Raw genomic sequence first — 47860 nt, forward strand, 5'->3', positions numbered from 1 at the left:
TTCGCTGTCGCAGAGCCAATCCGAAGCCCCGTAAAAGAGCCCGGACCGCCGGATACTGCGATTGCATCGATGCTTTCCAACGGCACCTCCAGCATTTTCACAATCTCATCAATCATCGGAAGAAGTGTCTGCGAATGCGTTTTTTTCAGATTCACCGTATATTCCGCCGTGATCACATCATCCGTAACAATAGCAACCGATGCCACCAGGGATGCGCTTTCGATTCCCAAAATTCTCATTTTCTCTTTCCTCCTGTCGCCGGCTACTGCTCGTTTACTGAAATTTTCCGGTAATCAAAGCCCTTTTCCAGATCCTTTTCAATTGTGATCTGGATCGGATGTTCCGGCAGGATCTCGCGGATGCGCTCCGACCATTCGATCAGGCAGATGCCCTCGCCGTAGAAATAGTCCTCATAGCCAATCTCATCCATCTCGTCCACATCGCCGAGACGATATACATCAAAATGGTAGAGCGGCAGGCGCCCATCGTCGTACTCCTGCACGATCGTGAAAGTCGGGCTGTTGACCGGTTCCTGAATTCCAAGTCCCGCGGCAAACCCCTGGGTAAAGACCGTCTTTCCTACGCCCAGATCACCATTCAAACAATACACCTGCCCTGCCTGGGCTTCCATTCCAAGCTTTTTTCCAAACGCATACGTCTCTTCCGGGCTGTTTGTTTCTATCATCATGCTCGAATTCCTCTTCTCTTTTCCTGCGGCAGATTTCTTGTAAGCATACTGAGAAAAATCTGCTCCTCCGAACCTCTGAACACGCGCTTCGGCATCAGGTATGCCTTGTCCCGATCCAGGTAAAGCACATAGATTCCCGCGATCTTTTTCACTTTTACCAGCTTATCCCAGCTGATCTCGCCCTTGCTGTTCGCCTGGCGGGTACGGATGCCCTCGTCTCCAATATGAAATACAATCTCAGCGCCCTTTTTCGCATCCCCGGCGGTGTGCTCTGCCTGTTTCCAGATTGCAAAAATCTGAAAGCCTGTCAAGGCAATCACACCCAGAATCACCAGGTTCGTCACCTGCGTTCCCAGACGTTCCTCGCTGGCTGCCGCCGCAATAATGACGAGCACCGTCAGTATGATGCTTCCGATTCCACGCATTCCCGCCCAGAAATTGTACATCGAATAAATAAAAATCTCTTTTGGCTGTATTTTTACACGTAAGTCCATTTTATCTTCTCCCTAATTTTCTATGCCTTATCCGCCGCCCCATTCCAGTCAGCGCTCCTGCATCCTATACCAACGGCTGAATCTGCCGTGGTTTACTTCGTCTCCCGGATTTTCATCGTCAGCGAAATGCGCTTCTTCGCCACATCAACCGCCAGCACCTTGACCTCCACGATGTCCCCGACGCTGACCGCCTCCAGCGGATGCTTGATATAGCGGTCTGTCATCTGGGACACGTGAACCAGACCATCCTGATGCACGCCGATATCCACAAACGCACCGAAATCAATGACATTCCGCACGGTTCCTTTTAAAATCATGCCCGGCTTCAAATCCTTCATTTCCAGCACATCCGTACGGAGAATCGGCTTCGGCATCTCCTCACGCGGGTCGCGCGCCGGTTTTTCCAACTCGCTCACGATATCGAGTAAGGTCGGCTCGCCGATCGAAAGCTCTTTTGCCAGCTTTGCCGTATCCGCGATCTCCTTGCGGATATTGCGGATGCCGCCCGCCGCGATCTCCTTCGGATCATGTCCAAGCTGCTTTAAAAGTGCCTCCGCTGCTTTATAGCTCTCCGGGTGCACACTCGTCGCATCGAGCGGATTCTTGCCGCCCTGGATCCGCATAAATCCGGCGCACTGTTCATACGCCTTCGGTCCCAGCTTCGCCACCTTCAAAAGCTCACGGCGCGTTGAAAATGCGCCATTCTCCTCCCGGTATGCCACGATATTTTTCGCAATCGTCTTGTTAATGCCGGAAATATAGGCGAGCAGCGGCGCCGATGCCGTATTCAGATCCACGCCGACCTTATTTACGCACGTTTCCACCACGCCCTGCAGCGCCTCGCTTAAATTTTTCTGGTTCATATCATGCTGGTACTGACCGACTCCAATGGATTTCGGATCAATTTTTACCAGCTCCGCCAGCGGATCCTGCAGGCGTCTCGCGATCGATGCCGCACTTCTCTGTCCGACGTCAAACTGCGGAAATTCCTCCGTCGCCAGCTTGCTCGCCGAATAAACCGACGCGCCCGCCTCATTGACGATGACATACTGAACCTTCTCCGGAATTTCTTTTAAGAGTTCCACGATGATCTGCTCAGATTCTCGGCTTGCCGTACCATTCCCCACTGAGATCAGGGAAATGCCGTACTTGCGGATCAGCTTTTTCACGATCTCCTTCGACTCTTCCACGCGGTTCTGCGGCGCAGTCGGGTAAATGACCGTCGTATCGAGCACTTTTCCCGTCTCATCCACAACCGCCAGCTTGCAGCCCGTCCGGAATGCCGGATCCCAGCCGAGCACCACACATCCTGCGATCGGCGGCTGCATCAGGAGCTGTTCCAGGTTCTTGCCAAATACCTGAATCGCGCCGTTCTCTGCCGTTTCTGTCAGCCCCGCGCGGATCTCGCGCTCGATCGCCGGTCCGATCAGGCGGCGGTAGCTGTCCAGAATCACTTCTTCCATCACGCGCGCCGCATCCCCATCCGGGCGGATAATCAGCTGTTTCTCCATATACCGGACAATCTGCTCCTCCGGCGCTATAAGCTTCACGCTCAGAATCTTCTCTTTCTCACCGCGGTTGATCGCCAGCACACGGTGTCCCGCCAGCTTTTTGACTGGTTCGGAAAAATGATAATACATCTCGTACACCGACTGTATCTTCTCATCCTTTGCGGATGCCTCCAAAAGACCGTCCTGCATCGTCTTTTTACGTGCGTAGTTGCGGTATTTTGCCATCTCGCTGATCTGCTCAGCCAGAATATCACGCGCGCCGTCTATTGCCTCTGAAACATCTGCAACACCCTTTTCTTCCGACACATACTTCGCCGCCTCCGCCTCCAGGCTGCCGCCCGCTTCCTGCTTGTAAATCCAGACTGCTAACGGTTCCAGCCCTTTCTCACGGGCAATTCCGGCACGGGTGCGCCGTTTCGGGCGGTACGGAAGATAAAGATCTTCCACCGCAACCAGCGTCGCCACATCGCGGATCTGTTTCTCCAGCGCCGGAGTCAGCTTCTCCTGGGCGCGGATCGCACCGATCACCTGCTCCTTTTTATCCTCCAGATTCCGAAGATAGCGCAGTCGCTCATCTAGCTGGCGCAGCACCTCATCATTCAGGGAACCGGTCGCCTCCTTGCGGTAGCGCGCGATGAACGGGATCGTGTTTCCCTCATCGATCAGCTTTACCGCCGCTTCGACCTGATTTCTCCCTATCTGAAGCTCTTCTTTCAATGCCTGTATAATATCCATGCAAAAACTCTCCTTCAATATCAATACGCTGTTTAATCATACCATTCCAGCGCATATTTCGCAAGTCAATGCCTAACTGGACAAGCGGCTTTATTCATGATACACTTTTATCGGATTCAATCCGCCAGATGGGCATAGATTTTGTTTTGCCCTATTTGGCGGCTGTCTCTAATTTTCAGAAAAGGATGTAGCTGTTTTCTTTTTTCACAGTTATGAAAGGATTAGATATACGATGAGTTATTACGATGAAACACCTTCTCCGAAGGAACATTCAGATACAAATGAAACCCGGCGCAATCGTTCGCGCCGCTATGCCACGATGTCAATGATGTGCGGCATCTTCGCATTTTTCTCCCTGTTTTTGAGTTTTTCCGCCGCGATTCTGCTCGGAATGTCGGCGAATGTACTGTTTGTCCTATCCAAGGAGGAAGGACAGCCGCGGCGCGGCAGCGCAGTGGTCGGGCTGATACTGGGAGTTATGTCTACCATCTTTGGAGTAGTTGAGTTTTTCTGCCTGATCCAGGTGTACCATATGATTACGGATCCGCAATATGCGCCGTTTTTTGATCAGGCAATGGAGTTGTATGAGAGTTTGATTGGTCCGTTACAATAAAATGATTGGCAAGAGGACCTTTTTCTGTGTATTTCTTGCGTTAAAAAGCACACCGCGTCATGAATGACTTTGGCGTGCTTTTTACTTTATATCCTATTTTGTATAGCGAATCGTCTGGCGGATATCTTCCTCGAATACCGCTGCCAGTTTCCGGAAGCGTGCTTCGGTCATTTCTCCGGTTATGACCGCAAATTCGTCCATCTCCGGGAGTTCGATGGTTTCTGCTTCACCGAAGGCTGCACGCACATCGGCAAGTTTGTCGGCTGATTTGCCTGCCAGTCGGAGGAAGTAGCTGAAGGTTACTTCGCCCATCGGTGCAACTGGCTGTTTTTCGTCGGTCCAGCCGGTCGGGATGTTGTCTTCCATGTGTCCGGCGATCTCTACGATGTCGCTGACGACTGCGCTGGCGGTCGGGAGTTTTCCGGCGCCGCTGCCGTAGAACATGACGGTTCCAAGTGTATTGCCGCGAACCATGACTGCATTGTATACGTCATTGACTGCAAAGAGCGGATGATCCGGTCCGATCATCATCGGGCATACATAGACGCTGGCTTTATTGCCTTCCATGCGGCTGGTTCCAAACAGTTTAATCGAAGTTCCCAGCTTTGCCGCATATTTGAAATCAGTATCGGTAATCTTTGTGATGCCCTCGGTCGGCACATCTTCGTAATTTACTTCTTTTCCAGTTGCCAGTGAGGTAAGAATCGTGATCTTGCGGCAGGTATCGTAGCCTTCTACGTCTGCCTCCGGGTTGCGCTCTGCATATCCGAGTTCCTGCGCTTTCTTCAAGGCTTCCTCAAAGGTCTGACCTTCTCTTGCCATCTTGGTAAGGATATAGTTGGTTGTACCGTTTAAGATACCGCTGATTTCCTCGATCTTCTCGCCTGCAAGAGACTGAGTCAGCGGACGCAGAAGCGGAATGCCGCCGCCTACGCTGGCTTCAAAAAGGAAGTTTAAGTTCTTCTCGCGTGCAATCGCCAGAAGCTCGGTGCCGTGTGCCGCTACAAGTGCCTTGTTGGAGGTCACAACGTGCTTACCGGCTAACAGGCACGCTTTTGCAAACTTGTATGCCGGATTGACGCCGCCCATCGCCTCCACAACGATCTCTACGTCTTCGTCTTTTTCAATGATCTCAAAATCATGAACAATCTGCGCTTCGTGCGGATCACCCGGAAATTCACGCAGATCCAGAATATATTTTACTGCAATCTCTTTGCCGGTTTTTTCTGTGATTTTGTCTTTGTTGGTTTCTAATACTTCTACGACTCCGGAACCAATTGTTCCATAGCCCATCACTGCTACCTGAATCATAATCTTTACTCCCTGGCTATAATTTTTACGTTGTGTACTCCCGAATTTTCTTCCATCTCTTCGACCATATGCGATATATTTCCGGTATCCGAACGGACTTCCACGCTGAGTGTCAGCGTCGCCACATTGTTGACCGGAATACTCTGATGAATCGTCAGAATATTTGCCTTGTAAATCGCTACGATATGAAGAAGATCCGATAAAAGTCCCTGTTCATCATCCATCTGCAGCACCATGGTAATCGTCTTGCCCTTGGCGTTGTCATAAAATGGAAAAATATCGTCCTTATACTTGTAAAAGGAACTCCGGCTGATCCCCAGCTGGTCGGTCGCCTCCTGAATCGTCATCGCTTTTTCTGACGCAATGAGCTTCTTCGCTTCCGCCACCTTCAAAAGGACTTCCGGCACTGCTTTCTGCTTTAACAGATAATACTTTGTTTTTTCTTCCATTCCATCTCCGCTTGTGTACGCACCAGAAATACATTTGTGTTTACCAGAAAGATATTATCACATTTATTGACACTCTGCAATCTATTTCTTTCATTATAGTCGAATTGTATCTGTAAAAAAACAGCCCAAACTGACGGCACTCGACAGAGCGCTTTCTTCTCCGTCAAACTTTTGTGCCGCCAATCCAGGCTGTTTTATCTTCTTTTATGCTTCTTCTGTCTTCTGGTTTTTCAGGCTGATCCACTTTAAATACGCACTGATAAACAGATCAATATCACCGTCCATCACCGCGTTCACATTGCCGTTTTCCGCGTTTGTCCGGTGATCCTTGACGAGCGTGTACGGCTGCATAACGTAGGAACGAATCTGATTTCCGAAGTTGATGTCCTTGACATCGCCGCGGATGTCGGACAACTTCTCGGCATTCTCCTGTTGTTTGAGCAGGTACAGCTTTGCCTTTAACATCTGCATCGCCTTGTCCTTGTTCTGGAACTGGGAACGCTCATTCTGGCACTGTACGACGATACCGGTCGGCAGATGCGTGATACGGATCGCGGAGGACGTCTTGTTGATATGCTGTCCACCGGCACCACTCGAGCGATAGGTATCGATCCGCAGATCGTCCGGATTAATCTCCACATCCAGATCTTCTTCAATATCCGGCATGACATCACAGGAAACGAACGAGGTCTGACGCTTGCCAGCCGCGTTGAACGGGGAAATACGGACCAGACGATGGACACCTTTCTCCGATTTCAGGTAGCCGTAGGCATTTTCGCCGTTGACCTGCAGTGTGATGGACTTAAGTCCCGCCTCGTCGCCATCCAGGAAATCAAGCACCTCGGTCGTAAAGCCCTTTTTGTCCGCCCAGCGCTGGTACATACGATACAGCATACTGCACCAGTCCATCGCCTCGGTACCACCCGCGCCCGCGTTCAGCTTGAGGATCGCGTTGCAGCCGTCGTACTCGCCGGACAGGAGTGTCTTTGTGCGGAGTTCTTCCAGCTCTTTGACGAACTCATCTAACATCTCCTGAATCTCCGGAATCATCGCCGGGTCATTTTCCTCATAGCCCATCTCAATCATGACCTGGATATCCTCATACTGCTGTTCAAGGTGCTTGTAGCCATCCACGGTATCTTTGAGATTTTTCGCCTCACGGACCGTCTTGGTCGAGCGCTCCGGATCATCCCAGAAGCCCGGTTCTTCCATTGATTTGTCAAGCTCCGTGATGCGGCGCTCCTTATTTTCCAGATCCAGGGAATCCTTGACCTCTTTCAGCGTCTCATCGTAGGTTGATAACGTATACTTAAACTGATCTAATTCAACCATGCTCTCACCTTCTCCATTCTCATCTATCTGCTGCCATTTTTCTCAACGGTTCAGCATTCTTTCAGTTATATTTTGTTACGGATCACACACATATAGACCGTAACTCTTTTTTATATTTGGAAAAATTCCCGGAACCAGGTATTTCGCCATAGTTTCGGGAATTTTCTGCACAGACTGCTGCAAAATCACAGCAGCCTGCCTTCTTTCATCTATTAATTCTTCGCGTACAGCTTCCGTCCACAGCACTGTTTGTACTTCTTGCCGGAACCGCATGGGCACGGATCGTTCGGGTAAATCTTCTTCTCCTCACGCTTCTTCGGTGCCTGCACGGTGCTGTCGTCACGGTTGGTTCCCGTTACCTTGGCAGCCGGTTCACGCTCGACCTTCTGCTCTGCACGGATGTGGAACAGAATACGGACGGTATCCTCACGGATCGCTGCCGTCATGCTGTCGAACATCTCATAGCCGCTCATCTTATACTCAACCAGCGGGTCTCTCTGACCATACGCCTGCAGACCGATGCCTTCGCGCAGCTGATCCATATCGTCGATATGAGCCATCCACTTTGCATCAACCACTTTCAGAAGGATCACGCGCTCCATCTCGCGTACCTGTTCCGCGCTTGTAAACTCTGCCTCGCGTGTCTCATAAAGCTTCGTTGCCGCCTCTTTGAGCATATGTTTCAGCTCATTTTTCTTCATATGCTGCTGATCTTCCGCCAGCTGAATCGGCTCTAACGGGATAACCGGAAGCAGCAGGGAATTTAACTCGGACAGATCCCACTCAGCCGGTTCCTGCTCATCAGAGATGGACATATCTACGGCGTTTTCTACGATATCCGTGATCATCTTCATGATAACGGAACGCATATTCTCGCCATCCAGTACACGGCGGCGCTCTGCGTAGATTGCCTCACGCTGCTCGTTCATAACCTCGTCGTATTTTAACAGGTTCTCGCGGATACCGTAGTTGTTGGTCTCGATCTTCATCTGTGCCTTCTCGATCGCCTTGGAAAGCATCTTGTGCTCGATCTGCTCATTCTCCGGTACGCCCATGGCGTTGAACATATTCATCAGACGCTCAGAACCAAAGAGGCGCATCAGATCATCTTCCAGAGACAAATAGAAACGTGATTCACCCGGATCGCCCTGACGTCCGGCACGACCGCGCAGCTGGTTATCAATACGTCTGGACTCATGACGCTCTGTACCGATAATCTTTAAGCCGCCCAGTTCTCTGGAAATCTCATCCAGCTTGATATCCGTACCACGACCTGCCATATTAGTCGCGATCGTAACGGCACCGTGGATACCTGCATCTGCTACGATCTCAGCCTCCAGCTCATGGAACTTCGCATTTAATACCTTATGCGGAATGCCGCGTCTTGTCAGCATCTTGCTCAGAAGCTCGGAAGTCTCGATCGTAATGGTACCAACCAGAACCGGCTGTCCCTTTTCATGGGCTGCTGCCACTTCCTCGACAACCGCATGGAATTTCTCTTTTTTCGTCTTATAAACCGCATCCTCGTAATCAATACGCTGTACCGGGCGGTTCGTCGGGATGGAGATAACGTCCATCTGGTAAATGTTACGGAACTCCTTCTCCTCAGTCTGTGCCGTACCGGTCATACCTGCTTTCTTATTGAACTTATTAAAGAAGTTCTGGAACGTAATGGTAGCCAGTGTGCGGCTCTCACGACGCACATGTACGTGTTCTTTTGCCTCAATCGCCTGATGGAGACCATCGGAATAACGGCGTCCCGGCATGATACGTCCGGTAAACTCATCGACAATCAGAACCTCGTCATCTTTTACCACGTAGTCTTTATCGCGGAACATCAGGTAGTTGGCACGCAGTGCCAGAATGATGTTGTGCTGGATCTCCAGGTTCTCCGGATCCGCCAGGTTTTCGATGTGGAAGAAATCTTCGACCTTCTTCACACCAGCCTCGGTCAGGTTGACTACTTTATCTTTCTCATTGACTACGAAATCGCCTGTCTCCTCGATCTCCTCGCCCATGATGGCTGCCATCTTGGAAAATTCCGCTGATTCCTCGCCCTTTTCCAGCTGACGTGCCAGAATATCGCACACCTCATAGAGCTTCGTGGACTTGCCGCTCTGTCCGGAAATGATAAGCGGAGTTCTCGCCTCATCGATCAGGACGGAATCGACCTCATCGATAATCGCATAGTCCAGATTCCGCATAACCATCTGCTCTTTGTAGATCGCCATGTTGTCACGCAGATAATCGAAACCAAGCTCATTGTTGGTAACGTAGGTAATATCACAGTTATAAGCTTCCCGGCGCTCGTCGGAATTCATCGAGTTTAAAACCACGCCGACCGTCAGGCCGAGGAATCTGTGAACCTCGCCCATCCACTCTGCATCTCGTTTTGCCAGATAGTCGTTGACGGTAACGATGAATACACCCTTTCCAGCCAGCGCATTTAAGTACGCCGGTGCGGTGGAAACCAAGGTTTTACCCTCACCAGTACGCATCTCTGCGATACGTCCCTGATGCAGGACGATACCACCGATCAGCTGAACCGGGTAATGCTCCATATTTAATACTCGTCTCGCCGCCTCACGCACGGTTGCAAATGCCTCCGGCAGAAGGTCGTCCAGCGTCTCGCCGTTTGCAAGGCGCTCTTTGAACTTGCGCGTATTGTCGCGCAGTTCATCATCCGATAAGGCAGTCATCTGCTCGCGCATACCTAGAATCTTATCCACGATCGGGCGGATCAGCTTCAGCTCGCGTTCGCTGTGGGTACCAAACACTTTCTCTATCAGATTCATGCTTTTCTCTCCTATTTCTTACATTCTAAATCTAGTTATTTTATTTCATTCCATCATAAATGATATGTTTTAATACATAAAGATCATATAGGCATAGTTATACAATCTTATTTATTCTAACACTAACGGGGATTTTATTCAATGATTTCATTATTTTTTTACATTTACGCTGCGCACGCGCCCGGCTGAGATAACCCGAACCTGCCGTACCCGGAAAATCCCAGCCATAAAACAAGACCCTCCATACACGAACAAAGGGACCTGCTTACCTCGCTTCCAGCATGGTAAACAAATCCCTGTTTCTATGAAATATATCCCCCGAAAATACCTATTTATTATTTTGCTTTTTTCAGTTCCTCAATCCCGCCGCCTGCTTCCAGAATCCGGGAAAATTCTTCTTCTTTTGCCGCGGACTTCTCCGCTTTTTCAAGCACTTCCTCGACAAGCTCATTCGGAACGATGCAGACACCGGAACCGTCTGCCACGATCAGGTCGCCCGGCATGACAAGGCAGCCGCAGAGGCTGACCGGTCCGTTCACTTCTGCACACTCCATGTGGTATTTTCCGGTCATCGGCGTCACGCCGCAGGAAAAGACCGGGAAATCCATCCGGCTGATCTCCTCCGTATCGCGGCAGCTTCCATAAGCGATGCAGCCTGCAAATCCACGTACTTTCGCCAGATGGCAGCTCTGGCCACCGATATTGGAATACTCCAGATTGCCTCCGAAATCGGACACCAGCACATCGCCCGCCTCGCCCAGGTAGAAAATATCCTTCGTGGACATCAAAATCTTATCTTTGTCTCGCTGTCCCTGCGTCGCCGTCTTGCGGGACGGGATGCTGCGGACCGTGACAGCTGTTCCCACCAGGCGTGAGCCTGCCTTGACCGGCTTTAAGCAGGTGTTTGGAACAGCACCGTGAATGCCGTAAGTATCCAGAATGTCCGATACAGCCGTACTCATATCTTCCAGCGCATAGTAGCGGTCAATCACCTCTTTGCTGGTACGTGGAATCTGAATCTGCACAATCTTTTCACGCGGAACTGTGCCCCAGATGCGCCCTTCTGCCTTATATTTTTCATAATCAGCGTCTCTCTGCGCCTGCATTTCTTCTATATTCATAGACTCTCTTTCCCTTTCTTTTAAACTATTTCTCACATTTTGGCTGTTTCAATCTTTCACGACTGATTATACGCCCGCAGTCCCCGCCCCATCGGGCATCCGGGATTCCGGGCGTACAGACAGGATTCAGCGTCTACTCACAATACTCACAAGCAACCGCCCGATTCCCATTTTTATTTTGTGTTTTTGTAAAAGTTAATCAAGCTTCCCGCCAGCAGAACTTCCTTCTCCGCCTCGGTCACATCCTTGAGAGCCAGCATAAGCTTCCGGCTGCTGCCGTCTGTTCCGATAACGGTTGCTTCAAATTCCTTTGCACCCTTTTCAACTGCTTCACGGATACCCGGCAGATATACATACTCGCCAGCTTCCAGATTAATTTCCGCCTCATCACAGGTAAATGGAAGGATACCCCAGTTGACGCAGTTGCTGCGGTAACGCTTGGTTGCGTACTCGATACAGATGTCAGCCAGACCGCCAAGCACCTTCTGACAGCTTGCTGCATACTCGCGGGCAGAACCATCACCCGGACGTTTTGCATACAGTACGGAACCAATACCGGTTGTCTGCATCAGATCCTCAAGCGATGTTGTAACGCCAGCTGCCTGCAGTACCTGATAAAATTCACCAGCCTTAGCGCTGTCACCAGCCAGACGAGCCTTCTCATACTCCTGTGCCGCTTTCGCACGGCCAACATACTTCGGATCCTTACGAATCAGAGTAAATTCTGAAATCTTGTACGGATTAGAACGATAGGAGGCTGTCTCACCGGACGGAATCAGTTCGTCTGTGGTTGTGACTTCGTCACGGATTACGCTGGCTACCTGTAATAACAGATTTTCTTTTAACGGCTCCATCTCCGGCCAGTCCTTGATGGACGGTCCATAAACGATCTCTGTCTCCGGTTTTGCTTTTCCAAATCCATTGTATACAATGTTCTCGTAAATGTGCTCATTGAATTCATAGGATGGTGTTTCAAATACAACCGGGCAGTTCTCTGCAGAGGTTAAATAGCCGCCATTAAATGCAGTTGCCGCGATTGACTTGGAATCCATCAGCGCAACCGATGCGATCTGACCGGTTGCCGGGTTGCTTCCCTCACGGTTCGGGAAGTTACGAGTGCTATGACGGATACAGAAATCATTGTTTCCAGGTGCATCCGAAGCGCCGAAGCACGGTCCGCAGAATGCTGTCTTCACACGCACACCATATCCCATCAGGTCATTTAAGACACCGATTTTATTTAACTCATACATAATCGGCTGAGATGCCGGATAAATATTGAATGGGAAGGTTCCCAGTCCTTTGTCCATCTTCTTCGCGATCTGGTCAACCGCATAGATATTTTCGAAGGAACCGGCTGCACAGCCTGCGATCGCCGCCTGATCAACCTTGATCTTGCCGTCATGAATCTTAGAGCAGAGATCCAGATGAATATCCTTGTTATTCTCGAAAACACGCTCTGCCTCTTTTTCTACCATCTTTAAATATTTCTCCGGTTCAGCGATGACATCCGCTAACGGATATGCATTGCTTGGATGGAACGGAAGCGCAATCATCGGAACGATCGTATCCAGATTTACCTCTACTACGCTGTCATAGAGTGCTGCATTGCCCGGAACCATCTCCTTGAAGCCCTGCGGACGTTTGTGGATCTCAAAATACTCTTTTACCTTATCATCCGTCGCCCACACAGAAGACAGACAGGCAGACTCGGTTGTCATCGTATCGATACCGTTTCTGAAATCCATCGACAGGCTGTGTACGCCCGGTCCAATGAACTCAAGGACTTTATTCTTCACAAAATTATTCTTAAATACCTTGCCGATGATGCTCAAAGCCACATCCATCGGACCAACCCACGGCTTCGGGGTACCGGTTAAAAGAACGGCAATCACACCCGGATAGTCGATCTCATAGTATTTTCCCAGCATTGCCTTTGCAAGCTCCGGACCGCCTTCGCCGATGGAGACGGAACCCTGTGTACCATAACGGGTGTGGGAATCGGATACAATCGACATATCGCCGGAGTTAACGATCATCTCACGCATATACTGATGGATGACTGCCTCATGAGGCGGAACGAAGATACCACCGGATTTACGGCAGGCAGATTCTGCATATTTGTGGACATCGGTGTTAATAGTACCGCCGACTGCGCACAGACAGTTATGGCAGTTTGTAAATACACACGGCATCGGAAACTCTTTCAGACCGCTTGCGTAAGCTGTCTGGAGAATGCCGACGTAGGTATTGTCATACACACCCATAGAATCAAACTGGATTTCCAGATGTTCCATATTGTCTGAGTGATTGTGTTTTGAAAGCACCTGCCAGGTCAGTGTTTCTTTCTTTGCTGCTTCTTCAGAAAGCTTTGCAGCTTCCTCTGCACTTGCAATGTGATCGTTATTTATAATGAATTGTTTTCCCTCATGTAAGGTTACCATATATGTACTCCTTTCGTTACGATTCGTGCCAATCGAATCATTCTCATTTTTCTGCTAAAAATCGGCTTTTCAATTCAAAAATATCTCGTTTTTTTCTCTACCGGGTCTTAAATACTATGCAGACGGGGCTCTCCGTTTCTACTACCACCGGATTTTCCTGTAAACTTCCATTCTCATTTCTCTTGAAGCATACAATGGTGTCTGTTACCTCATTGGCTGCAGCAACCCACTCTCCATCCGGACTGACAGTCAAAAATCTTGGCTGTTCACCGCCGGTCTTAATGTTCTGCATCCAGCTCATCCGGCCTGTCTCAGCGTCAAGATGGTACACGCTCACGCTGTCATGCTTGCGGTTCGATACGTACAGGGTCTTTCCCTCTGCATCCATATCGATAGCGCTCGCCCAGCCGTCTCCAGCATAGTCCTCCGGCAGACTCGTCAAAATCTGCATCGGCTCCAGCGTTCCCTCGTTCTCATCAAACCGGTACGCCGCTACCGTACTGTCTTTCTCATTCACGCAATAGCAGAAACGATTGCTCGGTGCAAATACGCAGTGTCTCGGCTCTGCCCCTGTGCGTCCCTTGATGGCAAAATGCTCTCTCAGTGTTCCTTCTGTTCCGTTTGTTTCAAATAATGTAATTTTTCCGACACCCTGAAGCCGTCCCTGGGATGGAACTGCCAGCCAGCGTCCGCTCCGGTCAAGCATCGTCTGATGCGGATGAGAAATATAACCCGGACCGCCGTTACCGGAAATGAAATACAATTCCTTGATTTTTCCAAGACTTCCATCCTTCAGCACCGGAATCAGTGAAACTGCACCGGTCTGTAAATTTGCCACATACAACCATTTTTCGCTTCTGTCAAGCACCAGATGCACCGGATTCGTTCCATGTGTGCCCACTGTATTGCAGTAGACAAGTTTTCCATCCGGCTGGATTCGATAAGCGCTGACTTCGCTGTAATCACCATGAATGGTATACAGCATGTCCTGTGCTTCATTCAGACAAAAATAGGACGGATTCACCGGACCTTCTAAAAGTCCAACCGGTTTCCAGGTTCCATTTTCTATTTCGAAAATACGGATGCCTTTGCCGCGGGCGTTGCGCTCCTTGGTGGTGCGGCATCCTACATATGCGAACTGTTTCATGGTAGATTCTCCCTTTCCTTAAACTTTCACTTAACGTTTGTTCAGAAACCTGCCTGTTCCATTTTCAACACCAAATCCATTCAAAATGGCATTCAAGTTTCTGAACTTCGGCTTTCTCCTCTTGACTCTGTCAATTATCCAACAAAACTTGTCACTCCGATAAAGGTCAGTACACACACAATCACAACGACCGTCGCGGACAGTGCGAACAGAGTACCGAACATCTTCTGCTGCTCCTTATCGCTGCAGTCCGTCTCCTGTGCATAGCTTGCCAGAATCAGGCTGCCGCCGGTTGAAAGCGGGCTGATACCTGCAACAGTTGCGCTGCACACGATTGCAGTGATAATCTGCATGACGGATGCACCACCTACCTGGGATGCGATATCCGGAACCGTCGGAATCAGAGTCGGGAATACAACGCCGTTTGCACTGGAGAACCAGGACATTAAGCCTGCCGTAAAGCCCATGATCGAACCAGCCGTCCGCTTCGTCATAAAGGATGCCAGGATGGAGGAAAGCAGGTCGATGCCGCCCATTGTCTGGGTAATATTCATCAGGACATTGACGCCTGCAATCAGAATCAGAACACTCCACGGAATCGCCTTGATCGCTTTTTTCTCATCTGCTGTACCAAGTAAAATCAGAATCATTGCCAGTGTGAAGCAGAGAAGTCCTACATCATAGGAGAAGCCGACAACCAACACAACCATGATTACCAGAGCAATCAGGCTGAGCCACTGATTCCGCGTAAATTTCTCCACCTTTTTCTCGCCGCTCTCTGCATTTCCGCGCAGCTTGTAGCCGCCTAAAAGGATATACATCGCAACTGCACAGACAAAATTGCTGACGCTGACACCGATGAAAATATTGTTGATGGAACCTTCAATTCCCATCTCTGTCATCATATCACCTACGATAATACCTGTCAGGGCAATCGGGGAAGCCGTTCCGCCGACCGCACCGAGAATCGCCATGACACCCATCAGAATCGGACTTACCTTCATCTGTACTGCCAATGCGACTGCAAAAAGGACGGTAACCGACTGCACGCTGATCGCGCCCGGTCCGGCTGCAGATAAACCAAAACTAACTACATAAATGATAATCGGTACTAAAAATAAATGTTTCCCGCAAAGTCCTATCAGACGATCCGATATCTTTTCCAGAGTTCCATTCTGCTGTAAGAGGCTGAAAAACAGCATCGTTCCGAGCAGGGTTGCAAACAGCTTAAATGGAAATCCTTTATAGATATCTGACGCACCTATGCCGCCAATTTTTCCCAGTATCAAAGCCAGACCGAAGCAGACCAGACCTACATTTGTTTTCTTCACAAATCCAAGTACAATCGCCCCAATCAGGCATCCAAGTGCTACTACCTGAAGTCCCATAATCATTCTCCCTCTTCTATCTTGTGTTTGTTGCCAGGTTACCTTTATTCTTTTACGACGTCCATTGCAATGTGGCAAAGCTTGCTTTTTTACTTTTCCAGCTATCTTCCATTTTCATTTCTTGCATTAGTCTCTCACATACACCCAGCCGTCCATGATACGTCTCGCCGTCCGTGTCACGCCGCCCTTGCTGACTTTTTCGCCGTCCATCTTAACATCCACTTCGGTCACGCCACTCGCATGTCCCAGACGGATAATATCCTGATCCGGCGCCGGGTTGACAATCTCATTGACGATTGTGCCTGAAATCCGTGCTGCTGCGCCTGTTCCGACTGCTACAGTCATCGGGTACGCCTTGTGAAGTGCGCCGACCGAGATCGCCCGGCAGCAGAGATCCATCGTATCCGCTTTTACTTCATTTCCATCCATATTGATGTAGTCTTGCGGAGCAGAGACGATGGAAACCTTCGGAGCCGACGTCGATTTCGTCCGCGCGTCCTCCCAGTTCTCCACGAAACCGCATTTCACTGCCGCCATGCCGCGGATACGCTCGATGTGTTCCATCACATCTTTATTCTGATTCAGTTCCGTAAGCTCGGATCCCTTAATTCCCAGATCCGATGCTTTGATAAATACCATCGGGTTCGAACAATCAAGTACAGTCACTTCCGCCGGACCATATTCCGGTACATCGAATACCTCTTTTTTCTGCCCGGTCGGGAACAGCTTTCCGGTCTTGGAACCAGCCGGATCCTCAAAATACATATCGATGCGGGAACCTGTTCCCGGAACCCCCTGAATTACCTCGTCGCCGTGTACCATCGCATGGCCGTCCTCAACGCGGACATGTTCCTCAATGATCTTATTGGTGTTCGTATTTAACACGCGCACCACCGTGATCGGCTCAACCGCCGGAACCAGACCTTCATCAATCGCAAACGGACCAACCGCCGATGAGATGTTTCCGCAGTTTGCACTTCCGTCCACTCTCGGAATCACGATATCCACCTGACGGAATGTGTATTCCACATCCACGCCCGGCTTGTCAGACGGTGCAATGATCGCAATCTTGCTGGTCGAGGAAACCGTTCCTCCCATGCCGTCAATCTGCTTCACATCCGGGGTACCCATGACTTTCAGGAAAATATCATCCCAAAGACTCTTATCCTCCGGCAGATCCTTCTCGTGGAAAAATACCGCTTTGCTGGTACCTCCTCTCATGTAGACACATGGATATTTTTTCATGTACATAATTCTCCTCCTTCTCCTATAAATGTACTCTCGGAATCTTTCTGTGTTTGATTTTGCGAGATGATTTTTTGTCAGTTGTGCCCAAATTTCTGAGGCGTTGGCGTTGCGTCCGCCTCTGAAATTCGGGTGCGGCTGGCGGAAAATCAGCCACAAAATTTTAAACGAAGTTTTCCTTCGCCCCTGCCCTGTATCGTACGGAATTTTCAGTTCAAAAAAATCCCCACCTGTGAACAGTTACAACCTACTATTAATTTTTCCTTATACATACTATAACTCATTGCCCCATCCGCTGTAAAATGGTATGATCTTATCAAGATTCATAACAATTTGGAATGATAAGGAGTTCGATATGGATAAACGTGATTATGAACTGCTGCTGGCGCTCGACCAGCACAAAAATATAACAAAGGCGGCGCAGTCTCTCTATATGACACAGCCTGCCATCACCAAGCGGATTCAGAAGATGGAAGAAGAACTGCACTGTCCGCTGCTCATCCGTTCCAAGCGCGGCGTGCTCCTCACCCCGGCAGCCGAAAGCCTGCTGCCCTGCGCCCGCACGATCCTAAAAAATATGGAGCAGATGGAAGAACTCGCTGCCGCCAGCCAGGACTACATCTGCGGCACGCTGCGACTCGGCTGTTCTCTGAACTACGCCCACTACCGCCTCCCGGCAATCCTCAAGGACTACACAGACCGCTATCCCAAAGTAGAGGTGCATATCACGACCGAGCAGAGCCGCCAGCTCTACAAGATGCTTTGCAAAGAAGAAATCTCCCTCGCCATCCTGCGCGGCGAATATAACTGGGACGGCAAAAAGATTCTTCTCGCCTCCGAACCCATGTGCCTGATCTGCAGCCGCGAGGACGCCGGGCGTCCTCTGACCGACTATCCGTACATCAGCCACAACACCGACTCCGGCTTAAATTCCCAGCTCTTCTCCTGGTTCGAAGCGCGTGGACTGACCGGCATCCGACGGAATTTCCAGATCGACAGCATCGATACCTGCAAGGAAATGGTGCGGTATGGGCTTGGCTGGAGTATCCTGCCTTCCATCTGCCTGAATAATTTTGACGGCTACACCGAGGCACTTTTCTGGCAGGATGGCACGCCCTTCGTCCGCAATACATATCTGCTCTGCCAACCCACCAGTGATCGGCTTCCGCAGGTCAAGAAGTTTCTGGAACTTCTCTAAATTCCACCCTGCTTCGCTCCCGTTCAGGGTGCCAGCTGTAAAACGCCGCCTCCCTGCCTATCCAGGTAAAACGTTTTTTCTTCTGCCATCCCGCCAACTTTATGGTAAACCAGACAAGTTGCACAAAATATATGTTCGACTTTCTTGTTGTCCACATTATCCACATTTTGTCCCCAGTTTTGTGGATAAGTTTTGCACACCCATTTTCTCCCTTTTTTAGGGAAAATGGAGTTTTACACCGACTTATCCACATTATCCACAATTTCCGTCTGTTCACGAAGCCCCCGTTTTCCCCGGCGCATTTTGATTTCTTTTTTGTTCAGATCTCATAAACTTGCATATTTCTTCCAAAAATACAAGCAGATCTATTGACAAATGAAGAACCCTCGCATTGCCTCCAAACCCCCGTTTTTCCTAGCTTTTTCGACCTTTTTTTGTTGCAAAAACACACCCATTCTGCCCTATCCTGCAAGACTCTTTTTTAATATTTCATTGTCCGCCGCACAAACCGCGCGCAACTCCCTTATAAAACAACAGCAATTCGTGAAAAATCAAACGACACAGTATTTCGACCTGTTTTTCAATTAATTGTGTTGACAATTTTGTGAAAAAGGTTGAATTTAACATCCAAAAGTGGTATACTATAGCCATCCCAATAAAAAGGAGCGATGATTATGCGTTATAAAATTACTGGAAGAAATATCAATGTTACCCCGGGGTTAAAAGCAGCTGTAGAGGAGAAGATCGGAAAGTTAGAGCGATACTTCAATCAGGACACCGAAGTGAATATCACACTTACGGTTGAGAAAGATCGTCAGAAGATCGAGGTTACCATCCCTGTCAAAGGCACCATCATCCGTGCAGAGCAGGAAAGCAACGATATGTATGTATCGATTGATTTGGTAGAAGAAATCATCGAGCGTCAGCTCAAAAAATATAAGAATAAAATCGTAGACAAGAAACAGGCAGCCGTTGCATTCTCTGACCTCTTCATAAACGAAGAATATGATTCCAACGACGAAGTAGATATCGTCAAAGTAAAGAAATTCGCTATGAAGCCGATGGATCCGGAAGAGGCTTGTGTACAGATGGAACTCTTAGGACATAGTTTCTATGTATTCCTGAATTCCGAGACCGAGCAGGTCAATGTTGTTTACAAACGTAAAGGCAACACCTACGGATTGATCGAACCAGAATTTTAATTCATCGCTTCGTACTATAAGTAGACAAGTTTCCTGGCAAAAAGGGGAGCTGCCATGTGGCAGTTCCCCTTTTTGCGTTGTGTTAAGTTCCATTCATATTCTATTTCTTTTCGTAACTGTTCAGTACCTTCACAGTCACGCGCAGTAAATGCGCAGACCTACTGAACAGTTACTTCTTTTTTTAGAACAGACCCGTGATCCGTCCATTCTCATCGACATCGATCTTCTCTGCCGCTGGCATCTTCGGAAGTCCTGGCATCGTCATGATGTCGCCGGTCAACGCTACGATGAATCCTGCGCCCGCGGATACTTTCAGGTTGCGGACAGTTACTGTAAAGTTCTTCGGTGCGCCGAGCAGCTTCGCATTGTCCGAAAAGCTGTACTGCGTCTTCGCCATACAGATCGGATAGTTACCAAATCCAAGCTCAGTCAGGCGTTTTGCCTGCTTCTTTGCTGCATCCGTGAGTACAACGCCGTCGCCGTGGTAGATCTTCTTCACGATCGCATCCAGCTTCTCCTCGATCGTTGTATCGGTCTCGTAGCAGTAGTGGAAATCGCTCTCAGTCTCGCACAGGCGGATGACTTCTTTTGCCAGCTCCTCGCCGCCTTCTCCGCCTTTCGCCCATACCTCGGACAGAGCTACATTGACACCGACCTCATGGCACTTGTCCTCGATCAGCTTTAATTCTGCCTCGGTATCCATTGGGAAGCGGTTGATCGCTACGACACACGGAAGTCCATATACCTTGGTAATATTTTCTACATGCTGCATCAGGTTCGGAAGTCCCTTCTCCAGTGCTTCCAGATTCTCTGCGTTTAAGTCAGCCTTCGCCACGCCGCCGTGATGCTTCAGGGCACGTACTGTCGCTACTACAACGACCGCCGACGGTTTCAGCTCTGCCATCCGGCACTTGATATCCAGGAATTTCTCCGCACCCAGGTCAGCGCCGAAGCCAGCCTCTGTGATCGTGTAATCACCCAGCTTTAATGCCATCTTTGTCGCAATGACAGAGTTACATCCATGCGCGATGTTCGCGAACGGACCGCCGTGGATAAATGCCGGTGTATGCTCTAAGGTCTGTACCAGATTGGGTTTCAGGGCATCCTTTAAAAGAGCCGTCATCGCGCCCGCTGCTTTCAGATCACCGGCAGTGACCGGTTCCTCGTCATAGGTATAACCTACGATAATCTTGGAAAGGCGTTCTTTCAGATCCGTAATATTGCGTGCCAGGCACAGAACTGCCATGATCTCGCTGGCAACCGTGATGTCATATCCGTCCTCACGGGTCACGCCATCCACGCGGCGTCCCAGACCATCTACGATGTTGCGGAGCTGACGGTCATTCATATCGACAACACGCTTCCAGGTAATACGCTTCGGATCGATGCGGAGTGCATTGCCCTGATAGATATGATTGTCCAGCATCGCTGCCAGCAGGTTGTTTGCTGCGCCGATCGCGTGGAAATCACCGGTAAAATGGAGGTTGATATCCTCCATTGGAATGACCTGTGCATATCCGCCGCCAGCTGCACCACCTTTGACACCAAAGACCGGTCCCAACGACGGCTCACGAAGCGCTACGGTTACCTTTTTGCCAAGACGTTTCAATCCGTCTGCCAGACCGACCGTGGTCGTGGTCTTTCCTTCTCCGGCTGGAGTCGGGTTGATCGCGGTCACCAGAATCAGTTTTCCATCCTTGCCCTCGGTCTCTTTCAGAAGACTGTAGTCTACCTTTGCCTTATAATTTCCATACTGCTCCAGATACTTCTCGTCTACGCCTGCTGCCTGTGCAATCTCACCGATTTTCAGTGGATTCGCTGCCTGTGCAATCTCAATATCTGTCATCATTACTCCTGTACCTCCCTGTTTTTGCGGTTTTGCCTGTTCCGGAAGTTTTCACACAGTGAATGTTATCTGCTTTATCTTCTGTAAAGAAGATCCCCCCCCCTGTGAATTTCCCAGAAAGGCTGTGAATGTTATCTATTATATACTGTGTCTGACAATTTGGAAAGACACAAAATTGATTTTTCACAAAAAATTGCATCCGATTCCAGTTTTTCTACTTTTCCCCCAAGTTCTGATACATAACTTTCGTCCTTGATCGATGCCAGATTGATCTTCACATTAAAGAGGGCACCCACAACCGCTGTCCGGGCTAACATCGCCGCAATCAGACCGTCGGAAACGGCACCTTTATTGCCCCTCTTTACGACCGCTTCCGCCATCGGAAAAATCTTTGCCGCTGACTCCGCAATCGCAAGCGGCGCTTCGGTCGCCTCTTTTAACCCCTGCTGCAGGGCGGCAGTGCGGATTTTTTTCTCCTCCTCCGTCTCCTTCGGAAGCTTCAGCGCTCTCATATATCCATTGAACGATTCGCTGTCCTTTTTGATCCCTGCCAGCAGCTCCTCATGCAGCGCAGCGCCCTCAGCTGCCAGCGCCTGCATTTCCTCCTGCACCCCGGCATATGTTTCCTTTCCGATCGTCAGATTTGCCACCATTTCCATCAATGCCGCGCCCAGCGCCCCCACCATCGCCGACACGCTTCCGCCGCCCGGTACAGACGCCTTCGAAGCAGTTTCTTCTACGAACTGGTTTACGGAAAGTTCTCTTAATTCTGCCATGATTTTTCTCCTTTTTTATGAAAAAGAATGTGCCTTGGCACATTCTCGCGCCTCGTGCGGTCGCCTGCGACATAATTCTTCTTCGCGCGAGTGCACATCCCGCGGAGCGTTTTTTATTTCATAGAACACATTTTCCTATGAAAATGAAAAAATACCGCAAAATTGCTTGTCTCACCGATCAGAAATCTTCTGCCCCGCTGGCAACGTAATTTTGCGGTATTCCCACCGAGCCCTACGGATATGAAATCGTTCCGTAAGAACCGATATACTCCTTTATCTGCGTTTACTAATTTAAGAATGAAACTGCCTTACACGGTGTTCGGTAGTTGGACGGCGAAATCTTGATGCCGCTCTTTGCCGTACTTGCGTGGATAACCTGTCCATTGCCTATGTAAAGTGCTACGTGATTGATATAATTGCCGCTCGCATAAAAAAGCAGATCGCCCGGCTGTACTGCGCTGACCGCAACCTCCTTGCCCTTTGCCGCCTGATCTCTCGAGCTTCGTCCGGTTGAAATACCGAAATGTGCAAATACACTCATTGTAAATCCGGAACAGTCCGCGCCGTTTGTCAGACTGGTTCCGCCGTATACATACGGATTTCCAAGGAACTGCTTTGCATATGCCACAACCGCAGAACGGGTAGCATTTGTTACTTCATTTCCAGAAGAGGACGTACCGCCTGTGCCTGGTCCGCCGCCCGGTCCAACGCCGCTTGCAGTGGTCGCTTTCGTCGCTGCCGCGGTAGTCGGCGCTTTCGTCTCAGCTGCCTTTGTCGTCTCCTTGGCTGCCGCTGTCGTCCCAGCTGCCTTGCTTTCGCTCGGATTCGCCTCTATTGTTCCGCTGTAGGAAGTCTCCGGTGCTTTGGTCGTCTCTTTGGCAGCTGCCGTGGTTTCCTTCGCCGCTGCCGTGGTTTCCGCTGCCCTCGACTCTTCCTCGGCTTTCTTCTTTACCTGTTCCAGGTTCTCGATCGCCGCATTCGCTTCCTGTTTCAGTTTTTCTTCTTCAGCTTTCTGCTGCTGTTCCTCAGCTACGGAAACTGCCTGCTTAAAGTCTACCTGCGTCGTAATATAATCTTTATACACATATCCGACCAGATCATTATCGACGGAAATCTTGGCAAAATCGCCCTCTTCTCCGATCACCTCATACTCTGCATCTGCAGAAAGAAGATCCAGCGTCTTGCCCTCTAAGCTCGGCGTTTCTCTCAGGCGAAGCGTAGAGGTATTTGTAACCTTCGCGTAGGTTGTGCCGACTTCCCTGGCAATCTTGGACGCCTCCTCACCGGTCACAAAATACTGTGCTTTAATATAACCGGTCACGGAACCCGACTGGATATGGTACCATTTGCCGCCCTCGCCGTCCACCGTGTCCAGAATTGTCGCCGCACAGTTATTGTAAATCTTTCCGACTACCTCGCTGCCTGTGCTCGCCTGTGCGCGAACATTGACATAATTGGTCACACGGGAAATCGCGATATTATCGTAGATCGACTTGGACATCGCGCGGACAACCGCCTCAGTCTCGCCAGTTGTCTCCTTTGGCTGGGCTTTCGTCTCTGCTGGCACCTGTGCCGGTTTGGCTGTCTGCGCACCGCCTGCCACGCCCGTCTGACCGGCTCCCGCCACTGCCAGAACTTCTTTAGAAGCAAATGCCTCCGCCAGCTCTTTTTCCGGGTTCAAGCTGCTCGCATAGTAATTATTGATCGCCACTGACGCGCCAGCGACCGGGGCATCCGTCTCCAGATTCATCGCCGCCTGGGCGCTCATCTGTCCCGTCCCTGCCATCACAAGGCACGCTCCTGATGCTATCAGAAATTTCAGCGTTTTTCTCATAAGGACCTCCTACTCTTCTGTCCGTTCTGTTCCGTCGTTTTATCTCAAACTGTAACTGTTCAGTACCTTCACAGTCACGCGCAAAAATCCATTAAAAATTGCCTACGGCAATGGGATTTTTGCCTGCTGACCCATGTTTTCGTACGGTCAGCGCAGTAAATGCGCAGACCTACTAAACAGTTACTCTGTTTTCTTCTATGTTAAAAATGAGTTATGCCTGAAGATATCGCTCTGCAGATGCCACGCAGTTTGCACCGTCCGATGCCGCTGTCAGAATCTGGCGCAGCGCCTTGGTCCGGACATCTCCGGCTGCAAATACGCCCGGAACGCTCGTCTGACCGCTCTCATCCGCCCGGATGTAGCCCTGCTCATCAAGCTCTAACTGACCCGCATACAGCTCACTCTCCGGTGCGATTCCGACCGCAATAAAGACACCATCCACGTCCAGCCGCCTCTCTTCTCCGGTTTTGGTCTGTCTCAGCCGCAACGCCTCCACCTGACCGTCCCCTTCAATCGCAGCCGTCTCGCTGTTCCAGACAAATTCAATATTTTCAAGCGCCTGTAAGCGCTCCTGCAGCCGTTTTGCCCCGCGAAGCTTGTCTCTGCGGTGGACGATATATACTTTTTCACACATCCGTGCAAGAAAAATTGCATCTTCCAGCGCCGCGTCGCCGCCGCCCACAACGGCAACCGTCCTTCCCCGGAAAAATGCCCCGTCGCAGGTCGCGCAGTATGAAACGCCTGCCCCGCGAAGTTCCTCTTCTCCCGGCACCTCCAACGTCCTGTGATGTGCTCCGGATGCCAGAATCACACAGCGTGCCTCATACGTCTCTTCCTCGCAGACTACTTTCTTCACATTTCCTGAAAGCTCGACCTGCACGACCTCATCCTGTACAACTCTTGCTCCCAGCTTGTTTGCATGCTCCCGGAACTGTCTGGAAAGCTCAAAGCCGGTCACACCCGGAAATCCCGGATAATTGTCCACCTCCCAGGTATTCAGCACCTGTCCGCCGCTGATTCCATTCTTCTCTATCACAATCGTGTCCAGACACGCCCGCTGTGCATAAATCGCCGCACTCAAGCCAGCTGGTCCGGAACCAATGATTATTATATCATACATGGTATACAGTTCCTTTCTTCCGAATCTGTTCGGTAATTGATCCGCTCTATCGCTGTGTCAGATCCATTTGGTTTTAGTATAACACATTTTGGCACTTTCATACAATGCTGTAAAACACTCAGAACAGCAAAAAATGGATGAAAATTTCTTACGATTTTATGACAGGCGGAAAAATGAAACTATTTCATGAATTTTAAATACATGCTATAATTCAATCAAATATGATGTTGGGGTCAAAAGCTTTTGACCCCTCTAATACCGAATTGCTCTGCACTGCGTGCTCCCGCAATTCTCAAAAACATTCGCATATAAGGAGTTTACTGCCATGAATCATAAAACTATCCTCGTAACCGGCGCTTCCCGCGGAATCGGGAAAGCGATTGCATTAACCTACGCCAGGAACGGCTGGGATGTCGTGATTACCTGCCTGAGGCGGGAAGAAGAATTAAAAAAGACCCAGCGCGAAATCGAAGCGCTGGGCGTTTCCTGCCTTGCCTGGATGGGCGATGCGGGCGATTTTGAGAGCTGTTCCCGCCTGTTTGACGCGATCCGGGAGCGCTTCGGTTCCCTGGATGTCCTCGTCAACAATGCAGGGATTTCCTACATCGGTCTGTTCCAGGATATGACGCCGGACGAGTGGAACCACATTCTCAATACCAACCTGACCTCCGTCTTCAACTGCTGCCGCCTCGCCGTTCCGATGATGGTGTCACGCAAATCGGGACGCATTCTCAATATTTCCTCCGTCTGGGGCGTCTGCGGCGCTTCCTGCGAAGTCGCCTATTCTGCCACCAAAGGCGGCATCAACGCCATGACGCGCGCCCTCGCGAAGGAACTTGCGCCGAGCAGCATCCAGGTCAACGCGATCGCCTGCGGCGCTATTGACACCGAAATGAACCAGTTTCTCGATGAAGAAGAACGGAATGCCCTGCTGGAAGAAATTCCAGCAGGACGTATGGGGCGTGCCGAGGAAGTCGGAAAACTGGCATACCAGCTGGGGAGCGAGGACTCCTATTTAACGGGACAGATAATTCAACTGGACGGCGGCTGGATCTAAAACCTGAAATAAATAAACGGATTATACGTGCTGCTGACGAGATACATGGTACACAAAAACAGCAGCACAGCCATAATCACAATATCCACTGTCTTTGTCACTTCTTTCTCATACAAATGCTCCCGCAGCTTCGGGCATATACTCTGCGCGATGCCCGAAAGCAGCACGCCCAGCACCGCAAGAAAAATTACCTTCCGATTCACGAACAGCGATGCCGGATAGATGCCGTTCTCCCAGGTAAACATCTGATGCAGGATCACTTTCGCATCCGCCAGCGTATCGGCGCGGAAGAACACCCAGCCAACCACTACAACCAACGCCGTATAGATGTGATTCAGTCCCCGGAAGCAGTTCTTCTCCAATAGCTTCCCAAGTCCCATGCGTTCCACCACCAGAAACAGCCCATGGTACAATCCCCAGATGATAAAGGTTGCCCCAGCGCCATGCCAGAGCCCGGTCGCAAAAAAGACAATCAGCAGATTAACATACGTCCGCACCTGCCCTTTCCGGTTGCCGCCCAGCGGGATATAAAGATATTCCCTAAACCAGGTCGAGAGTGAAATATGCCAGCGTCTCCAGAACTCGCGGATCGAGGTAGAGATATACGGATAATTGAAGTTCTCCATAAAATCAAATCCAAACATTTTTCCCAATCCGATCGCCATATCCGAATATCCCGAAAAATCAAAATAAATCTGAAGTGTGTACAAAACCGCCAACATCCACGCATTGACCGTTCCCAGCTGTGCCAGCGGTTTCTCCATCATCCAGTCCACCGTCGCCGCAAAGGTATTAGCAAACAACATTTTTTTCGCCAGTCCGTAGGAAAAGCGCTTGATTCCATACGCCATCCCCTCCGCCGTACACTGCCGGTTCCCAATCTGTTCGCAGACATCGTGATACTTGACGATCGGTCCCGCGATGAGCTGCGGAAAGAAGGAAATATAGAGCGCCAGATGAAAGATATTTTTCTGCGCCTGAATCGTCCCCCGGTACACATCCACCACGTAGGAAAGCGCCTGAAACGTGTAGAAGGATATTCCGACCGGAAGAGCAATCTCGCGGAAAGAAAGTGTATGTGCGCCGCCCGCAAAGCGGCTTAACAGAGAATTTGCAATCTCGACTGCGAAGTTAAAATATTTGAAATAGCCCAGAAGAAGGAGGTTTAAAAACACGCAGGTTGTAACAGCAAGGCGCATTCTGTGTTTACTCTGCATCCTCCCAATCCACAATCCAAAGAAATAATTCAGCCCGATCGAAACAAGCATCAGAATCACATACTTCGGCTCGCCCCACGCATAAAAAAAGAGGCTGGCAGTCAGAAGGACGCTATTGCGGATATGCAGATTTTTCGTTATAAAATAAAGCAAAAATACCGCTGGCAAAAAATACCATAGGAACACAAGGGAACTAAATAACATAAATCATACCATCCTGTATTTGTTACTGTTCACACATACGTGCCCAGTAACGGAATTTGCCGTGGCTTCGCATTTAAATACGGCAAATTCCTGCCGCCACCACGTTTTCTTACGGCACTTTCGGTTCCAAAAGTGCCTACCCATGAACAGTAACCTGTATTTTCTTATATAGCAGATAAATCATATCTATATTCCAGACACTCTATTATACGGGTAATCCCCCTTAATCTGTCAAGTGTTTTTGACCAGAATAAAGAATGTGCCTTGGCGCATCCTCGCGGAGCGTTTTTTGTTTCATAGGACGCAATTTCCTATGAAACAAAAAAACCCTGCCTCCCAGGTTCATCACCTCGGAAACAGGGTTCTCTTTACTCGCTGGCACGGGACTGCGGAGTACTGGGTGGAGTAAATCCGTCCAGCCGGCGCTGTCTCATATATTTATCAGAGAAAAATATACAAAACTCTACTGCTTATTTATTGTAAGAAGATATCTCTTCCTGCTTTTAATTAGTTGTTCTTAGCTGCTGCTTTAGCTTCTTTGATCTTCTCAGTCAGCATCGGAACGATCTTGTTTAAGTCACCTACTACGCCGTAGTCAGCAACATCGAAGATCGGAGCAGACTCATCTTTGTTGATAGCAACGATGATGTCAGACTCTTCCATACCTGCCAGATGCTGAATAGCACCGGAGATACCGATTGCAAAGTATACGTTCGGGCGAACAGTCTTACCTGTCTGACCTACCTGAAGATCCTTCGGCTTCCAGCCAGCATCTACAACTGCACGAGAGCAGCTTACGGTACCGCCGATAGCCTCTGCCAGATCATCCAGAATCTTGAAGTTCTCCGGGCTTCCTACGCCACGACCGCCGGATACAAGGATCTTAGCATCCATGATATCAACGGTGTTGGATACAGCCTTAACAACTTCCAGAATATCAACATATTTGTTGTTCTTTGTGAATCCCGGATTGAACTCAGTAACAACAGCTTTTTTGCCAGCTTCCTTCGGAGCCTTCTGCATAACACCCGGACGAACGGTTGCCATCTGCGGACGGAAATCCGGGCAAGCGATGGTAGCGATGGTGTTGCCGCCGAATGCCGGACGAGTCATAAGCAGCTGATTGTGCTTTGTCTCTCTACCCGGAACCGGATTCATCGGGAAATCGCCGATATCAAGTTTTGTACAGTCTGCAGTCAGACCTGTATGGATTCTAGCGCAAACACGCGGACCAAGGTCACGACCGATTGCAGTAGCACCGATCAGGAAGATTTCCGGTTTGAACTCTTCGATAACAGATGCGATTGCATGTGTGTACGGCTCTGTACGGTACTCTTTTAACTCCGGATCGTCTACAACGATAACCTTGTCTGCACCGTACTCTGCTAACTGATCTGCAAGACCCTTAACGTCAGAACCAACTAAAACAGCGGTTACTTCTACTCCTAAATCTTTTGCTAATTCTTTACCTTTGCCAATCAGCTCAAAAGCGATATTGCTGATAACATTATCCACCTGCTGTGCAAAGACAAATACGCCCTTATATGCTTCTAAGTTGTTCATCTTATTCACCACTCTTTTCTATAAAATAATTAGATAATGTGTTTCTCTGCCAGTTTGCCAACGATATAATCTGCGGAAGCTGCCGGATCCAGTTCTACCTTCTCGCCAGCACCCTTTCTTACCTTATCGGAAGCTTTTGCGATCTGTGTCGGTGAACCCTTCAGACCGAGGTTGGAATCCTCAACCTCTTTCAGATCTTTTCTGCCCCAAACGGTGATCTCTTTTGCGTATGCATCGAAGATTCCGCCCGGAGTCATGTAACGCGGCTCGTTTAACTCTGCAAGAGCGGTTAAAAGACACGGAAGCTGTGCTTTTACTACGTGATATCTATCATCATACTGACGCTCAACTACGATGTATTTCTCAGCTTCGTTTACTTCACGGATGTTCTGAGCGTAGCTGATTACCGGAAGTCCAAGATGCTCGGAGATCTGCGGACCTACCTGAGCGGTATCGCCATCGATAGCCTGACGGCCAGTGATGATTAAGTCATAATCAAGGTTGCGAAGTGCACCTGCGATAGTCTGGGAAGTAGCCCAGGTATCTGCACCACCGAGTACACGGTCAGTTACAAGAACACCATTGTCTGCGCCCATAGCCATAGCCTCACGAAGAACCTCTTCAGCCTTCGGAAGACCCATAGTAACTACGGTAACCTCTGCACCATACTGATCTTTTAAGCGAAGCGCTGCCTCCAGACCTGCTTTATCATCTGGGTTCATGATTGCCAGCATTGCGCTTCTGTCAAGAGTACCATCCGGGTTAAATTTAACTCCGCCTTTGGTATCCGGAACCTGTTTTACACAAACTACAATTTTCACGGTATTTTCACTCCTTATTTTTTTCTTTTTTCTCTATAGGACTGAGATTGTTCTGATTTCTCTGCAGACTGAATTATTTTAACAGATCAGCGGAGATAACCATTCTCTGAACCTCAGATGTACCCTCGTAGATCTCAGTAATCTTAGCATCACGCATCATACGCTCTACGTCGTACTCTCTCGTGTAGCCGTAACCACCGTGAAGCTGTACAGCCTTGGTTGTAACTTCCATAGCAACCTCTGCTGCATACAGTTTAGCCATAGCTGCTTCTACAGAATAGGTTTTCTGTGTCTTCTTAGCAACGGCTGCTCTGTAAACAAGGAGCTGAGCTGCTTTCACTTTGGTAGCCATATCTGCCAGCTGGAACTGAGTGTTCTGGAACTGACCGATAGCACGACCAAACTGTTTTCTCTCTTTTACATAATCAACAGTTCTCTCAAGAGCGCCCTCTGCAAGACCAAGTGCCTGGGAAGCGATACCGATACGTCCGCCATCCAGGGTATGCATAGCGATGTGGAAACCTTTGCCCTTCTGGCCAAGCAGGTTCTCTTTCGGGATACGGCAATCTGTGAAGATCAGCTCGTATGTAGCAGATCCACGGATACCCATCTTCTTCTCTTTGGTACCGAAGGTGAAGCCCGGAGTTCCTTTCTCTACGATAAATGCAGAGATCTCTTTTTTCTTTCTGCCCTTTACTTCAACAACGCCTGTTACAGCGATGATAACGTAAATGTCAGCCTCTTTACCATTGGTAATGAAAACTTTGGAGCCGTTTAATACCCACTCGTCGCCGTCTAATACAGCCTTGGTCTGCTGACCCTGAGCATCTGTACCAGCACCCGGCTCAGTAAGACCGAAAGCACCAAGCTTCTCGCCCTTAGCAAGCGGAACCAGGTATTTCTGTTTCTGCTCTTCAGTACCGAAGGTCTGGATCGGATCGCAGCACAGAGATGTGTGTGCAGATACGATAACGCCGGTAGTACCACAAACTTTGGAAAGCTCCTCAACGCACATAGCGTATGTTAACGGATCACAGCCCTGTCCACCATACTCCTTCGGAACCGGGATGCCCATGAAGCCAAGCTTCTGCATCTTTTTAACGGTTTCCTCCGGGAAGTGCTCTGTCTCGTCAACTTCCTGTGCCAAAGGTTTTACTTCGTTCTCGGCGAAGTCATGGAATAACTTTCTCGCCATTTCATGCTCTTTACTTAATGTAAAATCCATGTGTCTATTCCTCCATCATTTTCTTATATACGCTTAAGAGGCGGCTTTAAGCGCCGCCCCGTTGCGGTTCTTAAAAATCTGGTACTCTATTATGTTTTCATCTGGTCAAGAAGCCAGACTTATGTACATATTAGTTGTACTTGTAGAAGCCTTCGCCAGACTTACGGCCAAGCTTGCCGCCGCGAACCATCTTTCTAAGAAGCGGCTGCGGACGGTACTTCGGGTCACCAGTCTCAGACTGAAGTACTTCCATGATAGCCAGAACAACGTCCAGACCTACCAGGTCGCCCAGTTCAAGCGGTCCCATCGGATGGTTAGCACCCAGCTTCATAGCGGTATCGATACCCTCTACAGAAGCCTCGCCCTCAGCGTAGATACCGATAGCTTCGTTGATCATCGGGATGAGGATACGGTTTACTACGAAACCAGCGCCCTCTTCTACCTGTACCGGGATCTTGCCGATCTCTTCAGAGATCTTCTTAACTTTGTCAACAATCTCTACCGGAGTGTTTAAGCCTGCGATAACCTCAACCAGCTTCATAACCGGAGCCGGGTTGAAGAAGTGCATACCGATAACCGGGCGGTCAAGACCTGCACCGATCTCAGTAATGGACAGAGAAGAGGTGTTGGTAGCGAATACGCAGTCTGCCTTGCAGATAGCGCCCAGCTCTTTGAAGGTCTGTTTTTTGATCTCCATGTTCTCGATTGCTGCCTCAACTACGAGATCGCAGTCGCTGCAGATAGTCTTAACGCCGGTATGGATTCTGGCAAGGATCTTGTCTGCATCCTCTTTTGCCATCTTTCCTTTTGCTACTCTCTTCTCAAAGTTCTTGGAAATTTTCAGTTTGCCGTTGGAAGCAAACTCTTCGTTAATATCACACAGGCATACTTCATATCCATCTACCTGGGCAAATGCCTGAGCGATTCCGGAACCCATGGTTCCTGCACCAATAATACCAACTTTCATGACAAATCCTCCTGAAATTATACAACTATAATTTAACTAACTATCTATTGTTAAACTGCTCCACTTTCCGTTTCTCAAGGAATGCCTGCATACCGTTCTTCTGATCTTCTGTCTCGAAGCATCCGCCAAACAGTTTTTCCTCGATCACGATAGCCTGATCCATATCAGTCTGAAGTCCGTCGTTCATCGCCTTCTTGCTGTTTCTGACAGCGATCGGAGCCATCTTTGCGATAGTGCCTGCCAGCTTCTTCGCAGCCGGCATCAGCTCTTCCTGTGTATAAACAGCATTTACAAGTCCGACACGGTATGCCTCGTCCGCTTTGATGTTGCGGGACGCAAATACCATCTCTTTTGCCTTGCCCGGTCCGATGAGACGTGCGAGTCTCTGTGTACCGCCGAAGCCTGGTGTGATACCAAGACCTACTTCAGGCTGTCCGAATAATGCATTGTCCGAGCAGATACGGATATCACAGCTCATGGCAAGCTCGTTGCCGCCGCCGAGTGCGAAACCGTTTACTGCCGCGATAACCGGAACCGGGAAGGTTTCGATCTTGCGGAAAATATCGTTGCCGAATTTACCGAAGTGCTCGCCCTGCTCCTTGGTCATCACGCTCATGGCAGCAATGTCAGCACCAGCTACGAAAGATTTCTCTCCTGCGCCGGTCAGGATAATTGCACGAATTTCGGAAAGGTCTACTGCATCAAATGCAGCTTCAATATCCTTCAGCACATCCTCGTTTAACGCGTTCAGTGCCTTCGGACGATTAATAGTTATGACTGCGACGTGTCCGTCTACCTCATAGTCTACAAATCCCACTTCCAGTTCCTCCTAAAAAGCTCTTGAATTGAAATACGTAAAACCAGAAACAGCCGGAGCGCCGGGGATAAGCCCCGACGACTCCGGTTCTGCGTCAGAAATTAGTCTCTCTCAACGATCGTTGCGCAGCCCATGCCGCCACCGATACACAGAGTAGCCAGACCCTTCTTAGCGTCACGTTTCTGCATCTCGTATAACAGAGTTGTCAGGATACGGCAGCCAGATGCTCCTACCGGATGTCCGATAGCGATTGCACCGCCGTTTACGTTCAGGATGTCTTTGTTGAAGCCAAGGTCACGAGCTACAGCGATAGACTGAGCTGCGAATGCCTCGTTTGCCTCGATCAGGTCGAAGTCTTCTACCTTCCAGCCTGTCTTCTTCAGAACTTTCTTGGTAGCTGCAACCGGTCCAATACCCATGATGCTCGGATCTACACCACCCAGAGCGCCTGCTACCCATGTAGCCATCGGTTTGATACCCAGTTCTTTTGCTTTCTCTTCGCTCATAACAACTACAGCTGCTGCACCATCGTTGATGGAGGAAGCGTTACCAGCTGTTACACGTCCGTCTTTCTTGAATGCCGGACGAAGCTTGCCAAGAACCTCTACAGTGGAACCCGGACGCGGACCCTCATCGGTATCTACGATAACAGTCTCTTTTTTCTTCTTAACTTCGATCGGAACGATCTCGTCTTTGAAACGTCCAGCCTCGATAGCTGCGCAAGCCTTCTGCTGGCTAGCTGCCGCAAACTCATCGAGTTCTTCTCTTGTGATACCCCACTGATCGCAGATGTTCTCAGCGGTGATACCCATGTGGTAATCGTTGAATGCATCCCACAGAGCGTCATTTACCATGGTGTCGATCATGGTCGCATTGTTCATACGGTATCCGTAACGAGCCTTCATCAGAGCATACGGAGCTGCGGACATGTTCTCTGCACCACCAGCTACTACGATGTCAGCATCGCCTGCAAGGATCATATCTGCTGCTGCGTTTACAGCATTCAGACCAGAACCGCAAACCACGTTCAGGGTAACTGCCGGAACTTCTACCGGAAGACCAGCTTTCAGAGACATCTGACGTGCTACGTTCTGACCAAGGCCAGCCTGGATAACACATCCCATGTATACGTGATCAACCTGCTCTGGAGCAACGCCTGCTCTCTTCAGAGCCTCCTTGATAACTACGGCACCCATCTCAGCTGCTGGAACAGTACTGAGCTGGCCACCCATAGAACCTACTGCGGTACGGCATGCACTTGCAATTACGACTTTCTTAGACATTGAAAAAATCCTCCTTGAAAATGATCCACCACGTAAATAACACAACTGCAGTAAATAGTAAAATAGTGATAAATATGATAGTGTATTTGTATCTTAACACCCCACGCGGCTCCTGTCAAATAATTATCAATGGATTTATAAAGATTTAAGATTCTCATTTTTCCGCGTACAATCCACTTATTTCTACATCGTTTTGATCGCCTTTAGGCGGAATGCACAATTTTTTTCTTCCGTTTTCTCAATAAAAGTGGTCTTCTCTGGCATTATAACCAACATGGTATTTTGTTTGTGAATTAATAGACAAAGTCATTTCTTTTCCATTTACATACGCTTATATCTGTAATTCACAAATATGAATATGTCGTCATTTTCCCCTATTTTGTCCTCCGCCTCTTTCGTTGACAAGGGGTAGTGGAGATGATACACTGATAAACAACGGGGGATGTCCGAATCACGCATTTGTACGGACTTCTTCATATTATTAAAAAGGACAAGGTGAATAAGTATGGATTACAAGAAACTGTATGCAGAAAAGCTGGTTTCCGCTGAAAAAGCTGCTTCCGTCGTTAAATCTGGCGACTGGGTCGACTATGGCTGGACCACCGGCACTCCGGTAGCAGTCGATGCTGCTATCGCAAAACGTCTTCCGGAACTGGAGAATGTAAACTTCCGCGGCGGTATCCTGATGTGGGTACCGGAGATCTTCAAGATCGAAAACCCGGCAGCTCATATGACCTGGAACTCCTGGCACATGAGCGGTATCGAGAGAAAGGCAATCGCACAGGGATTCAGCTTCTATGCTCCGATCCGTTATTCCGAGCTTCCGAGATACTATCGTGAGTCCGCAACCAAACCGGATGTAGCTGTATTCCAGGTCGCTCCGATGGACGAGCACGGTTATTTCAACTTCGGACCAAATGCTTCCCATATGGCAGCCTGCTGCGAGACTTCCAAGGTTGTCATCGTAGAGGTCAATGAAAATATGCCGGTCTGCCTCGGCGGATTTGAGAACGGCGTTCATATCTCCAACGTAGACATGATCGTAGAGGGCAGCAACCCGACCATCGCAGAGATGGGAGGCGGCGCAGCAGCGACTGATGTCGATGAAGCAGTTGCAAAACTGATCGTAGACGAGATCCCGGATGGTGCCTGCTTACAGTTAGGTATCGGCGGTATGCCGAACGCAGTTGGTTCCCTGATTGCAAAATCTGACTTGAAAGATCTGGGTGTTCACACCGAAATGTACGTTGACGCATTCGTTGATATTGCCGCAGCCGGCAAGATCACAGGCGCTCACAAAGCACTGGACAAAGGCCGTCAGGTATACGCATTCGGCGCTGGTACCAAGAAACTGTATGACTACTTAAACAACAACCCGGCCTGCATGAGTGCTCCGGTTGATTACACCAACGACGTCCGCACCATCGCAGCCCTGGACAACTTCATGTCCATCAACAACGCGGTTGACCTCGACCTCTTCGGTCAGGTAAATGCAGAGTCCGCAGGAATCAAGCACATCAGCGGTGCAGGCGGACAGCTTGACTTCGTTCTGGGCGCTTACCTGTCCAAGGGCGGAAAGAGCTTCATCTGCTGCTCCTCCACCTTCAAGAACAAGGCTGGCGAGCTGCAGTCCCGTATTCTCCCGACCTTAAATCAGGGTTCCATCGTAACCGATACACGCGCAAACCTGCACTACCTGGTAACCGAGTACGGTAAAGTAAACTTAAAGGGTCTTGCAACCTGGCAGAAATGCGAGGCTATCATCTCCGTTGCACATCCGCAGTTCCGCGATCAGCTGATTAAGGAAGCTGAGAAGATGCATATCTGGAGACAGAGCAATAAGATCTGATAAGAACTCAAGATCTGATAAAATCGGCAGAATTCGAAGACAAAATCCAGCAAACTATCTATGGTATCTGAGACTCCCGGTTCTCCGATACATCAGATACGTTTATTTTCTAAAAAAAGTGCTTTTCCTCTCAAGAAATTTTCTTCGAGAAGAAAGGCACTTTTTTATTTATACTTTTTTTCTTATAGTTTTTGTTCTACAAGTCTCTGTCTACCATCCGCTACTGTTCCAGAGACTTCCACCGGAAGTTCGGAATCACATCCGACCACTTATTAATTCCGATGATTGATTTTGCAAAATTCGAAGTTTCCAGCGTGTATCTCTTCTGATCAATGTCGTGGAAAACTCTCCAGAGCTTTCGATCCTTTACCGCTACAATCTCATTGCCCTGATTCATATCACAGGACCACAGACCGAAGCTTAAGCCTGCCCTTACCTCTGACGGCGCATCGACCTGACGACTCAGAATGTACGCGTCGATATACGGGTTGCTGTCCACGATATAGTAAGAATATGCAAATGCCGCCGCCTGGATATCCGACACATCGCCGCGCGTCAGACTCTGTGCAGTAAATCCTTCCTCCGTCAGAATGACATGGCGCACCTCGCCAGATGCTGTCTTCATCGAATCCTGATTCAGATAATCGGTCAGTACATGCAGGTTTGCAAAGTTGACAATCGGTGAATCTGCACTCTCGGTTACCAGCCCCGTTGCCGGATCATCCCAGAATTCCGGTTCCGTCATCGGGTACGGATACGGATGGTAGGCAATGCCCCAGTCCATCTGGCCTTCCGTTACTGCCAAGGCGTTAAACGTATCAACAATGCCTTTGCCCGTATAATGCACCTGATCGTTCAGGTTCTCATACGGAGCTCCCCACCAGAAATCAAGTGAAAAATAAACCCGGTCATTCGCACTTGTGCTCTTGATCGCCGTGTAGAACGTGCGGAATGCCTGCTGATACGTGGATACATATGCATTCAAATCTGCCGGTCCCATGTAGTTCCAAATCTGGTTGTTGATCTCATTGCCCAGAATCCAGTTGGAAATCTTCGCATAATTTGAATTATGATTCTTGCCGCTGTAACGATCCGCCAAAAACGCGAAGATCGCACGCGTTGTCTCAAATCCTTCCTGTGTCTTCGTGTTAAACATATAATAATTGGCGCTCGAAGATTTCGCAGTTCCCGCATGAACCAGTTCCGGGTGCGCGTCATTCCAGTCATTTAAAACGATCGCCGTCACAGATATATCTTTTCCGATATATGTACTGATCACCTTGTCATAATTTTCAACCACCGACTTATTAAAATGATACGTTTTTCCATCGTACTCATAATCAATGCCACTCCCTAAAAACTGGGAAAATGCGATATTGACCGCCACATGTTTGACACCCAGTGTAAATGCATCGTTGAGCATATTTAACTGGATATTCAAGCCCTTTTTCGTCAGCGGCGTCTTAAACGCATCCTGATTGGATGCAACCACCTCCGGATTTGTGATATAATGTGCCGCGCCAACTGCCGTAAATGTAGTTCCGTCAAACACTGCCGGAACAAACCGGCTGTAAAGGCGGTCCTGGGCAGTTCCCTTGTTTAAAGGAATCGAGACGGTCCTCGTTTCCCCTGCGCCTACGCTGCTGACATAATCAGTCCGGCTTCCAATCTCCGACTCATACGGCCGCAATTCAAACAGATAAATCTTTCCGTCCGTCCCCGTTATATCACCGTTGCTTGAAAGTGAAATATCCACTGTATTCTGCCCCGAACCAATCAGACAGGAGCCGATCGAAGCGGTTATCTGAAACGTCTGCGCCGCCAGTGCTGTGAACGCAGCCGCCACACTCAGGCAGACCGCTGCAGCCAGGACAAGCGCCGTTTTCATCCATTTTTTCATCCTGTTCCTTCCTTTCCGTCTAATATCCTATGGTATTTGATCATACTTCATTCTTCCGTCAGATTCAATTACTATTTTATTAAGGATTATTACAACTATTTTGGAAATTCTGTATGATTCCCAGCATTTTATCTTTCCCAAGCCTTGATTTCTTTCCTATTCCTATTCTTTTACCACTTGCAAATATTGGTTTTATATATAAATCCCTTAGAGCCGCAAATTTAAAAAGCTACAGTTTCCGGAACCATCAAGTATTCCTTCCACCATAGCTTTTTGATATTAGCGATTATTTAGTTCTTAATGCCCTCATCGCATTTAAAATTGCAATGACGGAAACACCGACGTCCGCAAACACGGCTTCCCACATATTCGCCACTCCAGCCGCGCCCATCAGAAGCACAACCGCCTTAACCGCCAGAGCAAACACGATATTCTGGTGCGCAATTGCCATTGTCTTGCGTCCGATTTTAACCACACCTGCAATCTTCGCCGGGTTATCATCCATCAGGACAATGTCCGCCGCCTCGATCGCCGCGTCACTTCCCATGCTTCCCATTGCAATACCGACATCTGCGCGGGAGAGAACCGGTGCATCGTTGATGCCGTCGCCGACAAATGCCAGCTTCCGCTTTCCGGTCATCTCCGCCAGCATCTCCTCGACCTTCTGCACCTTATCCGCCGGAAGCAGCTCCGTGTACGCCTGATCGATGCCAACCTTCGCAGCCACCGCCTCGCCGACCGCTTTCCGGTCGCCCGTCAGCATAACAGTACGGCGGATTCCAGCCACCTTCAGTCCACGGATCGCATCCTCCGTCTCCGGCTTGATCGTATCGGCAATCAGGATACTTCCGGCAAATTTTCCGTCCTTTGCCAGATAAATCACAGTGCCGATGCCGTCGCATTCCTGATACGGTATATTTTTACTCTTCATCAGGCGTCCATTACCCGCCAGAACTTTGTGACCGTCGATCGTTGTCTCGATACCATGACCGGAAATCTCGTTGGTTTCACCAATGCGGGTTAAGTCGATCAGGGGTTTGCGTACCACTCCCTGCACACCCTCTTTGGACTGCACCTCTTTTATTGTGTCATTGTCAGCATCCAGAACGATTTCTGCTGTTCCCGCATTCGCCTTTTGAGTTTCTGCTTCTGCCAAACTGCCTTTTCTCTCACGATACGCCTCCCGTATCGATTCCGCGATCGGATGCGTCGAATAATTCTCGGCATACGCCGCCAGCTCCAGAAGCTCATCCTCACTGATTCCCGCCGGATGCAGCTCCGTCACTTTAAACTCGCCCTTCGTCAGGGTGCCTGTCTTATCAAATACAACCGTATCCAGCTCCGAAACTGCCTCCAGATAATTGCTTCCCTTGACTAACACACCGATGCGGGATGCAGCACCAATGCCGCCAAAGAAGCTAAGCGGAACCGAAATCACCAGCGCACACGGGCAGGAAATTACTAGGAAAATACAAGCTCTCTGAATCCACTCGCCAAATTCTCCGCCCAGCACAATCGGCGGCACAAATGCCAAAGCAACCGCCGCGATCACGACCACCGGCGTATAATATCTGGCAAACCGGGTGATAAAGTTCTCCACCTTCGCCTTCTTGCTGCTGGCATTCTCCACCAGCTCCAGAATCCGTGCCACCGTCGAATCATCAAATTCTTTCGTCACGCGCACCCGCAGAAGCCCGCTGCCATTGACACATCCGCTGATGATTTCATCCCCGGCTGCCGCACGGCGCGGTACCGATTCACCAGTCAGCGCCGAGGTATCGATCATCGATTCACCCTCTACCACCACGCCATCCAGCGGAATCCGCTCTCCCGGCTGTACCACGATGATGTCATCTACTTCCACATCATCCGGATCGACCTGCTCTATCTGTCCATCTTTTTCAATATTGGCATATTCCGGGCAGATATTCATGAGATCGCTGATCGACTGGCGCGAACGGTTGACCGCATAACTCTGAAACAGCTCGCCAACCTGATAGAACAGCATAACCGCAACCGCCTCAGAAAACTCGCCCACACCGAACGCTCCGAACGTCGCTACTGTCATGAGGAAATTCTCATCAAATACCTGACCATTTTTAATCCCCCGGAACGCCTTGTATACAATATCCCATCCAATAATCAGATACGGAATTAAAAATACGACTAACTCTGTCCACGGCTGCGGCATTCCGGCAAATACATTCATTTTTTTCGCTGCTGCCGCCGCGATATATACGATTGCCGCCGCGACGATCCGCTTCAGCATCGTTTTCTGCTTCTGATTCATAAAGCCTCCCTTCATTCTGGAAACACATTCCCAGAAAAAAAGATATAGGAAAATGTGCCGGCACAGCTCATTTGCCTATATCTTTTTACTTTGCCCTTCTGTGCATTACACAATCTGATTTTATTCTTTTAAAAAGCAGCTTTTGATCCGATTATGCCTTTTCCAATTTTACATATTAATAATGCAGTCCGGTTCCACCTTCTTGCACACTTCTACAACCTCTTTCATGATCTCGTCGAAACGTGCGTCATCCGCATCGATCGTCATTTTCTGCATCATAAAGCTGACACTCGCATCATTGACTCCATCCAGCTTCTTGATCGCATCCTCCATCTTTGCTGCACAGTTTGCACAATCCAGATCAGTTAATTTAAATTTCTTCTTCATGATAATCCTCCTCTTTTTATTGAGTTATAAATTTTTAATGTTTGCTTTCCGAGACCTGCAATTTTTTTCTTTACAGATAGCACCGCTTTCACATTCATTCAATCCATTATCATCATTCAAGGAACTTGCTATTCTTTAATATGCTCAAAGCCCTGGTTGATAATCCGGTAAACGTGGTCGTCTGCCAGCGAATAGAACACCGACTTTCCGTCCCGGCGGCTCTTGACAAGCTGCGACTGCTTGAGAATCCGAAGCTGATGCGAAATCGCCGACTGCGTCATATTAAGCAGCTGTGCAATGTCGCAGACACACATCTCCGACTCAAACAGCACAAACAAAATCCGGATCCGCGTCGAATCACCAAATACCTTAAACAGCTCCGCCAGATCATACAAATCATCGTCATCCGGCAGCATTCCCCGGACCGACTGCACAACCTCATCGTGAACAGCACACTCCTCACAGCACTCTACATCATGAATTGCCATCCGATTTCTCCCTTCATGCTACGCGTTTCTGCCCTGCTTCACTGCTTCTTTCGTGAAAGCAGTTTGCAGGATTTTATCAAGATTTCTTTGAAATATTTTTATTTATATGAATCATTGTTCATATGTTCATTATATGAATGTAACTGGGAAATGTCAAGAAATATTTGTAGGAATTTAAAAGGAGTAAATGAAATGTTTTCTCAATTATAAAATGCTGCAAAAAAGACTGTTCATACAGACAAAATCCACTAAGTAATGCGCGTAAATGTGCTTCTTTCTGCCCAGTTTACAGATGATACTCTGTAAACCGGCACAGTTCAAATATCTATTCTCTACATCCTATGCTTTTTTGTCTATTTATGAACAGTCCGTTCTTTTTTATTCATTATTATATATCTTTTGCAGTTTATTTTTTCGACACTGCTTGAGCTATATTATCCATCGTCTGATGATCTTTTGCCTCTTTCTGCAACCCCGACTTAGACTTCTAATAGAATCTCTCCTCGCCCGGAATCGTATCCAAATGTTCCTGCCATTTCTCAGCCGGTACATCATGAACCGATACCGTCACAACCTTCGGATCCTTCTTTAATTCTTCTGATACCAGCGTTCTGACCTTCTCAGCCAGCGCTGCCTTCTCTTCCCGGCTCCGTCCCGGGTACATAGATATTGCAATGTGTGGCATGATTTTCCTCCTTTGTACTAATAGCACTCTTCCAAAATATCCAAGATTTCCGCGTGCGTCAGCTGCCGATACCCGCCGTCATTGCGGATACATGAATCAGCAATCGTTTTCAGCAGGCTCTGATCTGTGATTCCCAGTTCCCGCAGCGTCCCCGGCAAACCAATCTCATGAATAAACGCCTGCAATGCGTCAATTCCGCCAAATGCCAGTTCTTCCTCATCGCCGCCATCTGGTGACATTCCCCAGACATTTACGGCAAATTTCACAAATTTCTTGATGCCGTCCCGGCAAATTCGACGATAATACGCCGGATGGATCACGCCAAGTCCCATGCCGTGGTTGCAGTCCGTGTAAGCCCCCATCTGATGTTCAATCATATGCGCCTCAAAATCACACTGTTTTCCTAATTTGATAATGCCAATCTCCGCCATCGTGGACGCCCACATCAGGTTGCTGCGCGCCTCATAATTTTCCGGTTCCCGGATCGCCACCGGCAGGTTCTCAATAATACTCCGCATCAACGCCTCCGAGATCGCATCCGAAAGATTATCCTCATCCGGTGCACTGAAATATGTCTCCATCACATGGCTGAGCATATCAAAACCGCCCGCTGCCGTCTGGAGTGGAGAAACCGTGTAGGTATATTTCGGGTCCATCATCGCAAACACCGGATTGCAGCGCGGATAATTCCGGCTCGTCTTAATTTTCTGTTCCTCATGGGTGATTACACCCTCGCCGTTGACCTCGCTTCCAGTGCCGACCACGGTCACAATCACGCCCACCGGAACCGGCTCAAAATCAATCTCGCCCTTTTTGATCCAGTATTCCTCCCAGACGTCCTTGTCCGTCGCAGCCGCCATTGAGATCGCCTTGCTGCAGTCCATGACCGAACCGCCGCCCACTGCCAGAATCAGATCTACCTGATTTTCCTGTACGACTTTTTTCCCTTCCATCACCTTGCTGTAGGTCGGATTCGGCATGATGCCAGAAAATTCTATCACCTGTTTTCCAGCCAGCTTTAAGACATCCATCACTTCCTGATAAATGCCATTCGTCTTGATCGAGCCGCCGCCATATGCCAGCATCACCGTTTCCCCATACGGCTTCACCGCCTCCAGCAGGTGCTCTTTCACACAACCTCCGCCAAAATAAATTTTTGTCGCATTTTCAAATGTAAACGCCCGCATCGTTCCCTGTCCTTTCTGAACCCGTTCCGGCAAATGCTTTTGCATCCGCCTGATGTTCTGCCTTCTTCTTTGTAGATATGTTTTTTTGAATCTTTATTTTGATTATTTTTCTCCTTTATCTCAGATTCATCAAATGTTCAGCTATAATTCACACTAGATTTGACAAGTTCTCTGTAAGTGTTCATATTATATCACGATTCGCATCTTCGATGCTTACCGCTGCTGACGCAGCTATCGTGATCGCCATTCGCCGTTCGACATAAATCTGCAAGCAGCTCTCTGGCTCACTTGCGCTCATTATATCATATTACCTTTTTACATTCTATCTTTTTCAGAAATTTCACGCATATATTTTCATTTTTATGAATAAAATTGCACAAACTTATATCTGCGTGTCATTTTTATTCCCCCATCCACTTCCAAAATATTTTCCGAAATTTATGATTTCTTCACATTCCGAACATACTTTTATCACATTTTTTCGATATAGTAATACGCGTAAAGGCAAAAGACCTTTCATAATATACTTTTTCATACCTACGCCGACAGGAGTCCGTTCCTGTCGGCTCCTCCTATTTTAAGGGATATATCTACTCAAGCGGGCAGTTTCATGATAAAATAAACACACAGATAGAATCATCTCTCAAACACAGATTCTATGTTAAATTTACAATAAAAATAGCTGCATGAATCACATATATTAGGAGGAACTTCTCATGAAACACGAACTGACGCAGGAAGAAATCCTGGTTGAAATAAAAGACATTCTATTAGAATACGTAGAAATCACCCGCCCGCTGACACCGGCTGACCGCCTGATCGACGATCTGGGGCTGGATTCGTTTTTGATCGTATACTTTATCACAGAGATCGAAGACTGCTTCGAGATCGATATTCCGGAAACGGATTTTATCGAGCTTGTCACGGTCAAGGATCTCTGCGAACGGATTCAGCTGGAAATAAAAAAGCACTCCACTTATTAATACCAGCGTGTCATCGACAAGTCATTATTAATTCCTTTTGTAAATAAAATCTGGTGCAGACGTAGATTTTCCATATCCAGGATATAAAATCCATCTGCTGAACCACAAGAAATCATTTCCCAGAGACTTAGAACCATTACGCCCGGGAAAATATATTTTTTAATCCACGAATCGCCCGGATGTTCCTCCAGCACACTGATAAATTGCAGCAGAAACAATCCGTTCCTTCCATCTTAACCTGAAATGGATACTCATCAAACTTTTGGTTATATCTGTCCCTGTTCTTTCAGATATGCCAGAAAACCCACACAGCCCTCCAGAACATCTTCATACGTCGCGTCAAAATCACCCGTATACCACGGATCCGCGATGTCACGGTCCGAACCTGCAAATGTGAGGAATTTATATATTTTCCCCTCCGGATCGCCTTTCAGCATCCGGTTTAAATTTCGGATATTGGCACTGTCCATACCTATGATATAATCAAATTTCTCATAATCCGCCCACGTCACCTGCCGCGCCCGGTGCGGCACCAGAGGAATTCCAACCTTCCTCAGCTTATTCACCGTCCCCCGGTGCGGTGGATTGCCGATTTCTTCGGTGCTTGTGGCGGCGCTGTCGATAAGGAAGTGGGCGGAAAGCCCTTGGGATGCGACTTTGTGGGTGAAGACACTTTGGGCTAGGGTGGAACGGCAGATGTTGCCGTGGCAGATGAAAAGCACTTTTATCATAGTTTTGTTTCTCCTTGTTTTGCCCCAGAATGCCCTGTTTGCAAGGGATTTCGGGGATTTGTGAAATGTGTGATTTAGGTGGCATCTTGGCAAAATAGGGCAAGATGGAGCAAGGTATTACTACCTGTTAGTAGTAAAGTTGGTAGTAAAACAGGGTAGGCTTACTACTAAGGATTTTTAAATTTCAATTGGTAAAGTTTTCTCCTTCGGTACAATCGTTTGTTTTGTGCCATTAACACAAATATTAAAGTTTTCTGTTTGATTATAATGAGCCCGTTTTTCAACATCCCAATAATCTAATATAATTTTGAAAGGTATATTCTCTTCCTTTTCCATGCTAATTAATAAAAAAAGTGTAACTGTTTCATCTTTAGCTATAGATATCTTTTCTGAGAAGTCATTAACACTAACTTTCATATCCACAGCACTACCCGCGCCTATATTTCTAATCATGTATTTCAAATATATGTAATTAGGCACAGATTGTCTCATTTTTATACACTGCTTATCTGTTGATGTAAAATTATATCTAACCTTCTCTACCATTCCTGCCTTTAAATCAAATACTCTGTCATTAATCCCAATTTTTGACTCCTCATTAAAAAACATATATCTGGTATCAAGGTATGGTCTGACTGCATATTTTTTCTGTTCTGCTAATTGTTCTTTTTCTGACTGCCTTTGAATTTCTATCTTTTTATTATTATCCGAAATAGTAATAAATACTGCTACTAAAGTTGCTATTCCACCTAAGTAACTTCCTAGAAAACCTGCCCATGCTTGATTATCAATATTGCTAGGAAATGCATTACCAAACACAAAAAAATCTATAAATATAGGAACCGCAATAACAGAAGCAATTCCTAAAACTATTCTCAACACCTTTCTCATACGATTCATACCTCCGTTTCAACATATTGCATAATAATTAATGTTAAGACAATTCTGCAAATTGTGACATCATACTTGCTGCACTAAGAGCAAACGTCTTTGATTCTTTCGAGAACTCATATTGACCTAATACAGTATTATAGTTACTTCCATTATATTGTTTTACAAAAATGGCATCATAAAATCGCTGAATCATTTCTTCTCTTGTAACCAACTTCTTTTCATCATCTTTTTCAAATGTTTCATCTCTATTTAACATATTTCCTAACAAACGATTATCCTCATCTATATCCAATAATTCTTTCAAAGGTTCAATGTCCCGTCCGTTAATAAAATTATCATATTTTGAAATATCAACAATTTTCAATCCAATCAATAAAGGTACAATATACATCAATATTAGTTGGCGACCTTTACCATCAGAAAACATAAAATCATATTTTTTACTATCGTGAGTCGGCTCATAAACTGCAGCTTTAATCTGTGAATAAAACCGTGTTATTTCGCGCAATTCAAAATTATACATGTTTATGATTCTTTTTGTTACTATATCAACGTAATATCTAGATTCAAGCCCAATCTCACTATAAAATTTTTCCATATTAGCAGGTGGCATAGAAACTCTCAAATCAAAAAATCTGTCTAAATATCTACAAGAATCAAAATCTGCACCATAATAGTGTTTTATTGTATGTTGCAACTGTTCCAAATTAATAGAAAACACAAATGTAATTCTATCATCAAATATGTAATGCTTTATTTGTTCAAGAAGATGAACTGCAAAAGTTGGTTTACATCTATCTAATTCATCAATAAATATAACTAATCTGTTTCCTCTTTCTGCCAATATACTAGCAAAAAAGTCTTTAATTTTTTGTTCTACATCTTTCTCTTCTTTAAACTTTGTAAATGGATCTTCTGATGTAAGAGCATCTTTTATTCCGTTTACATTATGACCACTTATTGCCTCAATAATTGCTCCTGCTGTTTTGACAATACTTATATCAGACAATGAAAAATCAATACTTAGCTGCTTCGTAATCTCATAAATTAATGATAGCACTGGCTCAGTGTCATTATCATTTTCCCATGCATCGTAATATACGGCTATACTATAATTTTCATTTTCTTCGTCATTTTTAGGAAAAGGAAGTCTAACAGTAGCTTTTGCTTTTGTTTCTTCATCTATTGTACTTGACGGATTCAATGCATTGATAACCATTTGGGTTTGTCTAACAAAAAAAGTCTTACCACTTCCCCATCTTCCATCAATTGCAATTGCACTAGCTGATTCTTGAGCTTGCAAAATATTATAAAAATAAACAATATCTTTATTCCTATTGATTGGATCATTATACAAAGTTTCTATAATATTTTCCTCTGTAGGTAGCATTTCATACTTTTTCATAAATAAGAGCACTCTCCTTTTTATAAACTTATCCAATATATATTATATCCTCAAAACCGACTTTTTTCCACAAAAAAACGCCCCAACCTAAGCCAGAGCGTCATCCCTCTTCTATATTAAACTACCTTAAACATCTTCTGCGACATTGGTTTCTCCTTCTTCTGTTCAACCTCCGCCTGCGCCTTCCTAAACTCTTCCATCCGTTTCAGTTCTACCTCAGCATCGTCAAATCCGATATGCGTGTACACATTCATCGTGACTGATATAGCCTTGTGCAATCAGCAAATTACTATATTTCATCAGTTCTTCAACATTCTCGCCAATCAGCTCTCTTGGAATATCTCTGACAGTTTTTACGATGATGCATTCGGTCATTGTATCCCCATACCAGAGATATATTGTTGCCTTTTTCTTCATGCTGGACGTATGCATTCCACTGATTTCTACGTTAAATCCATTTCCAAAATCTCTGTAAATTACTCTTTCAAGATCTATAGTTGTTACTCTGTAATCAACTCCGAGGCTCTTACATAATGCTCGGATCATTGTGTCTCGTTTCGACATCTTCTTCTCTCCTTCCTATTATCTGTGGGTAGCAGTTCTATCGTAAACGCTCCATACCAAGTACCCTATAAGCTAAAAGCCGCTTCCGCGGCTC

General features: G+C 47.9%; 41 protein-coding genes and 1 pseudogene (1 of these 42 only partly in view). 6 read left to right on the forward strand and 36 right to left on the reverse strand.

Features of this window, described 5'->3' with window-relative positions; genetic code table 11:
- The 4 genes from tsaB to DWX68_RS10265 form a co-directional block, all read right to left on the reverse strand.
- Positions 1-239: the 5' portion of a tRNA (adenosine(37)-N6)-threonylcarbamoyltransferase complex dimerization subunit type 1 TsaB gene (tsaB, locus tag DWX68_RS10250; RefSeq protein ID WP_118492422.1), read on the reverse strand. The gene continues 511 nt to the left of window position 1, outside the view; only the first 239 of its 750 coding nucleotides appear in the window; the start codon lies at positions 237-239; its stop codon lies beyond the left edge, outside the window.
- A 23-nt stretch (positions 240-262) separates the two neighbouring features.
- Positions 263-688: a tRNA (adenosine(37)-N6)-threonylcarbamoyltransferase complex ATPase subunit type 1 TsaE gene (gene tsaE, locus DWX68_RS10255; protein WP_022360622.1), complete on the reverse strand. Its 426-nt coding sequence runs from the start codon at positions 686-688 to the stop codon at positions 263-265.
- Entirely contained in the window at positions 685-1182 is a 498-nt protein-coding gene (locus DWX68_RS10260; RefSeq protein WP_118629322.1) for a YcxB family protein, read from the reverse strand. Before DWX68_RS10260 ends, tsaE begins: the two co-directional genes overlap by 4 nt.
- Positions 1183-1274: 92 nt before the next feature.
- Positions 1275-3428: a Tex family protein gene (locus DWX68_RS10265; protein WP_118629324.1), complete on the reverse strand. Its 2154-nt coding sequence runs from the start codon at positions 3426-3428 to the stop codon at positions 1275-1277.
- 232 nt (positions 3429-3660) lie between these two features.
- On the opposite strand from DWX68_RS10265, the gene DWX68_RS10270 reads away from it, so the two are divergent.
- Positions 3661-4041: a hypothetical protein gene (locus DWX68_RS10270; RefSeq protein ID WP_118492426.1), complete on the forward strand. Its 381-nt coding sequence runs from the start codon at positions 3661-3663 to the stop codon at positions 4039-4041.
- Positions 4042-4134: 93 nt separating this feature from the next.
- Here DWX68_RS10270 and DWX68_RS10275 read toward each other — a convergent pair whose 3' ends face one another.
- The 9 genes from DWX68_RS10275 to DWX68_RS10315 all read right to left on the reverse strand — a co-directional run bounded on the left by DWX68_RS10275 (position 4135) and on the right by DWX68_RS10315 (position 17273).
- Positions 4135-5352 carry a homoserine dehydrogenase gene (locus DWX68_RS10275; protein WP_118629326.1) on the reverse strand — a complete coding sequence of 406 codons (1218 nt, stop codon included), beginning with the start codon at positions 5350-5352 and terminating at the stop codon, positions 4135-4137.
- Between the two features lie 5 nt (positions 5353-5357).
- Complete coding sequence (locus DWX68_RS10280; protein ID WP_107001373.1) at positions 5358-5801, reverse strand: ACT domain-containing protein; 444 nt, start codon at positions 5799-5801, stop codon at positions 5358-5360.
- Positions 5802-6005: 204 nt separating this feature from the next.
- On the reverse strand, positions 6006-7133 hold the full coding sequence (gene prfB / locus DWX68_RS10285; RefSeq protein ID WP_117796089.1) for a peptide chain release factor 2: 1128 nt from the start codon (positions 7131-7133) through the stop codon (positions 6006-6008).
- Positions 7134-7345: 212 nt separating this feature from the next.
- Entirely contained in the window at positions 7346-9928 is a 2583-nt protein-coding gene (secA, locus tag DWX68_RS10290) for a preprotein translocase subunit SecA (protein WP_118468417.1), read from the reverse strand.
- 335 nt (positions 9929-10263) lie between these two features.
- Positions 10264-11049 carry an RraA family protein gene (locus DWX68_RS10295; RefSeq protein ID WP_207663957.1) on the reverse strand — a complete coding sequence of 262 codons (786 nt, stop codon included), beginning with the start codon at positions 11047-11049 and terminating at the stop codon, positions 10264-10266.
- A 173-nt stretch (positions 11050-11222) separates the two neighbouring features.
- On the reverse strand, positions 11223-13493 hold the full coding sequence (locus tag DWX68_RS10300) for a hydratase (protein WP_118629328.1): 2271 nt from the start codon (positions 13491-13493) through the stop codon (positions 11223-11225).
- A gap of 97 nt (positions 13494-13590) precedes the next feature.
- A complete protein-coding gene (locus DWX68_RS10305) occupies positions 13591-14640 on the reverse strand; it encodes a lactonase family protein (protein ID WP_118629330.1) in 1050 nt (349 codons plus the stop codon).
- 134 nt (positions 14641-14774) lie between these two features.
- On the reverse strand, positions 14775-16028 hold the full coding sequence (locus DWX68_RS10310) for an SLC13 family permease (protein ID WP_118468422.1): 1254 nt from the start codon (positions 16026-16028) through the stop codon (positions 14775-14777).
- A gap of 126 nt (positions 16029-16154) precedes the next feature.
- The gene (locus DWX68_RS10315; RefSeq protein ID WP_207663958.1) at positions 16155-17273 is read right to left on the reverse strand and encodes a PrpF domain-containing protein; all 1119 of its coding nucleotides are present in this window, start codon (positions 17271-17273) and stop codon (positions 16155-16157) included.
- A gap of 355 nt (positions 17274-17628) precedes the next feature.
- On the opposite strand from DWX68_RS10315, the gene DWX68_RS10325 reads away from it, so the two are divergent.
- The gene (locus DWX68_RS10325) at positions 17629-18471 is read left to right on the forward strand and encodes a LysR family transcriptional regulator (RefSeq protein WP_117796095.1); all 843 of its coding nucleotides are present in this window, start codon (positions 17629-17631) and stop codon (positions 18469-18471) included.
- Positions 18472-19145: 674 nt separating this feature from the next.
- Positions 19146-19673 (forward strand): ribosome-associated translation inhibitor RaiA, encoded by a 528-nt coding sequence (gene raiA / locus DWX68_RS10330; RefSeq protein ID WP_022360630.1) that lies wholly within the window; start codon positions 19146-19148, stop codon positions 19671-19673.
- Between the two features lie 181 nt (positions 19674-19854).
- On the opposite strand, the gene DWX68_RS10335 is transcribed toward raiA, so the two are convergent.
- The 4 genes from DWX68_RS10335 to trxB all read right to left on the reverse strand — a co-directional run bounded on the left by DWX68_RS10335 (position 19855) and on the right by trxB (position 25258).
- Positions 19855-21522, reverse strand: a complete 1668-nt coding sequence (locus DWX68_RS10335) for a formate--tetrahydrofolate ligase (protein WP_118629334.1) — start codon at positions 21520-21522, stop codon at positions 19855-19857.
- 128 nt (positions 21523-21650) lie between these two features.
- On the reverse strand, positions 21651-22295 hold the full coding sequence (locus DWX68_RS10340) for a cyclodeaminase/cyclohydrolase family protein (protein WP_118629336.1): 645 nt from the start codon (positions 22293-22295) through the stop codon (positions 21651-21653).
- Positions 22296-22581: 286 nt separating this feature from the next.
- Positions 22582-24129, reverse strand: coding sequence for an SH3 domain-containing C40 family peptidase (locus DWX68_RS10345; protein WP_118629338.1), 1548 nt, complete (start codon positions 24127-24129; stop codon positions 22582-22584).
- Between the two features lie 211 nt (positions 24130-24340).
- Positions 24341-25258 (reverse strand): thioredoxin-disulfide reductase, encoded by a 918-nt coding sequence (trxB, locus tag DWX68_RS10350; protein WP_118629340.1) that lies wholly within the window; start codon positions 25256-25258, stop codon positions 24341-24343.
- 316 nt (positions 25259-25574) lie between these two features.
- On the opposite strand from trxB, the gene DWX68_RS10355 reads away from it, so the two are divergent.
- Entirely contained in the window at positions 25575-26306 is a 732-nt protein-coding gene (locus tag DWX68_RS10355) for an SDR family oxidoreductase (RefSeq protein ID WP_118629342.1), read from the forward strand.
- Here DWX68_RS10355 and DWX68_RS10360 read toward each other — a convergent pair.
- The 7 genes from DWX68_RS10360 to DWX68_RS10390 form a co-directional block, all read right to left on the reverse strand.
- The gene (locus tag DWX68_RS10360; protein WP_118523313.1) at positions 26303-27727 is read right to left on the reverse strand and encodes an MBOAT family protein; all 1425 of its coding nucleotides are present in this window, start codon (positions 27725-27727) and stop codon (positions 26303-26305) included. The two genes, DWX68_RS10355 and DWX68_RS10360, sit on opposite strands and share 4 nt — an antisense overlap.
- A 507-nt stretch (positions 27728-28234) precedes the next feature.
- Positions 28235-29290 carry an electron transfer flavoprotein subunit alpha/FixB family protein gene (locus DWX68_RS10365; protein WP_117796101.1) on the reverse strand — a complete coding sequence of 352 codons (1056 nt, stop codon included), beginning with the start codon at positions 29288-29290 and terminating at the stop codon, positions 28235-28237.
- A gap of 29 nt (positions 29291-29319) precedes the next feature.
- Positions 29320-30111: an electron transfer flavoprotein subunit beta/FixA family protein gene (locus DWX68_RS10370; protein WP_118629344.1), complete on the reverse strand. Its 792-nt coding sequence runs from the start codon at positions 30109-30111 to the stop codon at positions 29320-29322.
- A gap of 73 nt (positions 30112-30184) precedes the next feature.
- Complete coding sequence (locus tag DWX68_RS10375; RefSeq protein WP_107001362.1) at positions 30185-31336, reverse strand: acyl-CoA dehydrogenase; 1152 nt, start codon at positions 31334-31336, stop codon at positions 30185-30187.
- A 130-nt stretch (positions 31337-31466) separates the two neighbouring features.
- Positions 31467-32303 carry a 3-hydroxyacyl-CoA dehydrogenase NAD-binding domain-containing protein gene (locus DWX68_RS10380; RefSeq protein WP_107001361.1) on the reverse strand — a complete coding sequence of 279 codons (837 nt, stop codon included), beginning with the start codon at positions 32301-32303 and terminating at the stop codon, positions 31467-31469.
- Positions 32304-32343: 40 nt separating this feature from the next.
- A complete protein-coding gene (locus DWX68_RS10385) occupies positions 32344-33120 on the reverse strand; it encodes an enoyl-CoA hydratase-related protein (protein ID WP_117796103.1) in 777 nt (258 codons plus the stop codon).
- A 101-nt stretch (positions 33121-33221) separates the two neighbouring features.
- Positions 33222-34403, reverse strand: coding sequence for an acetyl-CoA C-acetyltransferase (locus tag DWX68_RS10390; RefSeq protein WP_107001360.1), 1182 nt, complete (start codon positions 34401-34403; stop codon positions 33222-33224).
- A 505-nt stretch (positions 34404-34908) separates the two neighbouring features.
- Between DWX68_RS10390 and DWX68_RS10395 the strand changes: the two genes are divergently transcribed.
- The gene (locus DWX68_RS10395; RefSeq protein ID WP_118472575.1) at positions 34909-36252 is read left to right on the forward strand and encodes a butyryl-CoA:acetate CoA-transferase; all 1344 of its coding nucleotides are present in this window, start codon (positions 34909-34911) and stop codon (positions 36250-36252) included.
- Between the two features lie 220 nt (positions 36253-36472).
- On the opposite strand, the gene DWX68_RS10400 is transcribed toward DWX68_RS10395, so the two are convergent.
- The 6 genes from DWX68_RS10400 to DWX68_RS10425 form a co-directional block, all read right to left on the reverse strand.
- Positions 36473-38152, reverse strand: coding sequence for a DUF5722 domain-containing protein (locus DWX68_RS10400; RefSeq protein WP_118629346.1), 1680 nt, complete (start codon positions 38150-38152; stop codon positions 36473-36475).
- 286 nt (positions 38153-38438) lie between these two features.
- Positions 38439-40442, reverse strand: a complete 2004-nt coding sequence (locus tag DWX68_RS10405; protein ID WP_118629348.1) for a heavy metal translocating P-type ATPase — start codon at positions 40440-40442, stop codon at positions 38439-38441.
- A gap of 168 nt (positions 40443-40610) precedes the next feature.
- The gene (locus tag DWX68_RS10410; protein WP_022358590.1) at positions 40611-40829 is read right to left on the reverse strand and encodes a cation transporter; all 219 of its coding nucleotides are present in this window, start codon (positions 40827-40829) and stop codon (positions 40611-40613) included.
- A 128-nt stretch (positions 40830-40957) separates the two neighbouring features.
- Positions 40958-41317 (reverse strand): metalloregulator ArsR/SmtB family transcription factor, encoded by a 360-nt coding sequence (locus tag DWX68_RS10415; protein ID WP_022358591.1) that lies wholly within the window; start codon positions 41315-41317, stop codon positions 40958-40960.
- A gap of 487 nt (positions 41318-41804) precedes the next feature.
- On the reverse strand, positions 41805-42002 hold the full coding sequence (locus DWX68_RS10420; protein WP_118629350.1) for a tautomerase family protein: 198 nt from the start codon (positions 42000-42002) through the stop codon (positions 41805-41807).
- A gap of 17 nt (positions 42003-42019) precedes the next feature.
- Positions 42020-43189, reverse strand: a complete 1170-nt coding sequence (locus DWX68_RS10425; RefSeq protein WP_022358593.1) for an iron-containing alcohol dehydrogenase — start codon at positions 43187-43189, stop codon at positions 42020-42022.
- Positions 43190-43905: 716 nt separating this feature from the next.
- Here DWX68_RS10425 and DWX68_RS10430 point away from each other — a divergent pair.
- Positions 43906-44172 carry a phosphopantetheine-binding protein gene (locus DWX68_RS10430; protein WP_118570254.1) on the forward strand — a complete coding sequence of 89 codons (267 nt, stop codon included), beginning with the start codon at positions 43906-43908 and terminating at the stop codon, positions 44170-44172.
- Here the strand turns inward: DWX68_RS10430 and DWX68_RS10435 are convergent.
- The 6 genes and pseudogenes from DWX68_RS10435 to DWX68_RS14545 form a co-directional block, all read right to left on the reverse strand.
- Positions 44169-44393: pseudogene (locus DWX68_RS10435) on the reverse strand (SAM-dependent methyltransferase); the annotation flags it as partial. The gene DWX68_RS10430 and the pseudogene DWX68_RS10435 overlap by 4 nt on opposite strands.
- Positions 44394-44438: 45 nt before the next feature.
- A complete protein-coding gene (locus tag DWX68_RS10440; protein WP_022358595.1) occupies positions 44439-44903 on the reverse strand; it encodes a low molecular weight protein-tyrosine-phosphatase in 465 nt (154 codons plus the stop codon).
- 177 nt (positions 44904-45080) lie between these two features.
- The gene (locus DWX68_RS10445) at positions 45081-45794 is read right to left on the reverse strand and encodes a hypothetical protein (RefSeq protein ID WP_118629354.1); all 714 of its coding nucleotides are present in this window, start codon (positions 45792-45794) and stop codon (positions 45081-45083) included.
- Positions 45795-45837: 43 nt separating this feature from the next.
- Positions 45838-47202 (reverse strand): P-loop NTPase fold protein, encoded by a 1365-nt coding sequence (locus DWX68_RS10450; protein WP_243027693.1) that lies wholly within the window; start codon positions 47200-47202, stop codon positions 45838-45840.
- Between the two features lie 116 nt (positions 47203-47318).
- Positions 47319-47456, reverse strand: a complete 138-nt coding sequence (locus DWX68_RS10455; protein WP_243027695.1) for an integrase — start codon at positions 47454-47456, stop codon at positions 47319-47321.
- Positions 47428-47766, reverse strand: a complete 339-nt coding sequence (locus DWX68_RS14545) for a hypothetical protein (RefSeq protein WP_147354951.1) — start codon at positions 47764-47766, stop codon at positions 47428-47430. Before DWX68_RS14545 ends, DWX68_RS10455 begins: the two co-directional genes overlap by 29 nt.
- Positions 47767-47860 lie beyond the last annotated feature (94 nt).

The sequence above is a fragment of the Clostridium sp. AF20-7 genome, from assembly GCF_003479275.1.
GTDB lineage: Bacteria > Bacillota > Clostridia > Lachnospirales > Lachnospiraceae > Otoolea > Otoolea fessa.

Bases quoted from the DNA above. Each gene is read 5' to 3' on its own strand.
- tsaE (WP_022360622.1), bottom strand. From the start codon at position 688: ATGATGATAGAAACAAACAGCCCGGAAGAGACGTATGCGTTTGGAAAA.
- DWX68_RS10310 (WP_118468422.1), bottom strand. From the start codon at position 16,028: ATGGGACTTCAGGTAGTAGCACTTGGATGCCTGATTGGGGCGATTGTA.
- DWX68_RS10400 (WP_118629346.1), bottom strand. From the start codon at position 38,152: ATGAAAAAATGGATGAAAACGGCGCTTGTCCTGGCTGCAGCGGTCTGC.
- DWX68_RS10410 (WP_022358590.1), bottom strand. From the start codon at position 40,829: ATGAAGAAGAAATTTAAATTAACTGATCTGGATTGTGCAAACTGTGCA.
- DWX68_RS10270 (WP_118492426.1), top strand. From the start codon at position 3,661: ATGAGTTATTACGATGAAACACCTTCTCCGAAGGAACATTCAGATACA.
- DWX68_RS10365 (WP_117796101.1), bottom strand. From the start codon at position 29,290: ATGAACAACTTAGAAGCATATAAGGGCGTATTTGTCTTTGCACAGCAG.
- DWX68_RS14545 (WP_147354951.1), bottom strand. From the start codon at position 47,766: ATGTCGAAACGAGACACAATGATCCGAGCATTATGTAAGAGCCTCGGA.
- DWX68_RS10445 (WP_118629354.1), bottom strand. From the start codon at position 45,794: ATGAGAAAGGTGTTGAGAATAGTTTTAGGAATTGCTTCTGTTATTGCG.
- DWX68_RS10450 (WP_243027693.1), bottom strand. From the start codon at position 47,202: ATGAAAAAGTATGAAATGCTACCTACAGAGGAAAATATTATAGAAACT.
- DWX68_RS10360 (WP_118523313.1), bottom strand. From the start codon at position 27,727: ATGTTATTTAGTTCCCTTGTGTTCCTATGGTATTTTTTGCCAGCGGTA.
- DWX68_RS10375 (WP_107001362.1), bottom strand. From the start codon at position 31,336: ATGGATTTTACATTAAGTAAAGAGCATGAAATGGCGAGAAAGTTATTC.
- DWX68_RS10300 (WP_118629328.1), bottom strand. From the start codon at position 13,493: ATGGTAACCTTACATGAGGGAAAACAATTCATTATAAATAACGATCAC.
- DWX68_RS10325 (WP_117796095.1), top strand. From the start codon at position 17,629: ATGGATAAACGTGATTATGAACTGCTGCTGGCGCTCGACCAGCACAAA.
- DWX68_RS10425 (WP_022358593.1), bottom strand. From the start codon at position 43,189: ATGCGGGCGTTTACATTTGAAAATGCGACAAAAATTTATTTTGGCGGA.
- DWX68_RS10420 (WP_118629350.1), bottom strand. From the start codon at position 42,002: ATGCCACACATTGCAATATCTATGTACCCGGGACGGAGCCGGGAAGAG.
- DWX68_RS10455 (WP_243027695.1), bottom strand. From the start codon at position 47,456: ATGAATGTGTACACGCATATCGGATTTGACGATGCTGAGGTAGAACTG.
- DWX68_RS10280 (WP_107001373.1), bottom strand. From the start codon at position 5,801: ATGGAAGAAAAAACAAAGTATTATCTGTTAAAGCAGAAAGCAGTGCCG.
- DWX68_RS10335 (WP_118629334.1), bottom strand. From the start codon at position 21,522: ATGATGACAGATATTGAGATTGCACAGGCAGCGAATCCACTGAAAATC.
- DWX68_RS10305 (WP_118629330.1), bottom strand. From the start codon at position 14,640: ATGAAACAGTTCGCATATGTAGGATGCCGCACCACCAAGGAGCGCAAC.
- DWX68_RS10405 (WP_118629348.1), bottom strand. From the start codon at position 40,442: ATGAATCAGAAGCAGAAAACGATGCTGAAGCGGATCGTCGCGGCGGCA.
- DWX68_RS10415 (WP_022358591.1), bottom strand. From the start codon at position 41,317: ATGGCAATTCATGATGTAGAGTGCTGTGAGGAGTGTGCTGTTCACGAT.
- DWX68_RS10395 (WP_118472575.1), top strand. From the start codon at position 34,909: ATGGATTACAAGAAACTGTATGCAGAAAAGCTGGTTTCCGCTGAAAAA.
- raiA (WP_022360630.1), top strand. From the start codon at position 19,146: ATGCGTTATAAAATTACTGGAAGAAATATCAATGTTACCCCGGGGTTA.
- DWX68_RS10265 (WP_118629324.1), bottom strand. From the start codon at position 3,428: ATGGATATTATACAGGCATTGAAAGAAGAGCTTCAGATAGGGAGAAAT.
- DWX68_RS10295 (WP_207663957.1), bottom strand. From the start codon at position 11,049: ATGAATATAGAAGAAATGCAGGCGCAGAGAGACGCTGATTATGAAAAA.
- secA (WP_118468417.1), bottom strand. From the start codon at position 9,928: ATGAATCTGATAGAGAAAGTGTTTGGTACCCACAGCGAACGCGAGCTG.
- DWX68_RS10390 (WP_107001360.1), bottom strand. From the start codon at position 34,403: ATGTCTAAGAAAGTCGTAATTGCAAGTGCATGCCGTACCGCAGTAGGT.
- DWX68_RS10355 (WP_118629342.1), top strand. From the start codon at position 25,575: ATGAATCATAAAACTATCCTCGTAACCGGCGCTTCCCGCGGAATCGGG.
- DWX68_RS10275 (WP_118629326.1), bottom strand. From the start codon at position 5,352: ATGATTCAGGTAGCAGTGATGGGCTATGGAACAATTGGTTCCGGAGTC.
- DWX68_RS10340 (WP_118629336.1), bottom strand. From the start codon at position 22,295: ATGGCAGAATTAAGAGAACTTTCCGTAAACCAGTTCGTAGAAGAAACT.
- DWX68_RS10315 (WP_207663958.1), bottom strand. From the start codon at position 17,273: ATGAAAAAATATCCATGTGTCTACATGAGAGGAGGTACCAGCAAAGCG.
- DWX68_RS10430 (WP_118570254.1), top strand. From the start codon at position 43,906: ATGAAACACGAACTGACGCAGGAAGAAATCCTGGTTGAAATAAAAGAC.
- DWX68_RS10345 (WP_118629338.1), bottom strand. From the start codon at position 24,129: ATGAGAAAAACGCTGAAATTTCTGATAGCATCAGGAGCGTGCCTTGTG.
- DWX68_RS10260 (WP_118629322.1), bottom strand. From the start codon at position 1,182: ATGGACTTACGTGTAAAAATACAGCCAAAAGAGATTTTTATTTATTCG.
- prfB (WP_117796089.1), bottom strand. From the start codon at position 7,133: ATGGTTGAATTAGATCAGTTTAAGTATACGTTATCAACCTACGATGAG.
- DWX68_RS10440 (WP_022358595.1), bottom strand. From the start codon at position 44,903: ATGATAAAAGTGCTTTTCATCTGCCACGGCAACATCTGCCGTTCCACC.
- DWX68_RS10380 (WP_107001361.1), bottom strand. From the start codon at position 32,303: ATGAAAGTTGGTATTATTGGTGCAGGAACCATGGGTTCCGGAATCGCT.